This is a genomic window from Acinetobacter sp. ANC 4910 (assembly GCF_004331035.1).
Classification (GTDB): domain Bacteria; phylum Pseudomonadota; class Gammaproteobacteria; order Pseudomonadales; family Moraxellaceae; genus Acinetobacter.
Map to the genome: position 1 here is coordinate 1 of NZ_SJNT01000017.1, position 57,671 is coordinate 57,671.

Here is a 57,671-nt window from a genome sequence, read left to right on the forward strand (position 1 = left end):
TATGTTACTCTAATCTAAGTTAAAGTCAACAGGTTTTGTTAATTATTTTTAAACTTATTCAAGACTTCTAGATTCTACCGCTTGGGCTAAATCCTTGTTTCTCAACAAGTTTTAATCAACATCACCGCCGATGGATGTGCATTCTACAGCATTCCCAACACGTTGCAATACCCCTCTCTAAATTATTTGCAAAAAATGGTTTGATTGATCATTTAATCAGCAAAAAACCTATTTTATTACATATTTTGATCAAATTTGTTTTAATACTATGAAGAAAACAACTGTTACAATACGTTCTATACTCTAATTATTTTAGACTTCTTAAGTTTTTTATGACATTAAGAGCCGTCTTGGATCTATTATGCAACATACTCACTATTATTTATGTGCGACACTTTTAGCTGCTAGTTTTGCTTCTACCATTCAAGCAAATGATGATCTATCTGCTACAGCTTCAAGCGATACTCCTGTAAATGAAGTTGCACCTGAAGCACCATCTACTACTCAGGTTTCTAGACTTGAGTCATTAAAAGAACTCAAAAATGTAAAAGCAAATGATTTAAAAGTGAATGCAAATGCTGCACAGCCTGATAACATCAAAGACCCTTTAGAAGCATTGAACCGGGAAACTTTTGCCTTCAATGATTTCTTAGACCGAAATTTTGCCAGACCAGTAGCAGTACAATATAAAACTAAAGTTCCTGACAGTGTCCGCGGTGCTTATCGTGCATTTCGTAAGAACTTAAATGAACCTTGGAATGCCGTAAATCAATTGGTGCAAGGGCGCCCATCTCGTGCTGCGAAGTCTTTAGGTCGCTTTACGATTAATACTGTGACGACTTTAGGTTTTGCTGATCCTGCACGACGTTTAGGTCTAGACATGGAAGAAGAAGGCTTGGGTACGACACTTGGCTATTATGGTGTCCCTTCTGGTCCATATTTGGTTTTGCCTATTATAGGTCCAAGTACTTTCCGTGATGGTTTTGGTTTTGCTGTTGATGGTCAAGCACGCCCACAAAAATACATATTTGCAGATAACGATGGCTTATATTGGTCAGATCAATTGCTACGTGGTATTGATGCACGCGCCCAAATCCTTGATGTAGAAGATGTATTACAAGGTGACCGTTATGCAGCGATTCGAGATATCTATTTACAACGCAAGAATTTTGAAATCGCGCAAAAGCAAGGGCTTGATACTGACAACATTTCCTTTGTTGATGAAGAACCTGATGATGGTATTGATGATACGCAAGATTCAGATAACTCACCACCGTCTGAATAATTTGTAAAACTTATTTGCACTAAAAAGCATTATTTTTTCTAGCAATTACTTGATTGATATAGTACATCTAACGATGTAAATCTAAAGGATCATACAATATATATATGTATTTCATTCAACCAACTCGTAATATTCCTTATTTAGATCAGGTGCTTAACACACTTCCTAGTGTGCAGATGATTCAAATTAATGATATTGACTTGTATGATCCTACTATTATCGCGATTGCCGATGTACAAGATTACCTGACCCACCAGTGGAGTTTACCCACAATTGTTATGGCCTTTGAAAACGAAGGGACTGCTTTAGCTCAGGCTTGGGAACTCGGCGCTCTTGCAGGTTGGATTTGGAATCGTTTACCTGCCAATCCTGAACATTCATTATTAAAAATTGATGCTCAATATAAGCGTAATCAGGACAGTCGTGATTTACCTTCTGCTGCTGAACTTCAAAAACGATTACTTCCAAATCCGATTGAACTGACCAATTATCGTATAGAAACACTGTTCCAACCTTCAGCCTATCTTTCTGGCGATTGGTACGACTATTGGAAGCTCAGTGACAAAGAAATTATTTTCTATTTGGCCGATGTGTCTGGTCATGGTGTCACCAGCAGTTTACTTACTTCATGGATGGCTGCGTTTCATGGCCGCTCAAAAACACCAAGAGAATTGATTAAGAAACTGAATGGAATGTTGGTGCAAGAAAATATTGAAAAGCACATCACCATGATTGCCGGTACATTGAATTTAGAAACCCATGTTTTAAAATGGTCGAGCGCAGGACACTATCCTCCTGCAATTATGCTAGAACCCAATCATCCACCTAAAATTTTAAATACCAGTAGTTTTCCACTCGGTTTAACGGAAGATTTAGAAGTAGAAGAATTCGAATGTGTGCTAAACAAGCATTCACGTTTCATTATTTGCTCGGATGGTGCACTTGAACCTTTTGATGGCGGATTGAACGAACAATTCGAACAATTGGTCTTCCACTTGCAAAATCAATCATTTCAAGCCCCAGAACATGTGGCAGATGATATTGCCATCTTAAGTTTATGCAGAATGAATTAAATTAATTTTCAATAACTTAAATAATTCAATAGGTATCTACGACTCAAGAATACTTGAGTCTACAGTTGCCCTATGTGATAATTTTAAAATCCTTCTCTGCAAATGGCATTTATATGTCAACAGGTCATGTTGAATATGCAAGTTTGGATGGAACGCATATTTTTAAGCTTATTGGCGAAGTGCGAGCCCAATCTTGTATCAGTCTAGACAAACTTTTAAACCGTATTGAACAACAGTCGAATGTCGTTGGGGCAATCGTAGATTTAACCCAAACTACATTCATCGATAGCACAGTGTTAGGCATTTTAGCGAAACTTGGTTTGAAGCTAAAACAAGCCCACAACATTCAGGCCGTCATGTTATCAACCAATCCAGATATTACGACTTTAGCCAATAGCATGGGCTTAGGTCAGGTTTTTGTCATCTTGAATTACTGCGGTGATCCAAGCGTATGTACACGTGAGTTAATGGAAGAACACGTAACCAACTCAAGTATGCTGACAACCGTACTTGAGGCGCACAAAACCTTGATGAAATTGAACGAAAATAATCAAAATATGTTTGAACCGCTGGTCAAACAACTCCAAAAAGAACAAGATAATTTGGAACAAGCGTCTCATCAACAAAACGCTTAATGTACTTGATACAAGGATAAACTAATGTCTTTACTTTCTGTTGCTCAAATGAATTCTCAAAATGATATTGAAGAAAACTTCAAGGTCATCGAATCATTGATTCAACAGAGTAAAGCACAGGGTTCTTCCTTGGTGGTGTTCCCTGAAAATTTCGTATGCTTTGCCGCAGGCAAACAACGTGAAACAGCAGCACAGTTCGAAACGATCCAAAAACGACTTGAAGCTTTAGCACACCAGTATCAAATCTGGCTGATTGCTGGGACTTTACCTTGCCCGTTCCGTCCTGATGGTTCTGTGATTGAAGATGGCCGTGTACGCACAGTAAGTTTGTGTATTAGCCCTGAGCGTACCGAAGCTCGTTACGACAAAATTCACTTGTTTGATGTACAAGTGGGCGATGCTGTCGGTGGCTACCAAGAATCCAAGTTTTTTGAACCCGGAACAGACATTGTTGTTGCACAAACACCTTTTGGCAACATTGGGATGATGGTCTGCTATGACCTTCGTTTCCCTGAACTGGCTTTACATTTACGTGCGCGTGGTGCCAATATTTTAACTGCCCCATCTGCCTTTACTTACACTACTGGTCAAATGCATTGGCAATTACTTTTACAAGCACGTGCCATGGACAGTCAATGCCAAGTGCTAGGGGCTGCTCAACAAGGCTGGCATGGTGAAAAACGTCAAACTTGGGGACATACTGCTGCGACCAATAGTCGTGGGCAAGTGTTGGATCTGATTACAACCGAAGGTACACAGCTCATTACTGTACCTTTTGACTTACAAGAACAACAACAAATCCGTGAGTCCATGCCTTTAATGCAACATCGCCAATTGGTTCAGTTCGGTTAAAAGTCTGACTCACCTTATTTCTTTTGGATAAAACTACTTTTTTCAATAAAGTTAAATATTTAGCTTAGAGCAATTTCATCTGAAATAAGTGATTGGTTTCAGCTTCAAAATGTTTACTCAATTTGCATGCCGACCTTGTTGTGAACGAATTGTCACAAATCTCAATTGATCTAAAAAATAGATCATGCCTATATATAAATCTAATTGTTTAATACTTGCACTACAAATTAAATCGTGTACGATATATTTGTATTCGATATAAATATAGGTGAATAAAATGTCTCTAGAACAAGTAGTTTATACCGCACATGCCAAAGCAACAGGTGGTCGTGATGGTCGTGCAATCTCATCTGATGGTATTTTAGATGTAAAACTCACCGTCCCAAAAGAAATGGGCGGCATGGGTGGTGGTACTAATCCTGAACAATTATTCGCTGCGGGTTATTCTGCCTGTTTTCTAGGTGCTATGAAATTCGTTGCCAACCGCGATCATTTAAAAATTACACCAGATGTATATATCGAAGGTGATGTCGGTATTGGTCCTATTCCAACAGGCTTTGGTATTCAAGTGACTTTGAATATTCATTTGGAAGGCCTAGAGCAAGCTGAAGCACAAAAATTAGTAGATGCGGCACATATTGTTTGCCCTTATTCAAATGCCACTCGCGGCAATATTGATGTGACATTGAATGTGATTGTTTAAGTCACACGTTCTATCCCGAAGTCATCACTTCGGGATAGAAATTTCATAACCTACAAGGATTCGGAAATACTTTTTTAAATTTCTTTTGATCATCTATTTCATCTGCCACCAAAACTAAATTACCATTTTGATCAAAATAAGAAGAACCTTGAAACACGGTATATTGAGCTATATCAAAAATAGGAACATTTTGAAAACTATGGTGCTGAGTACTGATCAACGTATAGCTTTTTTTCGAATTTAATTGGCGTGCGGTGATTTTATTCTGTTCAGAATCAGTTTCAATGAGGCAATTATGCTGAGCATCAATCGCGATAAATTCTTGAGTCGCATCATCTGCTTGTTTATTTTTTGCTAGAAAACGATGGATCTGACATGGACTACCACATGACATTTGAACATGGTAATAATTTTGATTTAGACGTTCAATCTGTGGTGATTTCATACCACCATAAACTTTTTCTTTCTTGCCATCGGTGTTTCTAATGACATCACAAGACCACTCCATCTCATCATGACATTGCTCATACACCTTAAATAATTCAGTATCAGCAAAACTATACTGGGCAATAAATGTCCCACTTATTAAAAAAAAGGAAATTAAAAGTTTATTCATGATTAAAATCTATTTGTTCTTACGTTAAGTTTCATAGTGACCTTCATGATTTTTTAGCAACACAAAAGCCTTACAATCAATTGCTAAAGGCTAATATTTAAACTAGACCAATCCCCCCTTAAAGCCATGCTTTGTAAAACATTTTAAAATTAATTTTCTCTTTCGCAGTCCTTTCTTCTAAAGCGAAAGAGAAAATTAACGGAATAGACTAATCAGTTTCAGTTATTCAGCCGCTTCATTGGTCACACGTAAAACTTCCTCCAAAGTCGTTTTACCTGCCAAAACTTTTCTCAAACCATCATCCCGAATAGAGCCTGAATGCTGCCGTGCATAACTTTCTAATTCAAATTCGGCCGCATTGCCATGTATTAAACGGCGCATAGACTCATCTACAGGCACGATTTCATAAATTGCAGTTCGCCCACTAAAACCCATATGTGAACATTGCTCACACCCCTGTGGCTCTGGCAATTTCAACCCTTCAACCGAAGAAATAATCGGCTTAAAAATCTGCTGTTCAAATGGGTCTGCCTCGTGCCACGTGGTGCAATGGGGGCAAAGTGTACGAACCAAACGTTGTGCAATCACACCAATAAGAGAACTCGACAACAAGAAAGGTTCAATGCCCATATCTTTTAATCGGGTGACCGCACCAATTGCTGTGTTGGTATGCAGAGTCGACAAGACTAAATGTCCCGTTAATGATGCCTGCACCGCAATTTCGGCTGTTTCTAAATCACGGATTTCCCCCACCATCACCACATCTGGGTCTTGACGCAACATCGCTTTTAATGCCCGTGCAAAGGTCATATCTACCTTGGTGTTCACCTGTGTCTGACCAATCCCTTCCAACTGATACTCAATTGGATCTTCAGCGGTCAAAATATTGCGGGTATTGTCATTTAGGTCGGATAAGGCAGCATATAAGGTCGTGGTCTTACCTGAACCCGTCGGCCCAGTCACCAAAATAATGCCATGTGGACGATGCACCAATTGGGTTAAACGCTCGTAGTCGGGTTTCAATAAGCCCAAATGGGTCATATTCAAACGACCTGCTTGCTTATCTAACAAACGCATCACGACACGCTCGCCATGTGATGAGGGTAAAGTCGAGACACGTACATCAACCTCACGCCCTGCTAGGCGCAATGAAATACGTCCATCCTGAGGAATCCGCTTTTCAGCAATATCCAATTTCGCCATGACTTTAATCCGCGACACCAAAAGCGGTGCCAACTCACGGCGAGGCTGTACAATTTCACGCAGTTGACCATCCACTCGTAAACGTACCGAGAGTTTCTTTTCAAAAGCTTCAATATGAATATCCGATGCACCAACGCGAATCGCTTCTGAAAGCAAGGCGTTAATTAAACGTACAATCGGCGCATCATCTTCTTGATCCATCAGATCTTCAGCTTCTGGCACTTGATCTGCCAAACTGAGTAAATCTGGATGATCTTCCAGTCCCGCAGCCACTTGCTGTGACTCACCTGTATCCCCAGCATAACTAGAACTAAGTAAAGCGTTAAAACGTTGATCGTCTAATAGTTCATAGTGTGCAGGCACATTGAGTAAACGGCGCGCTTCTTGTAATGCAATCCATGCAGTATTTTCACGGCGTACAATAAAAACCTGATCCCCATCATATCGAAGTAAAACGCCATGTCGCTTGGCAAAACTATAAGGAATTTGTATTTGTTTAAGTATTTGCATCACAAAATTATAATGATGAAAAAGAGGCTTTTGAGTGTACTCTAAGCTTATGACAGCGTGAAGTCTGTTTTTGACTGAACTGACTAGAGGACTTTTTTATTTTGGCATCATCTGATTTCGAGCATCATCAAGCTGAACAACCCTCACTCAAATGGTGGGGCGAACAAAAATTCGAATTAAATCAAGCTAGAACATGGCAGTTTGGCTCTTTATTGTTTCGTCTGGCGCGAAGCATCAATGAATGGCGTCTAGAATATCATCGCCCACAATATCAAAAAGATTCTGAGCGCCAATGGAATATCATCAAAGATCCTGAATTTGCCTTTCCACAACCCATCAAAATTGAGCGTTATATGTTTCGTCAAACGCACGAAACATTTCATTTGATGCCGCGCTTGGCAGATCGATCTGTCGTGATTAAACCTGTCGATCCCATTTATATTCCTGCTGGGCAACGTGGAACCCTTTACATTAGTACGCCGCTCTGGATTGCAGGTTTTGTTGAAAGCCAACGTGAACCGTTATTTGACCTTCCGATGATGCAACCCAAAGATACGTGGTTCGGTCCCGACCACCGTACAGGTGAGATCTGCTATGCCACCGCAGTGGATGGGCGTACGGAGTTAAGTTTACTGAAACCAAGTCCTTTTCGGGCAGTCACACCGATTGAATTCCACAACACCAGTGGTCAACAACTGCGCTTTGATCGAATGAATATTCCTGTTTCGGCGCTGCCTCTTTTTTACAGTGAAAGTACCAATCGTTTATGGACGTCACAAATTAAAGTCATTCACGAAGATTTAACCCGACCACCGCGCATTAAAATTGAAAACCGAACTCCACCTTTGGCGGGTGAAGTCACTTATGTACATGCACCTCGCTCACCTGGCGGTGCCTTGTTCAATATGTTTGACTCATTTTTTTAGGATACTGATATGCCAGAGACCAATATTCCTAAAGATGTTGCAGTCAGCTTGAAGGAAATTTTTACCAACATTAACTTCGAAAGAATCAGTGAGATTTTTGTCGCACTGGTACTGTGTCTGATTGGTTTCATCCTCGCGCGCCTGATTTCCAATACTTTTATACGAACGGTTGGACAGAACTTTAACGCTCATCAAAGTATGGTTTGGCGTCGCGGGATTTTTTATTTTATTTTCGTCCTGTTTATAATGGCAAGCTTAAAAGAAGCAGGCTTTAAGCTCAGTGTTTTTATTGGTGCTGCGGGTATTTTTACCGTCGCGCTTGGTTTCGCTTCACAAACATCTGCCAGTAACTTAATTAGCGGTCTATTCCTGATTGGTGAAGGTTCCTTTGAAGTTGGAGATACCATTCAAATCACTCTGATCCGTGGTCATACCATTGAAGGAGAAGTTATTTCTATTGATTTACTCTCTGTAAAGTTACTGACTTTAGATAATATTTATGTGCGTCTGCCCAACGAGCAATTGATTCGCGCTCCTGTCCTAAATTTATCCAAATTCCCAATTCGGCGGATTCCAATTACCCTCGCTATTAACTTTCAGGAAGATATTATTAAAGTCCGTGAAGTCCTGTTAGATGTTGCTGCCCACTATCCCTTAGCCTTGGATGACCCTAAACCCGAGGTCACAGTAACCGCCTTTCGTGAATCAACCATCGAAATTCTGTTTGCTGTTTGGTGCCGACAAGAAATTTTTCTAAAAGCACGGGATGAACTTCAAGAGCATGTACGTAATGGTTTCTTAAAAAACCATATTGAAATTCCAGTCCCTAAAATGGGTATTATTGATCGCCCTCGTCCCAAAGCGCGTGATGAGATTGACCAGTATGCCAATGAGAAAGAACTCAAAAGAGGACCCAAAGAGCGATAAATTATCGCTCTTTTTTTTGTTCACCCAGGCTCGGAGGTAATGGGGCAATATAAGCAATCACCAACATCACCACACCTGAGCCAATAAAGGAAATCACCCGTGTTAGGGTACCGCTTTGTGATAGATCCAATAACAATAATTTAAGTACCACAATCGCAAGCAATGCTGCTCCAACAAACCAAATTTGACGGATATGACGCTGGCTTGAAAAAGTCATTAATACAAAAGCTAAAATCACCCACAACAAAGTCAAACTCAGTTGTACCGAACCATCATGCCAAATGGTACTGCCCCATAATGGGGTCGCCAAATAATGATGCATCGCTCGAACCACAACACTACTAAACACCAACAACCCAATCAAAATGGTGGTAATTTTAACGCCCCATTCTAGCGAGGACTGCTCCTCAAAATCATGTCGATAAATGATCCACAGCAAGCCTATAAACATAAGCAAAGACAGTAAGTCAGTCAGACTCAACAAGGGCGCAGCATAGTAATGGAGAGCAGAATATGAATCTAAATTTAAGACCAGCAACCACAGTAGTCCAAGCCCCCATACAAATGTCTGATCGATAAAGTCACGCTTCGCTGTGAAAAATCCATAGAACGCATAGAACAGAGGCAGAACACCTAAAGCTGCAATTGGCATTTGTGGGAAAAGTGCTAAACCAACACTGGCTAGCGCAAGGCAAAGCATTGCAGCCCACAGTTGATTCACTATTTGTGCTGATGAGCGCTGTATGCATATCAACATTAAACTTATCAATAACGCACTGATTGCAAAACTGAACTGCACGGTTTGACTGGTCCAGCGCTGCGTTGTAAACACGTCTTCAAATACACTTAGACCATAAAGCAACAGCAATAAACTACCCAACAAAGTGAGTTGTAAACTTTGCCACTCCAATTTGGATTTAAACTGTACGACTACGCTAAAACATGCCAGTAAAACCGTAGCGATAGCTATTGAGCAACTAAATGCCCACGGCTGCCAGTGCATCAATTCTACACCTGCGATAGCGCCTGCATACATGCCTGAAACAAGGAAAATACCACTCAAGATACGGGCGCTGAAATATTTTTCGACGTCCTGATAATGCAATAAATAAAATGCCGAAATAAATTGTGCGATAGCATAAATGCAGGTCGTTAAAATAGGGAAATCATTATTCGACCAGATTTGATACATCAGTGCGATAGTACTGAGCAGAACCAATCCTACACCCACATACCGACTTAAACGATAGCGTTCGGTAATGCCCCAAACAATTAAAGCGGTGCCTTGAATCACCCAACCTGTAGACGTCCAGTGCGCCCCTTTTGCCAACGGAAAGATCAAAGCAGTAAATACAACAGCCAAAATAAAAAAGCTTTTGGCCAAAATAGACAATTGCGGATGCTGATACTTAATCCAAAAATTCAATAGCCCATAAGTTACTGCCAAAACAGCAGCTCCCCAAGTCAACGCCACAGTAGAGTCATGCATTAAAAAAGCATGTAATGAAAACCCCAATACTGGCACACTAAAAATAAGTCCCACATCTAAAATCGGTTGAAGCTTTTTCTTATTTGACAGGGTTTCCGATTCTCGCGGTTGCTGTTTCTCTGCCAACATCAACTGGCTATAGCGGATACTGAGCCAAATAAATAATGCGATATGCAACCATAAAATGACATCGAGGGTATTCAGCTGCGAATTTTCCGCATAAATACCAATGACCGCCCCACCAATAAACATCGTGGCAAAAAAAGCGATCTGGTGCAGTATTTTCCATGGCTGCAAATAATTGACCACGACCACAGCCAAATTAATCACAAAATAATACCCAAATAAGAACACCACATCGGGATGATTGTGCGGAATGAGTAAAGGTGCCAAATACGCCATGCTCAAAGCAAGAATAGCCAAATACAGTGCTTGCTGCTTTAGACTCAGCACCACAGTAATTCCCAACAACATCACAAATAAAATACTGGCCGTCATTAAACTTTGCAGCACGTCAAAATGATGGGCAAAAATCAGCGTTAAGAACACTATTGCGAGACCTAAGCCCTGAAGGGCGATGGCAAACAAAGTATTTTTACGTTGTAGCAGATAACCCGCTAATGTGGTCACTCCACCTGCAACTGCAATAAATCCAAGTTTCACCGCTAAACTTAATTGCCAATGTTCACTGGCAAAACGTAGCAACAACACGACACCTACCATAAGCACAGCAACAGCAACTCTTAAAATTGGATTGCCATGCTGCATCCAATCCAGAGCAGGTTGCCACCATGCGGGAGCCGCCTCTGATGATACTGTATCTGAGTCAACTGAGATTTGCTGTGGTTGTTGAACAGTTACATCCTGTTGTTGCGTCCGCGTCAACTGTCCCGACATTGGCATTGCAGGAGGAAGCGACTGCTCTGACAGCGGTAATGTGGAAGTTCTAGAGATAAACCCCGAAGGTTGTTGCTGTGGTTGCTCTAATAGAGCTAATCGCCGCTGAAATACACTGATCAATTGAATCAAACACAGCAGTAAAACCAGCAATGCCCCACCGACTACCCACATCCATGTATTGGCATAGGCCCATAATGCCAGTAAGGTAGCCCCATACATCAGAATCTTTTGTGTCCCGATTCCTGTGGATTGAATCAATGGTTGTGATGATATGTGTTCTAATTGCTCTAAACGCTGATGGATATTCGAGATTGACTGCACCATCACGGCGGTTAACCCAAGGGCAGCAGCGACTACTGTCGATTGCCATTGCATCACTATCGCAATTACTAACAATACGGTTAATGCGATCAAGAGTAGAACCATTCCCTGTTTGTCTTTTTTATACATGGGTTTATGCATTACACAGCTTCAATCTTTTTATCTTACTTGATCACCATTCATGCAAGCAATTTCGCATACAAAATACTGCAAATTTATATACTTGAAGCGAATCACCATAATGTTACTTAGCGCATAGTGACATTACACATAAGACAGCTTTGCCTTTTTCACGTAATATAAGCCCCAGTTCATAATCAGGATTTGTAGAATGTCACCATTTGTATTGGTCGATGGGTCATATTTTTTATTTCGCGCTTTCCATGCGGTCCCACCTCTGACAACTTCTACGGGGTTGCACACCAATGCTGTACGTGGCGCAATTTCTGCAATTCAGAAACTGATGCGTCGTACTCAACCGACGCACATGGCGGTCATTTTTGATACCCCAGAACCGACTTTCCGTCATGAACTTTCACCCATTTATAAGGGTGATCGACCAAGCATGCCAGAGGAATTGGCACAACAAATTCCATATTTACATGCCTTAATCCGTGCTTTAGGTATTCCAGTACATATGCTGCCTGGTGCAGAGGCTGACGATATTATCGGGACATTAGCCAAACGCGCTGAAGCCAAAGGACAACAAGTCCTGATTTCGACTGGCGATAAAGACATGGCGCAACTGGTCACCGAAAAAGTCACGCTTGAAGACAGCTTTAAAGAAAAGCCTATGGATATCAATGGCGTTTTTGAGAAATTTGGCGTCTGGCCAAACCAAATAATCGACTATCTGACTTTAATGGGCGATGCGTCTGACGGCATTATGGGCGTACCCGGCGTCGGTGCTAAAACCGCCGCTAAACTACTGACCGAATATGGTTCAATTGGCGGTATTTTAGAAAATGTCGATCAGATTAAAGGCAAAGTAGGTCAAAACATTAAAGATAATGCTGAAGGCATCGCGATTGACCATCAATTGGCCAGTATTGTCTGTAATTTGGAGATTGGTATTTGCTATGAAGATTTAGCCATCCAAGACCCAAATGTGAATGAATTACGCCGTCTATACACCGAATTAGAATTCCGTAATCAATTACAATCTTTGGATCACCCCAACAATCCAAACCATACGAACAATAAACAAAGTAATGCCAGCCTTCAACAGGCTCCTGTAGCAGCGCCAATTGAAACTGAAGACCAGGCGACTTTAACCAGTGTCGATGATCAACTTGGTCAAGCCAACTATCATACGGTGTTGTCCGCAGAGGTTTGGGCAAAATTATTACAACGTATGCAAAGTGCGAGCAAATTCGCGATTGATACGGAAACCACTAGTCTGGATTATCGTATTGCTGAAATGGTGGGCTTTTCTATTGCTTTTGATGCACAAGATGCTTACTACATCCCCCTCGCACATGATTATGAAGGAGCACCCGAACAATTAGACCGTGAAAGCGTTCTGGCACAAATCAAACCGATTCTAGAAAATCCTGAGATTAAAAAAATTGGACATCATCTAAAATATGATGCACATATTTTTGCCAATCATGGGATTGAACTGCAAGGTTGGTATTTTGACACCATGCTGGCATCGTATGTGCTCAACTCAGTGGCAACACGTCATGGCATGGATGATGTGGCTCGCCTATATTTAAGCCACCTTACCACCACCTATGAAGAAGTCGCAGGTAAAGGGGCAAAACAAAAAACCTTCAATCAAATCGAGATTGAAACAGCAGCACATTATGCAGCCGAAGATGCTCATGTCACCTTCCGTCTATATGAGGTGCTAGATAAAAAACTCAAAGTACATCCAGAACTGATCAATATTTTGCATAATATTGAAGTACCTGTAGCACGTGTATTAACCCTGATGGAAGAAAACGGCATTCAGCTTGATCTTCAATTTTTAGATCAGTTGGGTGAAGATTTTTCCAAAACCATGCAAGATTTGGAAAATCAGATTACCGAATTGGCAGGTCAGCCATTTAATGTCAGTTCTCCAAAACAAGTCGGTGAAATTCTGTTTGATAAACTGGGGTTAAAAGGCGGCAAAAAAACTACCACAGGACAATACAGCACCAGCGAAAGTATTTTAGAAAAATTAGATCATCCGATTAGCGCGCTGATTTTGGATTATCGCGGCTTATCTAAACTTAAAAGCACCTATACCGATGGTTTATTGAAACAAGCCAACAATGATACCCACCGCGTACATACCAGTTATCATCAAGCGTTGACTGCGACCGGACGTTTATCTTCGACCGATCCAAATTTACAGAATATTCCTGTCCGTGAAGAAATTGGGCGTCAGATTCGCAAAGCATTTATTGCGCCAGAAGGTCGTGTATTACTGGCAGCCGACTATTCACAAATTGAACTGCGTTTAATGGCACATTTCTCTCAGGATGATGCCCTGCTGGATGCCTTCCGTCACGGTCAAGACGTGCATCGCCGCACCGCGTCAGAAGTGTTGAATATTCCATTGGATCAGGTGACTAACGATCAGCGTCGTCAAGCTAAAGCCGTCAACTTTGGTCTGTTATATGGCATGTCGGAATTTGGCTTGACTCGTCAACTGGGCTTTAGCCGTGAAGAATCACAGAACTATATCAAACAATATTTCCATCGCTATCCAGGCATTTACGAGTATATGCAACGCACGCGTCAGGTCGCTTTGGAACAAGGCTTTGTCGAAACCATTTTAGGTCGTCGTCTATACACGCCAGAGATTGATGCCCGCAATATGATGATTCGTAAAGCAGCTGAACGTGCGGCAATTAATGCCCCACTGCAAGGCAGTGCTGCGGACATTATTAAAATCGCGATGATTGAAGTCGATAAAATTCTACCGAAAGATCAAGCCAAAATGCTCTTACAAGTCCACGATGAATTGGTCTTTGAAGTGGATGCCGAAATTGCAGATGAATTGGCACCAAAACTGGCTAAAGTAATGCAATCAGTATTAGAAATTTCGGTTCCACTACTGGTTGAAGTCGGTAAAGGGCAAAACTGGGATGAAGCACACTAAAGTGCAACCAGTCGAGAAACAATAAAAAAAGGACTCAAATTTGAGTCCTTTTTTTTGCTTTATACAGTGAATCTTATAAGCCCGTCAACAATGCAATTGCGACTTCATTCATAATAATCTCAGCAATATATAAAGCCAAGAAAGCCACAATAGGTGATAAATCAATCATGCCCATGTTGGGTAACAAACGACGAAATGGTGCCAATAAAGGTTCTGCCAATTCCTGAATCACTTCAATATAAGGTGAACGTGACTGGGTAAACATCACCACCCAACTTAAAATAATCGTTGCAAAAATCAAGTAACGACAGAAACGAATCAAGTCCTGAATCATGGTCACAAAAGTCAGAATCACCAAATGAATTGGACTATTCGGCATTGCCCCCGATAAGTACATGATGCCAAATATTTTGAGCAAATAAAGTACCACGACCAATGCCAAAGCGGCAGAGTTAACTCGCCCTTTACCCAGTGTCGGGAAAATACGACTGAAAATATCCACAATCTTAGTGGCTTTGACTGTCGACATCACCACGGGATTGTACGGATTAACCGCAGCCAATTGCATTAAAAAGCGGAAGAATACGAGCAAAATCGCTACGTTAATAATAATGCCAAAAATTAGCGCAGAGTTTGCACCCATATTAAAATTTTCCTAATTAAAATCGATTATTTACTACTTTCACTTAATTCTTGAGCCAATTCTTGGCTACGTTTTTTTGCAGCAGCCAAGGCTGATTGAATATTTTGTGAAATTTGAGCACGATCAAAAACTTCTAAAGCAGCCTGAGTCGTACCATTCGGAGAAGTCACATTTTTACGTAACTCTGCTGGTGAGTTTGCACTGGTAATTGCCATTTGTGCAGCGCCTAAAGCAGTTTGCAAAGTTAACGCAGTGGCAACTTTTTCATCTAGCCCCATGTTTTTACCAGCACGAATCATGCTTTCCATCATATAGAAGAAATACGCAGGTCCCGAACCTGAAACTGCGGTCACCGCATCAATTTGTGCTTCTGAATTGACCCAGATGGTTAATCCCGTTGCAGCCAAAACTTGACTGGCCAACTCTCGGTCTTTGGCATCGACAACATCCGTCGCATATAAACCATGTGCGCCAGTTTGTACCAGTGCAGGCGTATTTGGCATAACTCGAACAATACGGTGTGTCCCTGATAAAGTTGCCATCGTTTCAATTTCCGCGCCTGCAACAATTGAAATAATCAACTTACCATCAAGTAAACCATGTAATTGTTTAAGTACATTGGTAAGCACCTGAGGCTTGACAGCCAATACAACAATATCTGCATGCTGAATAGCAGCAATATTATCATCCGTCACATGCACATCTTTTTCTTGCAAAAGTTGACGTACATTTTCAAAGGGATCAGCAACTGTAATACGAGTAGTGGGCATGCCTCGCGCAATTAAGCCGCCAATGAGGGCTTGCGCCATATTGCCGCCACCGATAAAACTAATATTACAATTTAAAACTGCACTCATGATTTACGCTCGATATTGAGTATTCTATTGCTCTGAAACTAATTTCGGCTGCCATCCATCCACAACTAGATATTCAGACTGTGCCAACCAAAAACCTTTGGGTGTAAAAACCCCTAGCATAACATTATCTATGCTTAATATTTGAATTGTATGACGCAACCACGGAAAAATTTGTGCTTGTTGTAGCGCTTTTTTCAGCGGCCAAGTGCCAACACGTCCATAAAGATGGATCTTTTCACCACCAGCTCTGGGAGACAAAATCAGTTGTCTACCCAATAGTTCTTTTGACAACCCAAGTGCTTGTGCTTGAATCAAATACTGTCCAGAAAGCACAGACACAACCTGTTCAAGTTCGAAAATTTGCATTTGTGTGGGCAAAATAGGAATCCGTTGTTCGGCTAAATACGTATCCGCAGTTAAACGAAAGATTCGCTGTTGATAACGGACATAATAATAACCTTGCCAATGTAATGCCGCTCGTGCATCCTGCTTGGCCTCAATCACTTCAGTGATTAAGCGTTGCACCATGGCAAAATTGGGACGATACGTGGCTTCTCCTTGCATCCAATGTGAAAGGAGTTGGCGTTGTCTTGCTACAGATAAAACAAATAAAGGCTCTAAATTAAGATAGTGTGAATCACCACATTTCTCTAAATCAGAAGCGAACACCTCAAGTAATATTTCATCAGCATCTTGCATAAGTAGACTAGTACGAGTTAACGCTTGCTGCATTTTCGGGAAGCGTCGCTCTAAAATAGGCCATAAAACTTGACGGCACCAAGCACGATCATAATCTGGATCAGCATTGGTCGGATCTTCAATATTTTGCACATCCAACTGAGCTGCCCATTGGCAAATCTGCTCACGCGACAGTTCTAGCATGGGTCGCCAAAGCGTCATTTCCTCTCGCACATCGACCACAGACATGGCAGATAAACCTTGCACACCTGCCCCTGAAAGCAGTCGTAACATCAAAGTTTCAGCCTGATCTTGCTGATGATGGGCTAAAACTAGAACTTCATTGTTCTGTAAATGCTCTGCAAAGGCTTGATAGCGGGCATTGCGTGCTTGATTTTCTAGATTACCTTCAGCCACACGAACAGGAACAATGCTACAGGGCACCTGCAATTGCTGACAGGTATTCAAGACAAATTCGCCCCAAGCCGAACTCATAGATTGCAGCTGATGATCGACATAAATTGCACGAACTTTTTGCGGGAATAAAAACGACATAAGATGCAGCAACAGCATGGAATCCACACCGCCACTACATCCTATGAGATAAGAACTTTGTTCTGTAAAGGTCTGCGCCTGTATTAAGACGTTAGACCTAAATTGTCGCTGCCAAACTTCATTAAACGTTGGTAACGTGCTTCGCATCGTTCTTGGGCATCCATTGGCTGCAACTCATCCAATGCTTGTTTGAGTACGGCCTTTAAACTTTCCATCACTTGTTCAGGATTTAAATGCGCACCTTGACCTTCATCAACCACGTATTCAACAATACCTATCTGTTTTAAACGGTCCGCCGTTAACGCCAATGCTTCACTGGCCTGCTCTGCTTTTTCAGCAGTTTTCCACAGAATAGATGCACAGCCTTCAGGTGAAATCACTGAATAAATACTGTGCGACAACATAATCACACGGTCAGCAACACCAATACCTAAAGCACCACCTGAACCCCCTTCACCCAATACTGTTGCAATAACAGGAACTTTCAAATTTGAAAGTTGTGCAAGGCTAGTCGCAATCGCTTCTGCTTGACCACGTTCTTCAGCACCTACACCTGGGTAAGCGCCCATAGTATCAATAAAAGTGAATACAGGTAAATTGAAACGCTCTGCCATATCAAGCAAACGTTGTGCTTTACGATAACCTTCAGGGTTAGACATCCCAAAGTTATGCTTTAATTTTTCACGAGTGCTACGACCACGGTGCTGACCGACGATCATTACGGGTTTGCCATCAAAACGTGCTAAGCCACCGACCATCGCACCATCATCACCAAACAAACGATCTCCGTGTAAAGCATCGAATTCAGTGAAGATTTCACCAACATAGTCCAAAAATTGCGGACGGTCTGGATGACGTGCAATTTGGACTGTTGCCCATGCTTTAGATTGAGCAGCTTTATTTTTCATAGGTCAACCATTATCCCTAAATTAACCAAACAGTGTTAATCGATAAATTGTTCCGACTGAATATTCAATTCAATATCCCAATGCTTGAATTGCATTTGTTCATCATGCAAATCTGCAACAAGCAAAGGCCATTGTTTGGCATCGCCAGAAACGCAGAGTTGCCATTGTTGCGCATTGCCAATGGTTAATTCAATGGCAGGAAGCATCGCATCGCTACGACTATGATTCAGTAAAACTGCTAATCGAAGCAATAGACATAGATGCACAAGTTTGCTACCACCAACCCTCATCACGTCAATTTTTGCATCGTTACGTAACTTGCGACGATGATGTGCAACCAAATGTGAAATCTGGTTTTGGTCAATCTGCGAGAAGCCTGCAATGTCCGAATGTTGTAATAAATAAGCCCCATGACGATGATAACCACCATGACTAATCGCTAATCCAATTTCATGTAAATATGCTGCACGACGCAGTAAGTCACTGTCATCACTGGTTAAATTCAGTGGTTTTGCCACCCCGTCAAATAAATGCTGCACAGTTTTAACGACGCGCTCAGCCTGCTTCGGGTCTGCACCATAACGCCCCATTAACGCTTGCACACTACGGTCACGAATATCCTCGTGTTGGAAACGACCAAGCAAGTCATACATGACGCCCTCGCGTAATGCGCCGTCCGAATAAACCAAAACTTCAACTTCTAACAACTCAAATACTGCACACAAAATTGCAATTCCAGCGGGCAAAACTGCTCGACGGTCTTCCTTAAGACCATCAAAATCCATTTCCGAAATATGTTTGTATTTAAGAAGTTTTTCTTTCAGTTTTTCTAGCCCTTCGCGAGTCAGATTTTCCTGCTCGTTACTCCAACCCATATTGACCGCAATTTGGCGACAAGCTTTAATGGTGCCACTCGATCCAACAACAGTATCCCAACCTGCTTCTTTATAGGTATTGGCAATTGCAGATAATTCTTTACGCGCTGCAACCACAGCTTTATCAAAACTTTTTTGATTAATCTCACCATCAGCAAAATATAACTTGGTGAACGCGACACATCCCATTTGTAAAGATTCGGTGTGGATTGGTTCAAACTCTTCACCAATAATCAGTTCGGTTGACCCCCCACCAATATCAATTACCAAACGACGACCACTATTGGCCATGGTATGAGATACACCCAAATAAATCAGACGTGCTTCTTCACGTCCTGCAATAATTTCAATCGGTTTTGGCAATATTTCTGCGGCTTTCTGAATAAATTCATGTCCGTTCTTGGCTTGGCGTAAAGCATTGGTTGCCACAATTCTTAAACGATTTGGCTGCACTGAACTTAAACGTCCAACAAAACGTGCTAAACATGCCAAACCACGTTGTTGTGCTGCTTCAGTTAAGTTTTTATTTTCATCAAGTCCAGCGGCTAACTGAACTTTTTCTGACATTGATGCAACTTTTTTGACTTCACCATGGTCTACACGCGCAATCGCAAGGTGAAAGCTGTTCGATCCCATATCGATGGCAGCAAGTAATTCTTCATCAATCAAAAAATCAGACATTCTTCAAATAAACCTGTACAGAATTGAGCCTAGAGTAATGCACATACATGCAATTTAAAAGCCATTTATCTCTTTTAAAGACTGAGCTTTTTATTTTTAAGCATATATGACAATTGTGTTACACGATTAACATCATCGTGAGCTTCAATTAGACAAATCTACTCTAAAGGTCGAAAATTTGCATCTAACACTACATTGTTAAAGATGGCTATGTAATACTTAGAGTCATTAGCTATCTTTTAATAAAATTTTTGGAGCATATTCCATGTCAGGCAATATCATCAACACTACAGATGCAAACTTTGAAGCAGATGTTTTAAATTCAGATACTCCCGTTCTTGTTGATTTCTGGGCAGGTTGGTGTGCACCATGTAAAGCGATTGCACCTGTATTGGAAGTTCTTGCTAACGAATACGAAGGCAAAGTAAAAATTGTAAAAGTTGACGTGACTTCTTGCGAAGCTACAGCAGTGAATTACAACATTCGCAACATTCCAGCATTATTAATGTTTAAAAATGGCGAAGTCGTTGCTCAACAAGTTGGCGCAGCACCAAAATCTAAATTAACAGCCTTCATTGAAGACCATATCTAATTCAAACTTTGCAATTAGACCAAATGCGTTATGTCCAATAGCGCATTTTTTTCGTCTATAAATTGACAAAGTTAAGAATCTCTCTTATATTTCATGTTCAAGAAAGAAAGGATTTCAACTCCATCTTTTTCTTACAAGACACAACACATAAGATCGCCGTTCGGCAACAGAAATTGTTTCATACATTTTCTCTTCGCAACAATTTATCAGACCACCGCGTTGTTATTGTATTAATACAATGCCGTCATTTTATTGCTGTATGCGACCGAATGTTGCTCCCTTTCCAACCTGTTTCTAGAATTTTTGATTCTATCTGACCACATATGAATTTAACCGAACTCAAGAAAAAACCAATTGGCGAACTCATCAAAATTGCAGAGTTTATGGGCCTAGAAGGAATGGCACGTAACCGTAAGCAAGATATTATCTTTGCCATCTTAAAGCGTCATGCGATGAATGGCGAAGAGATCTTTGGTGATGGCGTTCTCGAAATTCTGTCAGATGGTTTTGGTTTTTTACGCTCTGCAGCAGGCTCTTATCTTGCTGGACCAGATGACATTTATGTTAGCCCTTCGCAAATTCGTCGTTTTAACTTGCGTACGGGTGACACCATCACGGGAACGATTCGCCCACCGAAAGAAGGTGAACGTTATTTTGCCCTCTTAAAAGTGAATCAAATTAACTACGACACACCTGAAAACTCACGCAATAAAATCTTATTCGAAAACTTAACGCCATTATTCCCAACTGAACAGCTGGTCATGGAGTTAGGCAACGGCACTACAGAAGATTTAACTGCACGTGTTGTCGATTTAGTTGCTCCAATTGGTAAAGGTCAACGTTCAATTATTGTTGCCCCACCTAAAGCGGGTAAAACCATGTTGTTGCAAAACATCGCGCAATCGATTGTACGCAATAACCCAGAATGCTTCCTTATCGTTCTTCTGATTGATGAACGCCCTGAAGAAGTGACTGAAATGGAACGAACAGTACGTGGTGAAGTCATTGCGTCTACGTTTGATGAATCACCAGCGCGCCACGTACAGGTTGCTGAAATGGTGATTGAAAAAGCAAAACGTCTGGTTGAACACAAGAAAGATGTCGTAATTCTGCTTGACTCGATTACCCGTTTGGCTCGTGCTTACAACACTGTCGTACCGTCATCTGGCAAGGTATTAACAGGTGGTGTCGATGCCCATGCACTTGAGCGTCCGAAGCGTTTCTTTGGTGCCGCACGTAATATTGAAGAAGGTGGCTCACTGACCATTATCTCGACTGCCCTGATTGAAACTGGCAGTAAGATGGATGAAGTGATCTATGAAGAATTCAAAGGTACAGGTAACCAAGAGATTACACTAGATCGTCGTATTGCTGAAAAACGTGTATTCCCTGCCATGAACATTAAAAAGTCAGGCACACGTCGTGAAGAGCGCTTAATGTCTGAAGATAACCTACGTAAAGTATGGATTCTACGCAAGTTACTTCACACTCAAGATGAATTGGCTGCAATGGAATTTTTATTGGATCGTATGAAAGAAACCAAAACCAATGATGATTTCTTTGATCAAATGAAGCGTAAAGCAACCAATTAATTTGATTAATGAAAAATAAACAGGTCACTTTTATAGTGGCCTTTTTATTTGGTTGACTTTGTTAACATAAATACACATTTTGCCTTGAGCTATGTAACAACAGTTGCAAATATTTGATTGTTAAATGAATGATTTTAAAAACCTCTTTAATTTTATAAACTTAATTAGTATTTCTCCAATATAAAGCACATCTTTAATTGTTATTTTCTGTTAAAAAAAAGCATTTATTTGCTCATTTTTTGGTTTTTTTTCACACAAACTAGTAGTAATTCAAAATGGGCAGTGATAGCATATTCGCAGACCAGTTAAGCTGCTCCTGCATTGTTACTACCTAACAAATTTAGGAAGAATAAAAGCACATAACAGCTGACCTAGGTTTTTTTTAATCTCATATTTTAGAGAGTGATGCCATGTTATTCAAAAAAATCGCTATTGCTGCTGCAGTTGCTACTACTTTAGCTTTCGTTGGCTGTGCTAAAAAAGAAGAAGCTCCTGCTGCTGAAGCTGCTGCTTCTGCTGCGTCTGAAGCTACTGCTGCTGCTTCTGAAGCTTCTGCTGCTGTAGACGCTGCTGCTGTTGAAGCTGCTTCTGCTGCTAACGTTGCTGCTTCTGCTGCTGACGTTGCTGCTTCTGCTGCTGACGCTGCTGCTTCTGCTGCTCACTAATCTTTACGATTACGTAGCAAAAAAAAGAGAGAACTTACGTTCTCTCTTTTTTTTGCCTGAAATTTACTATTTATCTCGAAATATCAATAATTTTAAGAAATTACATCAATCCCAAAATAATAAAAAAGCAGATCAATCGATCTGCTCTTTCCCAACACGCTGTCTAAATTTCTGACCTGCGCGGAATGTAACTACACGGCGGGCAGAAATCGGAATCTCTTCACCCGTTTTAGGATTTCTACCTGGTCGTTGACGCTTATCACGCAACTCGAAGTTTCCGAAACCCGAAAGTTTAACCTGTTCTCCAGAAATAAGCGCTTGGCTTATTTCATCAAAGAACAATTCGACCATTTGTTTTGCTTCACGACGGTTTAAACTCGTGAGCTCACTTAAATGATCAGCCATTTCTGCTTTAGTTAATGCTGTCATGAAGCCCTCAATGTCGCCTGATAAGTGTTTTGCAACACTTCAATAATTGTATCCATACCCGATTTGATTTCAGCATCTTCTAATGTACGTGAAGGATGTTGCCATAACAGTGCAAATGCCAATGAGCGTTTACCTGCTTCAACCCCTTGTCCTGTGTACACATCGAAGAGCCAATTCGAGTTTAACAGCTCCCCACCAGTTTTAGTGATAAGTTGCTGAATTTCACCAATATTAATCTTATCACTAATTAAAAGCGCAATATCACGTCTTACTGATGGAAAACGTGATAATTCTGTAAAATTAGATACATAAGTTTGCAAAACTGCCTTTTGATCAAGTTCAGCCACCCAAGTCGTACCTAAATCCAACTCTGCCTCCAGCGTTGGGTGCAAACGACCTAAATAACCGATTGATTGACCACCTACCATAATCTCTGCTGACTGACCAGGATGCAACCATACTCGCTCTGAACGAGCATATTCCACTTTGATACGCCCTGCCGCCAACAACTCTTCCACTTCACCTTTAAAATCAAAGAAGTCCATTGCTTGTGGTTTGGCATGCCAAGATTCTGCTTGCTTCGCACCTACAGCAATCATGGCTAATGTAGGAATCTGTTTTAAATCATGGATGTTATTTGCATCTTGATAATCAAAACGTAAGCCCAACTCAAAGAAGCGCACACGACTTTGTTGGCGGTTAATATTATATTGCACGCAAGGAATTAAGCTTGAAAGCAAAGTCGAACGCATGACCGCTAAATCACTTGAAATTGGATTGGCCAATGCCAACGGATTAACTGCTGGATTGAGCTGTTTTTCTAGTTTCAAATCCGCAAAGCTGAAACTAATCGCTTCTTGATAACCCAAAGTCACGAGGGTTTGACGAAGCTGAGCCATTTCAAATTGGTCTTGATATTGAGCCAATTGTGCTTCAATTTTTGGCAAGCTGATTTGAATGTTGTCATAACCATGGATACGTGCGACTTCTTCAATCAGATCTTGGTAGATCGCCATATCATAACGGTGTGATGGTGGAACAACAGACCACTGACCTTCCGCTTTAACCGTCACAGCACAACCTAAACGTGTTAGGGCATCAACAATAAATTCGCCTTCTACACGATAACCCAGTAATTGATCGACTTGTGTCTGTTTAAGCTCAATCGCTTCGCGTTTAGGCAAAACTTCAGCTTGTTCTGCAACCGTAATCGGACCAAATTCACCACCAGCAAGCTCAGCAATCAATTGTGATGCACGATGCATTGCAATCATTGGTAATTCAAAGTCTACACCACGTTCATAACGCTGCGACGCATCGGTATGTAAACCAAAACTACGCGCACGCCCCGCAATATGTAAAGGTGCGAAGAATGCAGATTCTAAGAAAATTTCAGTCGTTTCATCGGTGACTGAAGATGATAAACCACCCATGATACCCGCAATCGCCAATGCTTTTTCATCATCCGCAATCACCATCACTTTTTCATTCAGTTCCACAGCTTGTTCATTTAACAACACCAGTTTTTCAGCTGCCGTTGCTTGACGCACATGTACTGCACCCTGAACCTTTCCACCATCAAAAGCATGTAATGGTTGACCCAACTCCATTAATACATAGTTGGTAATATCAACCAAAATACTGTGTTGACGCATACCTGAACGCGCAAGTGCACGCTCCATCCATTCTGGTGTTGGTGCTTTAGTATTTACGTTTTTGATTACGCGACCTAAATAACGCGGGCAACCTTCAGTCGTGACAACAACTTTTTTCTCATCTGCAATTGTCGCAGCTACTTCTTTAATCTCTGGCGCAACCGCAGTCATTTGGTTAATCACCGCAATTTCACGTGCAATACCACGAATACTGAAGCAGTCACCGCGGTTTGGCGTAATGCTGATGTCAATCACATGATCATCTAAATCTAGATATTCACGGATATTCACGCCCACAGGCGCATCTGCTGGGAGTTCTAAAAGACCATCAATTTTGTCTTCTAAATCAATTTCCGAAGCACCACACAACATGCCTTGTGATTCAATACCACGCAACTTGCCTTTTTTAATTTTAAAATCACCTGGTAGCACTGCACCAATCGTCGCTACAGGAGCTTTCATGCCCACACGAACATTCGGTGCACCACATACAATTTGCAAAGGTTCACCTGAACCAATATTTACGGTAGTGACACGTAAACGGTCTGCATCAGGATGTTGTTCTACGGTAAGCACTTCACCAACTACAACACCTGTAAATGGTTTTGCCGCAGGAGATAAATCATCGACTTCCAAACCGAGCATGGTCAGTTGGTCAGATAAAGTTTCGCTATCAATGGCTGGATTCACCCATGTGCGTAACCAATTTTCGCTAATTTTCATAAATTCAATGTCCTTAATCTCCCCTAACCCTCTTTTAAAAGAGGGAAAACACACTACCGTTTTAGGTAGACTAGTCCCCCTTTATAAAGGGGGACTTAGGGGGATTTCAATAAATCTCAAATAACTGTTTAAACTATTAAGCAAATTGGCGTAAAAAACGCACATCGTTTTGATAAAACATACGCAAGTCATTAATGCCATAGCGCAACATTGCAAAACGCTCTACCCCTAAACCAAATGCAAAGCCTTTATATTTTTCAGGATCAATACCCGCTGCTTGCAAGACATTTGGGTGCACCATACCGCAACCCAAAACCTCTAACCATTTGCCACGCTCATCCATAATATCCACTTCTGCACTTGGCTCTGTGAATGGGAAATAAGATGGACGGAAACGAACTTTCAAATCTTTCTCGAAAAATTCGTTCAACAAGTTAACCAACAGACCTTTCAGTTCAGCAAAGCTGGTATTTTCAGCAACGTACAAACCTTCAATTTGGTGGAACATCGGCGAATGCGTTTGATCTGAGTCACAGCGGTATACACGACCAGGGCACACAATACGAATTGGTGGTTGTGAGGTTTCCATAGTCCGGATTTGCACGCCTGAGGTATGTGTACGCAACAAATGATTGGCATCAAAATAGAATGTGTCATGCATTGCACGCGCTGGGTGGTGTCCCGGAATGTTGAGTGCTTCAAAGTTATGATAGTCATCTTCAACTTCTGGACCTGTCGCTACCGTAAAACCTGCTTTGGTAAAGAATTGACAGATACGTTCCTGCACTTGTGTAACTGGATGAATACTTCCAATCGTTTGACCACGCCCTGGCAAAGTAATATCAATCGTTTCACTTGCGAGTTGTTGTTCTAACGCTGCTTTTTGTAATTGCGCTTGACGTTCAGTCAATGCTGCATTAATTGCTTCACGCACAGCATGAATTGCAGCACCCTGAACTTTACGCTCCTCAGGGTCCATTTTACCCAAGGCTTTGGATTGTTCTGCAAGCTGGCTCTTTTTCCCTGTAAATTGCACACGAACCAAATCGAGTGCTGCAAGGTCTTGAGCTGCTGCAATGGCAGCAAGCGCTTCGGTGGTCAGGGCTTCCAGTGACATAGTAACTCTCAAAGCAACAATTTAATAATAAGATAAAACCCGATATTCTATCAGTTTTTAACAAGATTGATGAGTTTCCAATTAAGGAAAATTTGATTAACATCCGAAATTAGAAAAAGTATAAGATAAACCCACTTGCAAAGAGATCAATATCTATGGCCCTCGATCAAATTTGGAAACAACAGCTCACGCTCGTCACCTATGGCAATGAATTCCTCAACAAAGAGCTGAGTTTTAATCGTTGGCAACAACATCCTATTTTTGATCAACATCTCTTTGTATTTCGAGATCTTATCTCGCAGCATTTATTGGCACAACACTTTCAAATTTGGCTGGAAGGACTCAAAAAACAGGGCACAAAACGCCTAAGTTTACACAGTTCAAGTCTGTTAAATGACGAACAGAATCCAAATGCCAACGTCGAACTTCTGCCTTTCGCACATTTTATTGTCAGCCACGAAGCCAATAAAAAAATCGCTTGGATTTTTGGTAAAGAATTGGCGGAATGGTATAACGCAGATAATGATTTTGAAGTCCCAGCTGCACAGCAAAATCCCTTACGTCACGAAACCTTCTGGCGTTTTGAACTCAACTCCAAACTTGCCAAACGCATTGATGCAGATTTACAACCACCAAATTGGGATGATATTCAAAGCTACACACAAACCGAATTATTCAATAACCTCTTAATACAAGGTTTTGTCGAGCCTACACAGGCAAACTTACCTTACTTTGGCTATGTTGCAAAAACAAATAGTGGAAACGAATTAGATCCACAAAAGCTTGCTTTAATACCGACGGATTATCCTGCTGATTTTGCACATAAATCCCTCTACAGACTCGAAGCCTTAAATCATTATATCCAGAATAAATTACAACATCCTCAACATGAAGATGGCTCCCTACTCAGCGCTGATGAACAACTCAACCTACGCCATTTTTCGCAAAAACTCGAAGATCTTCAAGCCAAATTTATTGTGAAAGTTGCCAACCACTATCAAACAGCGCAACTAACTTCGATTGCCATCAATAATCCCTTAGAAGGGGCCCCTGTTACAACCGCAGCTTCTACTCCATCCACTACACATCACCCTCATAAAATTGGTTCTTCTGCCGTATTCAAGCTCATCCTGATTACCGTCATTATTTGTGTTGTGGCTTATTATTTTGGTTTATAAAAACATCAAAGGCCACATCATGTGGCCTTTTTTAAATTCATAATAAATAATTAAATCAATCAATTGAATCAAAAATCTGCTTTTCTAAAAATTTATTAAAGTACAGTAAAACAAATTAGATCAGGAGGTTATCAACAAATTAAAGGGCCGTATTTCAATGTGCACTTGATGCTCATCGGCATGCTGATTGATATAATGCTGCACAGCAACAACTTCCCCTTCTAATTGTGCGTCTGGCCCATACATAATTTTAACCGATTCGCCAATTCTTGGAATCATTTCTAGCTTTACAGTGATCCGCGCCTGATTCACACCCACAATTTCTGCAAGCATCATCCTATTCCTTTTTTATAATGACTTGTTTTTATTAGGCAACTAAGTCCTGTTCATTTAAAGATAAATTATGTAACACCAGCCCTTTCCATAAAAATTATGCAATAAAAAAGACCGCATAAAGCGGTCTTTTTTAAATCATCGAGAGATGATTAAGCAGCTAATGCGCCTTTAGCTTTTTCAGCTAAAGCAGCAAATGCAACTGCGTCATGCATAGCGATGTCAGCAAGTACGCGACGGTCGATGATCACTTGAGCTTTTTTCAAGCCATCGATCATACGGCTGTATGACAAACCATTTAGACGAGCACCAGCATTGATACGCGCAATCCATAGAGCACGGAATTGACGTTTCTTCTGACGACGGTCACGGTAAGCGTATTGACCCGCTTTGATTACTGCTTGGAACGCTACGCGATATACGCGTGAACGAGCGCCGTAGTAACCTTTAGCACGAGCAAGAATTTTTTTATGACGGCGATGAGCCTGTACACCACGTTTTACACGAGCCATTTATAATCTCCTTAGATGTATGGGCACATACGACGAACTGAAGCAACGTCACTCACGTGAACCATTACACAGCCGCGCAATTGACGAATACGCTTAGCAGATTTTTTGGTCAAAATGTGGCGTTTGAACGCTTGTTTACGCTTGAAACCGTTAGCAGTCGCTTTAAAGCGTTTAGCTGCACCACGGCGAGTTTTCATCTTAGGCATAACAACCTCTTTTGAACACCTGTTCGGAACGTTTGCACCATTGCAAGACGACCTGCAGGTAAGGGAGCCAGTATTCTAATCGAACTTTGTCTAAAACAAAAGCAAATAATGAGTAAAAAAAGGAAGCTTAGTCTATTTCCTGATAAGCTTTAAGCGATGATTTTATAACCTAGACTTAACCCAAGCCGTATAATGCCTCATCCTTTCAATACTGTATCACCATGAACGCTACGCAGGATGCTTTTGCCGCACTCCGATACCGAGACTTTTCTATAGTTACACTCAATCAATTTTGTCTTACTCTTGCGATTCTTATTCAAGAAATTATTGTGGCATATTCGCTGTATAAGATTACTAAAGATCCGCTCACACTCGGTTTAATTGGGCTTGCCGAAGCGATTCCATTTATTGCCCTTTCACTTTGGGGCGGTTATTTTGCCGATCGCTTTAATAAACAAAGCATTATGAAAATTTGCCTATGCTTTGCAGTACCACTTCCACTGCTGTTATGGGGTTTATTTCATGCATTTGGATTAGGGCATCTTGGCGTAACAGGCTTATCCTGGGGCATTTATGCCGTGATTTTTGCTTTAGGTACGATTCGTGGATTTTACAATCCTTCAGCCACCTCGTTAAAACCATTTTTAATTCCACGTGAGCTATATGCCAATGGGGCCACATGGACCACGATTGGCTGGCAAAGTGGCGTTATCTTAGGTCCAATGTTGGGTGGGTTTATGCTGGCATTTCTGGGACGAGAAACCAGTTTACTCAGTGTTGCCGTATTGCTAAGCATCTGCTTTATTCTGATTAACTTATTACAGAAACGCAGCTTCCCAAGTATTGAAACTGAAAACTTATGGGCAAGCTTAGGCGATGGATTTCGTTTTATTTGCGACACCAAAATTGTTTTATGGGCGATTTCACTCGATTTGGTTTCTGTTTTATTTGGTGGTGTCATTGCCCTCCTTCCCATTTTTGCCGAAGACATCTTAAAAACAGGTCCTGAAGGTTTAGGCTACTTACGTGCTGCACCCTCTATCGGTGCACTCATCACCATGATTGCCCTCACCAGATTTCCACCTACACGCAATGCTTGGCGCAACATGTTACTCGCTGTGGCTGGATTTGGGTTTTTCACCTTGGTCTTTGCTTTTTCCAGTCATGTCTGGCTGTCATTATTAGCATTGGCTATGACAGGTGCATGTGACAGTATTTCGGTGGTGGTGCGCCAAACCATCTTACAAATTTATCCCCCTGAAAATATGCGTGGGCGTGTTGCCGCAGTAAACGGTATGTTTGTATCTAGTAGTAATGAATTAGGTGCTTTTGAATCTGGGCTTGCAGCCAAATATATGGGCACCATTATGGCAACGGTCTTTGGTGGCTGTATGACCATGCTTGTAGTCGGACTGAGTTGGTTAAAAACTTCCGATTTATTTGGGGTCGATATTACTCAAGGAAAAGACCAATAAAACATGAATTTAGACTTGCCAGTATTTTCAATTCAGGAAATACTGGGCGACAATTTAGCCACCATTATGCATGAGCATTCTTGAACGAATGTCATCTCTGATCTTATGAAACAACTGATTTGTTTTTCCTTAATTCTTAGTTTTCCTTTTGTACATAGCCACAGTGCGGAAAAAGCCAGCACCTCACAATTGGCGGTACAAAAAAGCACTGCACTGCCCGCCCATTTAACCACACGTATTCAATGGACGACCTTCCCTCAGCCGCAATATAACCATGACGATTTAAAAGGACAGAATCGTGCGGCAATCTTGCGTATTTATGCTGATGAAACAGGAAAAATCACTCAAGCCAGTGTTCAAGAAAGTACAGGCTTAAAAAACTTAGATGAAGTTTTACTTCAAGCTGTACGTCAAGCTCATGTTCAGCCTTATAAAGTCGAAGATACTACGCTTCCTATTATTGGCTATCAAACCTTTAGTTTAAATCTGGAACAAGACCCATCTGAGTGTAATTATAGCTTTAATTCTAAGAACTGGATGGCACAGCAACAGCAACAAAAAGTTAAATTTTCTTATAAGACCCAACCCCAACTTGAACTCAATCGTGATGATTTAAATCAACATGATCGTAAGATCAAGTTTAACTTTAAAGTGGACAAACACGGCGCGGTCAAAAAAGTAAAAATAAATCAAGGCTCTGGCATTTATGCACTCGACCAAAATATTGTACAAGCCATTTCCAAGAGCCAAATTACAGTAAAGCGTACCGCAAGCACCTTATGGCTTTATAAAAAATCTAGCTTTAAAGATGAAATTCAATTCAAACTCAACCAATGCTCATAAGAATATTATAGGGAGGAATTTTTCCTCCCTATCCTTCACTACATAACCTTTCGAATTAGAACCATCCCAGAAAAACAAGATAAAGCACGAGATAACGTCCAGTTTTCGCTAGGCACACCATCAACAAAAAACGCAGAAAATTTTCTTTGAGCAAACCTGCAATCAAGGTAATGGGATCTCCAATAATAGGTACCCAACTCCACAATAATGACCAAAAACCATATTTTTGATAAATTCGTTGTGCTTGCCGCATTTTCTGTTCCGAAACAGGAAACCATTTTTTATGCTTATAGTGCTCAATCTTAAAGCCTAAATACCAATTGACGCATGAGCCTAAAATATTGCCAATACTGGCTACAGCAATGAGTAATCCTGCTGAATAATTGCCATTTACCAGAAACCCCAACAACACCGCTTCAGATTGCAAAGGCAGTAAAGTTGCTGCACCAAAAGCTGAAAGGAATAAAAGCCCTAAACTCCACATGAGGTTATGAAGACAAACCTAGCTTCTTCTTTGTCCAAAAATATTCATAACCCGACCAAATAAACGAGAACACCAATAATAAACTACGCGCCACAGTGTATTTATCTGCAATCGGCTCAATAGCAGCTCGCAATACTGCTTGGTCCTTAGTATTGAGCAACTCAACAATTTTTTGAACATGTACTGCTTCTGCGACGAATAACATACAACATCCTACAATTCCCACAATGATACTGATATAAATTCTAGGATTTGCTTCAATAATTCGAGTTAAATTTAAAAAAAATGCTTTCATCACAACCTACTGATTTCCAAGTTTGAAAATCACAAAAAATGCTGGGTAAGTCGTAGATATTAACATACTGATGCTCTCTGCCTAAGAAAGGATATCTCCCATCAACAGCACAATTACAAAGTCGATAAATAGCGCGCAGATGAATAAGGCAGTCAGCAAAAAATGAAATTAAAATACCCAGAAGCATCTGGAAACGTTTTCAAAATTCAATCTTTTTATCCTAAAAAACAGATCATAGGGGCAACCTTAATTGCTGCAACTGTACTTAAAAATCGGTAGCCGCCTGTTCTTTATTCCCTCTCAAGAGCTTCAAAAGCTGTAAAAATACTTTTGGATAGATTTCAGCCTGATAGGATCATTTTCATCAAAAATTCATTTATGTCACGTATTAAACCCCATTTAAGACAATAAATATCAACAACTTGAAGAATTACGAAAGATTCAGAATACGTTTACATATAGTTTCGGGAATATAAATTTCAATACGCAACAAATGAAGAACTTAATGAATGGCTATCTCGTCGAAACCACACATCCTCGTGAACTATTTCATAACTGGCTCATCAATCTACATAAGGGTTTACCCTATCGCTCAAAAGAGGTCCTAGAAGAGCAATGTAAATCGAAAAAATATAAGTAAGCCAGTCAGAAATATCGTTTTTATGGCGGTAGATCGCCTTTATCTCACGACCAGAGACTTTAAACTTTAATTGCCAAAGCCTTTTGCACAGCTGGACGTGCTGTCAAACGCTCAACATATTCTTCCACATAAGGATAATCTTCTAACTGAATCTGCTGCCACTCATAACGTAGAATCCACGGTAAAATCGCCATATCGGCAATTGAATATTCCCCAGCAACATATTTCTGACCAATTAGTTGTTTATTGAGCACACCATATAAACGCTTGGTTTCATTCACATAACGCTCGGTCGCATACGGAATTCGTTCGGGTGCAAAACGACTAAAATGATGATTTTGCCCTAACATTGGCCCTAAACCACCCATTTGCCACATTAACCACTGCTCTACTTCAACGCGTTCTTGTTCATCCGTTGGATAATACAATCCAGTTTTACGACCCAAGTATTGCAAAATTGCCCCAGATTCAAATACCGATATAGATTCACCCTTCGGTCCATTTTGATCGACGATGGCAGGAATTTTATTGTTTGGAGAGATACGTAAAAAATCAGGTTGAAATTGATCATTTTCTAAAATATTGACTGGAAAAATTTGATATTCCAAACCCATTTCTTCTAAAGCAATCGTAATTTTATGACCGTTGGGTGTACCCCAATAATACAAATCGATCATTCTTATGTCCTTTGTTTATTCACTTCTTTGGGATACACGATAGCATAATTAAACATGATTATTTTGATGTAATTTTATAAACGCTTTAGCACTTATTCGAATATAAATTCTCTAAACATATACATTTCAAATCACCTTATACACTCCCCCTAAAATATCGACTACAAACAAATTTATCTTCAAGCAATAAAAAAGCACTGCATAGGCAGTGCTTTTTTAAGATCAATGGATCATTACTTTTTCTTTTTAGGACCAAGTAACATACCCATTTGACGACCTTCCATCTTTGGTGCTTGCTCTACAATACCAAATTCAGCCACATCTGCTTCAATTTTCTGTAATTGAGCCAAACCTAACTGTTGGTGAGCCATTTCACGACCACGGAAGCGTAATGTGATTTTTACCTTATTGCCTTCTTCAAGGAACTTGATAATTGCACGTAATTTTACGTTGTAATCACCAACATCAGTACCAGGGCGGAGTTTGATTTCTTTCACCTGTACTTGATGCTGTTTTTTCTTCGCTTCTTTCTGCTTTTGCTTCAGATCAAACAAATGCTTGTTGAAGTCCATGATTTTACAAACAGGTGGCTCTGCGTTTGCTACGATCTCAACTAGATCAAGCTCAACACTTTCAGCAGCGCGTAATGCATCTGCCAAGCTTACAATACCTTTTTGCTCACCATTTTCGTCTACAAGACGAACTTCTTTCGCACGAATTTCATCATTCAAAGCAGGACGGTTTGATTTGTTACCGCCCTGTTGATTACGGTCAGGCTGTTTAATCGCTGTTACTCCACAATGTACCGGCCGCGTTCGGCAACGGCTGCTTTTACTAAGTCAACGAAAGCATCGATTGACATAGTACCCAAATTTTTTCCAGAGCGGGTACGGACGTTTACAGTACCTTCCTCTACTTCACGGTCTCCAAGAACCAATAAGTAAGGAATACGCTCTAATGTACGTTCACGAATCTTAAAGCCGATTTTCTCATTTCTCAAGTCTGAAATCGCACGGAGACCGTTTTCTTTAAGTTTCGCAACGACAGACTCACAAGCTTCTGCTTGCGAATCGGTAATGTTCATCACACATGCTTGGATTGGTGTTAACCAAGGTGGCATAAAGCCCGCATAGTGTTCAATAAGTATACCAATAAAACGTTCAAAACTACCAAGAATTGCACGATGCAACATTACAGGTTGATCACGATCATTATCTTCAGTGACATATGACGCATCTAAACGTTCTGGCAAATTGAAGTCACATTGGATTGTACCACATTGCCATACTCGACCTAAGCAGTCTTTCAACGAGAATTCAATTTTCGGACCGTAGAATGCCCCTTCACCCGGTTGAAGTTCCCACTCCAAACCAGCAGCATCTAAAGCATCTGCTAAAGATTTTTCTGCCATATCCCAAAGTGCATCATCACCCACACGTTTTTCTGGACGTGTAGACAACTTCATTTGTACTTCTTCGAAACCGAAGTCTTTATATACATCTAAAGTCAGTTTAATGAAGTCAGCTACTTCTTGACCAATTTGCTCTTTGGTACAGAAAATGTGTGCATCATCTTGAGTAAAGCCACGAACACGCATAATGCCGTGCAATGAACCTGATGGTTCGTTACGGTGACACGAACCGAACTCAGCCAAACGAATTGGCAAATCACGGTATGATTTTAAACCTTGGTTGAACACTTGTACGTGACAAGGACAGTTCATCGGTTTAATTGCATAGTTACGGCTTTCTGAATGCGTCGTGAACATACCATCTGCATAGTTTGCAGCATGGCCTGATTTTTCCCAAAGCGTGAAATCAACCACTTGTGGGGTACGAATTTCGAGGTAACCATTGTCTTGCTGAACTTTACGCATGTATTGTTCAAGTACTTGATAAATGGTCCAACCGTTTGGATGCCAGAACACCATACCCGGTGCTTCTTCTTGCATATGGAACAGGTCTAAAGCTTTACCAATTTTACGATGGTCACGCTTTTCAGCTTCTTCAATACGCTTGATATAAGCCGCAAGCTGCTTCTTATCTGCCCATGCTGTACCATAAATACGTTGTAACTGTTCATTCTTCGCATCCCCACGCCAGTAAGCGCCTGACATTTTAGTCAGCTTGAATGCTTTTAAAAATTTAGTATTTGGTACGTGTGGACCGCGACACATGTCCAAATAGTCTTGATGGTAGTACAAGCCCATTTGAGTTTCATTTGGCATGTCTGCAATCAAGCGTAATTTATAATCTTCACCACGCGCTGTGAATTCTGCAATCACTTCTTCACGTGGGGTCATTTTTTTAATGACATCATAATCTTGATCAATGAGCTTTTTCATTCGCTCTTCGATGGCTGCCATGTCTTCTGGCGTAAATGGCTTTGCACTGAAAATATCGTAATAGAAGCCATCTTCAATGACTGGACCAATCACCATTTTCGCTTCAGGGAACAATTGCTTAACCGCATGTCCCACCAAGTGAGCGCAAGAGTGACGAATAATTTCGACACCTTCTTCGTCTTTAGGCGTAATAATTTGAAGGCTTGCATCCGTGGTAATTAGGTCAGATGCATCGACTAAGCGACCATCGACTTTTCCTGCAACTGTATTTTTAGCAAGACCCGGACCGATGCTCAGTGCAACGTCCATCACAGATACGGCTTGATCAAATTGTTTTTGATCGCCATTTGGCAAAGTGATAATTGGCATAAAAAAATCCTTAAGGAGTGATGCCCCGTACCATGGAGCATGTCACCGCGAGATTATGATCGAGGTAAAACCTCAAAAGATAAAAACGGTGGATAAAAACTGCTAAGAATTTTACACGGGTTCAGGGTTGGATAAAACCTTTTAACTCGATAAATCTTATCCCAATCAAAAAATTATCCTTTTTTATGCATTTGAACCTTTTAGAATGATTTTTAATCTTGATGTCATGCATATATTTTTATCCGCTAGAGTTTTCTGCATTGACAAATGAGATTAAAAAATAAACATACATTCTACTTTTTCATATATATTTGAATTTAATCACATTTATGAATTTGTATTCATTCAATAGCAATTTTTAATTATTTTTACATAAAATTCATTGCCTTATAAAAAGCAACCCCTCGACTAAAGCATAAATGCAAGTCCAACTTGAAATGCTTATCTTTAAAGCATCAATGATAATAAATATACATGGAGTTGTTACATGGTTGCTGCCTACGATGAACTACCACGCACCCCTGCAAATTTTGTTGCACTATCCCCACTGCGTTATTTGGAACGCGCCGCTTATATTTACCCGCATCAAGATGCAATTATTCATGGCAAGCGACATATCAGTTGGCGAGAAACCTATAATCGTTGTCGTCAGTTTGCACATCAATTGCAAAAATTAGGCATTGGTAAAAACGATACAGTTTCAGTGCTGTTACCCAATATTCCAGCCATGCTTGAAGCCCACTTCGCAGTGCCAATGACTGGTGCGGTATTAAATACCCTGAATACACGCTTAGATGCCAAAACCATTGCATTTATGCTAGAGCATGCTGAAACAAAAGTACTTTTAGTTGACCCTGAATTCGCACCACTTGCTAAAGAAGCTTTAAGCTTGGTTTCCCATTCAATTTATGTGATTGATGTCGATGATGAAGAATACGAACAATGCTTTTCTACCCCCATTGGGCAAATTGAATATGAAGACTGGCTAGTAGAAGGCGATGCCGAGTTTGAATGGCATTTACCCAGTGATGAATGGGATGCCATTAGCCTAAATTATACTTCGGGTACGACGGGCAATCCTAAAGGCGTGGTTTATCACCATCGTGGGGCATACATTAATGCAGCCAGTAATATCATTGCTTGTGGTATGACACCACGCGCAACCTACCTATGGACCCTACCGCTGTTCCATTGCAATGGTTGGTGTTTTGCCTGGACCATGGCTGCCAATGGCGGCACTAACATTTGCTTACGTAAAGTTGACCCTGAATTGATCTTTAGCTTAATTGCAGTGCATAAAGTGGATTATTTCTGTGGCGCACCCATTGTGCTATCGATGTTAATTAACACTCCAGAACAGAAACAAATTAAATTTGAACATCGCGTCGAAGTCATGGTTGCAGGTGCAGCTCCACCTGCTGCCATTATTGAAGGTATGTGCAATATTGGCATTAATGTCACACACGTCTATGGTCTCACGGAAACTTATGGGCCTTCTGCCCTTTGTGCATCTCAAGCAGGTTGGTCGGACTTGTCTATTCAAGAACAAGCTCAACTGCATTCGCGTCAAGGCGTTCCCTACCCACTGCAAGATGGCATGAAAGTTCTTGACCCAGAAACCTTGGAACCCGTTCCCAAAGATGGAACAACCATGGGCGAAATTATGTTCCGTGGCAACATTGTCATGAAAGGTTATCTGAAAAATCCTGAAGCAACCACAGAAGCCTTTAAGGGGGGGTGGTTCCATACGGGTGATTTGGCCGTTTGCCAACCTGATGGTTATGCCAAAATTACTGATCGCTCCAAAGATGTGATTATTTCAGGTGGAGAAAATATTTCCTCAATAGAAGTAGAAGAAGTCTTATATCGACATCCCGCTATTTTAACGGCTGCGGTGGTGGCTAAACCAGATTCGCGCTGGCAAGAAGTGCCATGTGCCTTTATCGAGCTCAAAGCCGGTAAGGAAACCACACCAGAGGAAATCATTGAGTTCTGCAAACAACATCTAGCACGTTTTAAAGTACCGAAAGATGTGGTGATTACAGAAATTCCAAAAACTTCGACAGGCAAGTTACAAAAATTTGTCCTACGCGACTGGGCCAAAGAGCGTGCAACGGGCGAGTTTAGTTAAGCACCCAGCAAACCACAGAGACAAATGTCTTCACATAAAAAAGCGACCTTAACGGTCGCTTTTTTATATCTAAATAACTTAATTATCTGAAATTAAAGCCACTTGCTGAACGTAGTTAAACAACTTCAAACGCGAAGCTTTAAGTTGCTCTTCATCAAGCTGCTGTTTCATATCACGGTGGATACGTAATACGTGCTGACGAATGGTATGACGTTCTGCGGCATTATACGTTTTTGAAAACTCATTAATGACCACATCACCATCTTTGATCATACGATCGACCCAACGCTGCAATTGAGCGGTTTTTTTCGCGCCTTGTTGTGGCGTCAAATAAGACAAAATCACTGTTTCATCTTCATTACGCAACAACTTACCAATGCGTAAAAATTGGCGACGACGAGCTTCATTTGATGTAATCAGTTTCACATCCAAAAGTGCTTCAATCAAACGCTCTTCAACAGGTAAATTTTGAATTTGTTTAGTGTTCAACTCTGCAAGTTGAGAACCCAAAGACGCCATACGTTGTACGGCTTTTTTCTGTTCAGTTTTACTTGCACGTCCCTCTAAAGATTCAAAGTCTTCGTCAGTAAAACGGTTCGGTCGACGTGCCACGATTAATCTGCCTCGTAAAATTTTGCTGCAAATAGTGCTTGAACTTCAGATAGGGCTTTGTCCTCATCTGCGCCTTCAATCACTAAACGTAAAGTGGTGCCTTTACCTGCGCCAAGCATCAGTAAAGACATAATGTTTTTCGCATCGACTAATTTATCACCTTTTCCAATCTGAATAGATGATTTGAATTTGGTGGTTACTTCAATGAGTTTGCCAGATGCACGCGCATGTAACCCTAGTTTATTAATTACGTCAACAGTTGTGTCAATCATGACCAATGCTTCATTTCTCGATGTAGGACCTGAATAGACCAATTCGCTTCAAGCGCTTTTTTGAGTCTATCCACAATATAAACAGAACGATGCTGTCCACCTGTACAGCCAATAGAGACCGTCATATAGTGACGATGTCCCTCGGCAAATGCAGGTAACCACTTGTCCAAAAAATGATAAATGTCTTTAAACATTTCATTGGACTGCGGGCTTTGTTCCAAAAATTTTTGTACTGGCACATCTAAACCAGAATATTTCCGCAACTCCAAATCCCAATGCGGATTCGGTAAATGACGCACATCAAAGACATAGTCAGCATCTAAAGGAATGCCATGTTTATAGCCAAATGACTGCAAAATTACAATTAAGTTATCGGACTGTCCAAGTTTAGACAATAAAGTATGCTTCAAATCATGCACACTTTTATCAGTTGTATCAATATGTACTGTAGAGCGTAATTGTATCGGAAGTAATAATGTTTTTTCTTCCTGAATACACTCATTCAAACTTTTAAAACGATTCGACAAGGGATGCGGGCGACGTGAAGCACTAAATCGTGCGATCAACTCCTGATCCCGCGTGGTCAAATAAATAATATCGACCGCCCCATGTCTTAATAATTGTTCAAAAACATGATCAAACTCCTGCAAATCTGCACGAGTACTCCGAACATCCACCCCTAAGGCCAATTGTTCAAGATTATTTTCACGATCCAGTTTCGATACAATCTCTGGCAGCAATGCCAAAGGCAAATTATCAATGCAGTAATAACCTAAATCTTCCAGTACCTGCAATGCAGATGACTTACCTGAACCAGATTGTCCTGTCACAATCAAAATGCGCTTCATGGCAAAGCTATTCCTTGGCTTTTATGATGCAGTATGCTTAACCTGCAAATTATCGATGAGTCGGGTTGTGCCCAATTTTGCCGCAACAAACAAAACAAGATCCTGATTAAATTGATCAATACCTTGTAATTGTGGTGTACGCGCTTCTACATAGTCCACAACTAGACCTGCTTCTGTCAACGAAGTTTTAATATTCGCTAACACTTCTGTTAAATCAGTACCTTGCTGCAATTCTGCTGCTGCATGTTTCAAATTTTGAAAAATGCTTGGCGCAATTTTACGCTGCTCTTCAGTTAAATAACCATTACGCGAACTTAAAGCCAAACCATCTTCTGCACGTGCAATTGGTACACCAATTACTTCCAATGGAATATTTAAATCACGCACCAATTGACGAATCACCGCCAACTGTTGAAAGTCTTTCTGACCAAAAAAAGCATAATTCGGCTGTACGATATTAAACAGCTTAGTCACAACGACTGCCACGCCATCAAAATGCCCTGGGCGCTGTTGACCGCATAAATCATTGGTAATTTCAGAAACACTGATATTGGTTAAACGCGGCTGTTTGCCATACATTTGCTCGACTGATGGTGCAAAAATAATATCGCAACCAACATCTGCCAATAGCTGACTATCTTGATCTAAAGTACGCGGGTAATTATCAAAATCTTCATTCGGTCCAAATTGAATCGGATTCACAAAGATACTGACTACAACAACATCACAAAGTTTGCGTGCTTCACGTACAAGGTTCAAATGTCCTTGATGTAAATTCCCCATGGTCGGAACAAAGCCGATAATTTTTCGCGCAGTACGAGCAGGTTGCAGTGATGCTGCCAAGCCTTGTATCGTCGTTTCAGTTTTCATATTACAGCTCGACTTGAAAAGTATGTTCTTTTGCTGGGAATGATTGATCGAGCACAGCGGCATGATATGCCTTAAATGCATCTAAAATTGCAGTTTCCCCGGCTTGCTCTTTCATAAAATTACGCACGAATTTGGCTACGCGTCCAAACGTCAAACCGAGCATATCTTGTACAACTAAAACTTGTCCATCTGTTTCAACGCCTGCACCAATACCAATCACAGGAATATGCGGAAAACGAGCTGTCACTTCTTGACCCAACTGTGCAGGCACACATTCGAGTAACAATACCGCAGCACCTGCATCAACCACAGCTTGGCAATCTGCAAGCAATTTATCTGCAGCTTCGCGTGAACGTGCTTGAAGTTTATAGCCACCTAAAACATGGACAGATTGTGGGGTTAAACCCAAATGTACGCAGACTGGAATACCATTTCGGGTTAATACTTCCACCGTTTCACTTAACCAAGCACCGCCTTCAATTTTGACCATCTGCGCGCCCGCTTGCATCACGGTTTTCGCATTCACCAATGCATCATTTAATGTTGCATAAGACATAAACGGTAAGTCGGTCATAATCAACGCATGTTGATTACCGCGGCGCACAGCCGCAGTATGATAAGCCATGTCTTCAACCGTTACAGGTAAAGTTGAATCACGACCTTGAATCGCCATTCCTAAAGAGTCACCAATTAAAATCGTATCGACTTCTGCAAGCTCCATCGCTTTTGCCATGCTCGCATCGTAGCAAGTTAAGCATGAAAACTTACGTCCATCTTGTTTAAATTGTCTTAAGTCACTCAGACTAATCATGAGATGTTCCTCTCTAGAAGTTCCTAGAACATACCTTTGGTAATTAAATATTGACCCAATTTTGATCAGCTACTTCAGTTAATGTCGTGTGCTGTAATAAATCAAGGCTATCTAATCGGTGTCCCTGAATGTGTAAATTTGGGTCTAAGTCCAATAATGGAATAACCACAAAATCACGTTCTAAAATTCCAACATGTGGGACGGTCAAACGTTCATGCTGAATCTGTTCATCGCCATACAGCAACAAATCTAGATCTAAAGTACGTTCTCCCCAACGACGCAGACGAACCCGCCCTGCATCCTGCTCAAATTGCTGTAATTGATCCAACAATGTCAAAGCAGCCAAGTCAGTTTCCACACGAGCCACCGCATTAAAATAATGTGGTTGATCTTGAGGCCCCATGGGTGGACTTTGATACAACTTAGATACGCTTACAGCACCCAATGTTGCTAACTTCTGAATGGCTTCGGTCAAAATTTGGCGCGAATCACCCAAATTACTGCCCAAGCCGATATAGCTCACAATCTTCATTGGGTTGGCCCAAAAACGACTTGGTTTAAATCACGTTTTACCCGTTTTCTCTTTAAAATAGGATGATCGTGATTCAATTCAGATGTGTTATGAGTTGCCGCTCGAGAAGCGGTTTCTGTGGTTTTGGCTTTTCGGCTACGACGACTACGTGATTCAGATTCTTGCACCAAAGGTTCAATATCAACTGAAATCTTGGTTTCCGCTGGTTCTTCTTGTGCAGCCTTACGACGTGTTTTGGCACGTTGACGGTTATATTGACCGATCGCACGCTCTTTTTCATCCGTAGACATCAGCTGATAAGCATCCCACCAACTGCCCATAGATTGCGTGGTATTGTCGCCTGCCTTTTCACGTAACAGTAAAAAGTCAAAGCCTGCACGGAAGCGCGCATGGTTAGACAATGCTTCAATTTGTTGAGGTTTCGGGTTCAACAATCGGGTTTGCATTTCCCATACTTCACGAATAAAGGTTTCGGCAAAACGCGGAATCACAGTGCGTGTTGCTTGACGCTTTAATACATCCAGTCCTGCTTGAGCACGTGCTTCTGCAGCCACTACACCTTTTTTCAAATAAAAATCACAACGCTCTAAAAAAGGTTTCCATAACAACACTGCATAGAAAAATGCAGGATTAATGGTTTTACCAATTTGAATTCGCTGATCGGTATTTTTCGCAGCACGCTCAATAAATGGTGTGATTTCAGGGCGAATCTCTGCAAAAAGTTGATGCCAAATGCCAAAATCAATCAACATTGGGAGCACTTGGTACAAATGCCCCATGGTAAATAATTTTTGTGATTCATCATAAAGACGATGCGGTGAAACATCACGCAAAAGCTGTGTACGCTCAGGTGTAAAAATTTCTAAAATTTTTGGATCAATACTAAATTTTAATTTGGCAGAAAAACGCAACGCACGCAGCATTCGCACTGGGTCTTCCTCAAAACGTAATTGAGGATCGCCAAGTAAGCGTAAAGTACGACTTTGAACATCTTCTACGGCATTACAAAAGTCGAGCACAATCGCTTTACGGGGTTGATAATAAAGTGCATTGATAGAAAAATCACGACGAGAAAAGTCTTGCTCTATCGAGCCCCAATTATTATCACGCAGAATCATGCCCGCAGCTGAAGTCACTGCTTTTTTTGGTGGTGCTCGGAACGTCGCCACTTCAATCAGTTCACGCCCAGAATAGACATGAGCCAACTCAAAACGGCGTCCGATAATACGGCAACGACGGCCGAACACTTCTTTAATTTGTGAGGGTGTGGCATTGGTCACGGCATCATAATCCTTCGGATTAAGGCCCAACATTAAATCGCGAACACCGCCCCCTACGATATAAGCCTCGTAGCCCGCTTTGGTTAGGGCATCAATTACATCAAGAATTGAAGCAGGGAGTTGAGCGGTGGATAAACCACATTTTGACGCGCGCAAAGTTTGCAAAAGACGCTGTCTCCTACGCCTGAACGTAAAATATCTAAGATGGTGCTAATCATATCTCTAACACAATCAAAGGGCAATTTGATTATCTCAACGCATGACCGAATATTGCATATCAATCCTGCAAAACCCAAGTCTAGAGTGCTAAGCGGTCTTTATTTTTTTGCAAGAGCTTAGGTCCAATACCTTTAATCTGCTGTAACTCATCCACAGTTTTGAACTTTCCATGCTGTTGCCGATACTGCAAAATCGCTGCTGCTTTTTTCTCACCAATACCAGAAAGCTGCTGCAATTGTTCTGATGTCGCACTATTCAAGCGTATTTTATTGCCCGATGCCGTATTTAAACTGGGTTTTGATAAATAATAGTTTGCATCGGTACGTGATGAACCCAACCGAGCATCTTGGGCTTGTTGTTGTGCTTTCCAATTCAAGTACTGTTGATCAAAGTTTTGTGCATTTACACGATCTAGTCCAAAAATCAGGAACGTGAAAAGTGTCAATATTCGTAATAATCGAATAGCGTTAAAATTCAGCTGCATAAGATGCCTGTATTTATTATAAAGTCATATGTTTTTCGCCTGCTCCCACAATTGGTCCATTTCTATCAAAGATAATTGCTCTACAGTTTTGTTTTGCAATTGGGCTTGATTTTCAATGTAAGCAAAGCGTGTTCTAAATTTATCAATCGTTCCTAACAGGGCGATTTCATTATTGACGCCTAGTTTACGTCCAACATTGACCAAAGAGAATAAACAATCTCCCAATTCAGCTTGTATTTCGTCTGAGTTTTGTTGCTTGATTGCCTGCTGTAATTCATTTAATTCTTCTTCTAATTTGGCATAAGCATCTGCTACATTGGCAAAATCAAAGCCGATTTGTGCCGCATTTTTTTGGATCTGCTCTGCTTGTTGTAAAGTTGGACCATGCTTAATTTGATCTAAACGAGATTGTGGTTTGCCTTGTTTTTCTTGCTGTTTAATTTGCTTCCATAGCAAAGACACCTGTTCTGCATCAAGCTGATTAAATTGTTCCGCCTGAAACACATGTGGATGACGGCGAATCAATTTTTCAGTAATTGCATGCACCACATCCTGAAAATCAAAAGCACCTTGTTCACTGTACATTTGGGATTGAAACACCACTTGCAGCAACAAATCACCCAGTTCTTCTTTAATATGTTGAATATCACCAGAACGAATTGCAGCCTCAACTTCATAAGCTTCTTCAATCGCATAAGGCGTTAAACTATTGGGCGTTTGCTTTTGATCCCACGGACATTTTTCACGTAATTCTTGCATGACCGCCAATAGTTGTTCCATTGCTTACTCTCTCTTCAATCTTTCTTATGAACCACGTATATAAAAAAGCCTGCTCTAGGCAGGCTTTTCAATTCGTTTAATTTCCTTGAATTAAACGACGTGCACTAATAATACCTGGTTGCTGCTCCAATCGGGCCAACAAACGCGATAATTGTGCCAAACCTTTCACTTCAATCAACAATTTCATATTGGCAATACCATCTGCTTCAGAAATGGTGTTTACCTGACGAATATTGATTTGGTCCGAGAAGATCACTTGAGTTAAATCTTTCAACAAACCACGGCGGTCATAGGCTTCCACCACAATCTGTACACTTTGACCACGTGTCGGTTGCATTTCCCAGTCAGCTTCGACAGCACGTTCAGGTTCTTGACCAATCATACGTACGTAGTCAGGACACGCTACCTTGTGAATACTAACCCCACGATTCAGTGTGATATACCCGCCAATCGACTCACCATGGACAGGTTGACAGCATTGTGCAACATGCAATTCCACATTATCTAAGCCATCGATCAAAATCCCATGCGCTGACAGCGTATGGCTGGCACGTGGATTCAGAGCCGGTTTAAGCACCAATTCAGGTTCATCCTGATCCAGATGCATATGACGATTCACCTGATTCATCAAGGCATGTAGGCTAATATCACCACTCACCAAGTTAATCAGGATGTCATCCCCTGTTTTCACATTAAAGTGATTACAGTAGTCACTTAAATCAATACTTTTAGGATGAATCGCCAAACGTGATAATTCTTTATTGAGAATATCTCGACCAATTTCCAGATTCTTACTGCGATCTTGCTGACGGAACCAATGACGTAATTTATCGCGGGCACGTGCTGTTCGGATATAACCTAAAGAATTCACCAACCAGTCACGATTCGGTTCCCGATCTTTTTTGGTTAAAATCTCAACTTGCTCACCTGTTTTCAAGGTGTAGGTCAGTGGCACATAACGTTGGTTCACACGTGCAGCATAGCACTTGTTGCCCACTTCGGTATGGACATGGTACGCAAAATCCAGCACCGTCGAACCGCGAGGCAACTCCTTAATATCCCCATCACGACTGAACACATAGATTTTTTCAAAGTCTTCAAACTCTTGAATCTGTTCAAAGTTTTCAGAATCTTCATCTTCTTTATGTGCACTGGCATCATTACGCTCTTGGAAGTGTTCTAACACGGCGCGCAATGAATGCAAACGATGATTGAAGGAACGATCGGTAGTTTTCGCGCCTTCTTTATAGTTAAAGTGCGAACACACGCCCAACTCAGCTTCTTCATGCATGTCGCGGGTACGGATTTGTACTTCTAGCGATTTGTTTTCAGCAATCACTGCCGTGTGTAAAGAACGATAGCCATTGGCTTTTGGATTGGTAATATAGTCATCAAATTGATGTGGAATATGACGCCAAATTTGATGCACGATCCCCAATGAGTGATAGCATTCAGGAACCGACTTCACCAATACCCGCACAGCGCGAATATCATAAAGTTGATCAAAGCTTAGGTTTTTACTTTTCATCTTCCGATAAATCGAATAGATGTGTTTCACCCGCCCATTAATTTCAGCTTCAATACCATGATCGGCTAACTCATTCTTGAGCTTATCAATCACAAACTGAATATAGTGTTCTCGTTCTAGACGCTTTTCATTCAGTAATGAGGCAATTTCTTTATAACGTTCTGGCGCCAAATAACGGAAAGCTAAATCTTCCAGTTCCCACTTTAACTGTGCAATTCCCAAGCGGTGTGCCAATGGAGAATAGATGGTCAGAATTTCTCGTGCGACACGTTCCTGACGCTCACGTGAGGATTTTGCCAATTCACGTAAGGCATAGGTACGTTCTGCCAGTTTAATCAGTACAACACGAACATCTTCAGTGACGGAAATCAGCATCTTATAGATGCCCGTCAAATGTTCACGCTGATCATTATTAAAATGGTCTTCTAAGCGTTTATTTTGTTCAATTAACTCAGAAAGTTTACCCATAGACAAGGTACCTTTCACTAAGCTAAATACCTGCTCACCAAAATGCTGACGTACAAAATCAATGCTCATGAGTCCTTCACGAACACTGCGGTACAACATTGCAGCAGATAAGGTATCTTCATCGACGTGTAAATGTGCCAAAATATCGGCCATTTCGATCCCTGTATAAAAGGTATTCGATCGATGATTAACAGTGGATTCCAACTCTTTTTGCAGAGTCTCTTTTGCAACTTCTTCGAGTTGTTTGAGCGCTGCCCCGTCTAAAATGCTGCGTACTCGATCTAACCATTCAGCTAAATCGTGTTGAGCTTGTTCGGCATGCTCTACAGTCGCTTCCTCAGACAACTCATTGAGTCGTCCAGGCAATTGCTCACGTACTGTGACCATACCCTTCTCCTACGAAATGATCATTCATATTATAAATCGTTTATCTCTTTTTCTTGCTCAAATAAGGCAATTGATTCGACATGTTCAGTATGCGTAAACATATCCATCACACCCGCCTTTTTTAATCGATAGCCATGTTGTGCCAAAACACCTGCATCCCTTGCCAATGTTGCTGGATTGCATGATACATAAACGATTTTTTTTGCATTAAATTTAGGAACATAATGCATTACCTCTTCCGCGCCTGAACGTGGAGGGTCTATCAATAATGCATCAAATCCTTGTTTTGCCCAAGAATGATGCGAAAAATCTTTTGTTAAATCTTGTGAAAAGAATTCAATATTGGTCATGGCATTGCGACGCGCATTGTCCTGACCTCGTTGTACCATTTCATCACTCCCTTCAACCGCAATCACCTGTCCTGTTGGTCCTACACAACGTGCGAGCGGTAAAGAAAAGTTGCCAAGTCCACAAAATAGATCTAAAACTCGATCACCTTGTTGCAGTTGAAGCAATTCACATGCCAGCTTGACCATTTGTGGATTTACAGTTGAGTTCACCTGAGTAAAATCCAGTGGACTAAAGCTAAAATTCACATCAAAGTCAGTTAAAGCATAATTTAAACGCATTTCAGCCTGTGCCTGATCCACACGCTGTAGGCTATCTGAACCTGCGGGCTGTAAATACAATTGCCATTGTTTCTGTAACGTAAACTGTTTTAATTGGTTGACATCATGGTCCGATAATTTTTCTGTATGGCGAATCAGTAAGGCAATATCCTGATCTCCCATGGCTAATTCTATATGCCCAATCGCGGCTTTGGCTGTTAGACTTTGGAGTAACTGTTTTAAACGCGTGATCGAACCAAAAGCCCGATCAAGCACTAGACAACGATCAATTGAAGTCAATTTATTACTTTGCTTTTCACGAAATCCCACAACAAGTTGATCACGCTGCGGGAAATAACGTACACCAATACGGGCTTTTCGACGGTAATCTTCTCGTAAAGAGCGAATGGGCGCCAACCACTGTTCTGGCTGTAAGCCTGCAAAATGCTGTAAATGTGATTTCAGTACATCCTGTTTAAAACGAATCTGCTCATCTTTCTCAATATGCTGCAAGCTACACCCACCGCAGACATGAAAATGCGGACAGGCTGGCTTCACTCTTAACGTTGATGGCGTGCCCAACACCTCCACGCAATCGGCTTCTTCTAAGCGTTTATTACTATGGGTAATTCTGGCATGTACCGTTTCACCGGGTAATGCCTGAGCAATAAAAACTTTCTTGCCGTGTTTTTCTACAGGGTGTGCGGCATCTGTACCATAATGGGCAATCCCTCGTCCCTCATGCGAAAGTGTCTCAACCTGAAAAGTATAAATCGGTTGCTGACTTGGACGGGTATGCTTACGATGCTTCATGAAAACCTAGTTTAAATGGTGAAAATCGGATGCTGTAAATTCTGTCTGTTGTGACGTTTCACGCCAAATTTTCAGAAAATCAGTATGTTGTGGGTGAATCTGTAGCAACTGAATGCTGGCCTGTATCCAAGCGCGATGCTCTTCCAGTTGCAACTGACCTTTTAATAACAACCAGCGTAAATAGATCAGCCATGTATTTAATACATCACCTTCACAATAGCCAGTTAAATCCTGCCATTGTTGTAACCGAACATATTCGGGTACATGATAACTTCCGTCACCACGCTTACCCGGAAAACCTAATAAATGAGCAGCATCATCCAATTTCTGGAAATGACGCAAATTAAACATGGCCATTACATCCATTAAATCAACATGACGATGATGGTAACGGTTCTGGTAGTTATTATACTTCTTCTGATGATCAATCTCACCCTGATCAAACAAACTAGATGCAGACAAACCATGATACATGGCACGGAACAAAATCACAGGAAGATCAAACTGCGAACCATTCCAACTGACCAAGGTTGGATTCTTCTTATCAAAAATAGATAAAAACTTCTTTAAAATTTCAGCTTCTGAATACTGTTCCCGACTAAATGAAAACAGCTTCATCGCACCTAATTCATCGACCCATAACCCCGAAATGCAGACAATTTCATGCAAGGGCAAGCGCTGAAAATCCATGCCAGACTCTTGACGACGCAACTTGATCAATGCTTGCTCTAAATCTGGCTCAGGTAAATCTAGACCGTAAAGATGCGCCCCAGACTTTAAGTCCGTCATGGTTTCAATATCAAAAACGAGAACAGGTAAACGCATCTTCAATCTCTATAATGGAGCTTAAATTATTCAGGATCTTGTACCGAAAACAGACCTGTAGATAAATAACGGTCGCCACGATCACAGATAATGCAGACAATGACTGCATCTGGGTTTTCTTCTGCAATACGTAAGGATGCCCAGACCGCACCACCTGATGATGTACCCGCACTGATGCCTTCTTTTTGTGCCAGTTTACGCATGGTTTTTTCCGCTTCAATTTGCGGAATATCCATAATACGATCAACCCGGCTACGATCAAAAATAGTCGGTAAATATTCTTGTGGCCAACGACGAATTCCCGCAATGCTCGAACCATCTTCTGGCTGTAAACCCACAATTTGAATCTCAGGATTTTGTTCTTTCAGGTATTTCGATACGCCCATAATGGTGCCTGTGGTGCCCATTGAGCTAACAAAATGGGTAATTTTCCCACCCGTTTGTTGCCAGATTTCTGGCCCCGTGCTCAGGTAATGTGCTTCCACATTGTCTGGATTACCAAATTGATTCAGTACAAAACCTTTACCTTCTGCCTGCATTTGCAACGCCAAATCACGCGCACCTTCCATTCCTTGCTGCTGAGTCACTTCAATTAACTCTGCACCATAGGCACGCATGGCATCTTTACGTTCTTGGCTCATGTTGTTAGGCATAATCAATTTCATATGATAGCCACGCATCGCCGCAACCATCGCAAGTGCAATACCTGTATTGCCACTGGTCGCTTCAATCAAGGTATCCCCCGGTCGAATTTGCCCACGCTTCTCTGCCTGCATAATCATGTTATAAGCTGGACGGTCTTTGACTGAACCCGCTGGGTTATTGCCTTCTAATTTTGCTAAAACCGTGGCTTGCGTGTGACTTGCTAGACGCTGTAAACGCACCAGCGGTGTTTTTCCTACATAGTGGTCTAACAAAAATTCATCGGCTTGAAAATCGGGGATTGTGTTACTCATTATGTGTACCTTGATCGAGGTGCGGGTATTGTATGAAAAAATAGGGGGTCCTGCACCCATTTCGCAGGGTTTTTCATGAAAGTGATTAAAGCGCGGTCAGTTTCAAATAAAGCATGCTAATATGCTGAGCATAGGGAATTTACTACATTTGCCATGCCGAATATCAATAAAAAGTTATTTAAACGCTTACACTTAAATCATGCGTATGGGCAACTGATTGCCATGATTTTTGTGCCCATTATGATTTTGGCTTGTGTAGGCACGGCATTGGTTTTATCTGAAACATCGAATGCAGCAAAAGCGCAACAGCGCCAAATGGCCATTGCGATTTTAACCCGTTACCAAAGCACCGCAGAATCAGCACTCGACTTACTCAATCGCTACCCTTGGCACTATGACCAAGCGCAAAATGCGATGCAATATATGTTCAATGAAAAACTGCTGAATCAAGCCACTATTATTGACCATACTGGTGCTGCGCGACTCAATATTGGTGGTGATGCACATTCAACTTGGCCCAAATACCCGAAAGACAAGAATTTTTTTGGACCAATTAAACTGAACGGCAATCATGTCTATGGTATGCAAATTAACGAATCTTCTAATCAAAAAGGTTGGCTCTTGATTGAACTGGACAATCAACCCTTACAAATTGCACGCTATCGTGTCCTGATTGTGTTGGTGGCAACAGGGCTTTTAACCTTATTACTCTTGCTGTTGTGTTTGAACTTCTATTCACGTCGTTGGATTGCACCCATGTATGAAATTCGGATGCAGTTACAACGTCTGAATGCCGACACACTCGATCAACACATGATCATTAACAGTACGGGCGAGCTTCGACTGTTACAACGCGATATTGCCAATGTAGTAAAACGCCTTCATTTCAGCTTTCTAGAGTTAAAAGAACATACCGAACAAACTGAAGATGACTTAAGACGTACGCTGGATACCCTAGAAGTACAAAACATTACTTACCGCCAAGCGCGTGACCAAGCGATTTCTTCCAATCAGGCAAAATCGGTATTTCTTGCCAATATCAGCCATGAATTAAGAACGCCTTTAAACAGTATTGATGGCTTTATTCATTTACTCCTTCGTCAGGGCAATTTAAGCAACGAGCAAAATTTATATTTACAGACCATTCGTAAATCTTCCGCCCATTTATTGGCATTGATTAATGATGTTTTAGATTTCTCTAAAATTGATGCGGGCAAACTAGAACTAGAAACCGCCCCGTTTGATCTGGAAGAAGCCATTTTTGATGTGATGGACATGTTATCGCCACTGGCGGCACAAAAACATATTGATATGGCGTTCTACTATGGCGATGACGTCCCTAAACAAGTCATTGGTGACACACTCCGCTTTAAGCAAATTCTGACCAATCTGATTTCCAATGCCATTAAATTTACCCCTGATGGTGAAATCATTGTTCGAGTACGCATGAAGCATGATGATATTGGACAATGCTTACTGCACTTTAGTGTCCAAGACAGCGGCATTGGCTTAAGTGGCACAGACCGTAAACGCTTATTTGAATCCTTCTCGCAAGGTGATGCTTCGGTCACGCGTCAATTTGGTGGCACTGGATTAGGGCTTGCCATTTCCAAACAGCTGGTGCATTTAATGCAGGGGCAAATTGGCTTCGAAGACAACCAAGAACGTGCACCCACCGAAAAAGGCTCGACCTTCTGGTTTACCGCCATGTTTGCTGTCGATGAAGAATATGAAATTGTTCATCCACAGTTCGAACACATGAAAGTGGTGTCTTATTTGGCGCATCCTGCGGCTGCACATGTACTGCGTCACTATCTCGAAAACTATCAAGTCGAGCATATTGAATCCGCATCCATTCTGGATTTATTTAGTCGCCTAAACCAAATTCAATCGCAGCAAGAAAATACGTGGTTGATTGTCGATCACAGCGGCGATACTCAAGCCATGCTGAAAGAAATTCGTAGTCGCTATACGGGTAGTCTTGCCGTTTATGGCTACCAAATGGCACTCGATCCGAATATGCTGAATGAATATCGTGCACGGCCACTGTATCAACCTCTGAGCCGTAATGCACTCATTCAACTGCTCAGCAATCAATCCATGTTCCAATCTGAGCAACATGAAAACTTTGATGGTCAAGGCTTACATATTTTAGCCGTCGATGACCATTTACCCAACTTGATTGTTCTGGAAGCCCTACTGGCTGAACTGAATGTAACCACCACCAAAGCGCAAAGCGGTCAGGAAGCCATTGATATTATTCAGTCTCGCCTAGAACAAAAACTGAAACCTTTTGACTTGGTGTTTATGGATATTCAAATGCCTGTTATGTCTGGTATTGATACCACACGAGCCATTCGCGCACTGGAATCTACCTTAGAAGAAGAAACGCACCTGCCCATCATTGCACTGACTGCACATGCTTTGGCCGATGAGAAACAAAAACTTTTAAAAGTCGGCATGGATGACTATGTGACCAAGCCAATTCAAATGGAACAAATCATTCAAATCTTGACGCACTGGACCAGTAAAAGCTTTGATAAAGCCGCTATTGTAGAAAAAAACATCGTCATTGAGTCACTTGATCCACAAATTCTGAACTGGCAACAAAGCTTGCAACTTGCAGCCAATAAAGAAGACTTGGCGATCGATCTTTTAAAAATGTTAGTCGATAGCTTCCATACAGAGCTAGATGAAATGCAGCAACTGATTGAGTTAGAAGACTTTCCTCAGCTTGAACATGTCTTACATCGCTTGTACGGCGCTACACGCTATGTGGGTACACCCAACTTACAAGAAGCATCTGGATTATTTGAGCAGTTCATATCGACCTTGCGTAAAGAAAAACGTCGTGCCGATGAACAGTTTATTCAAGAGGCGATACAACGCTTTGATGATCTCAAGCTCATCATGCAGCAAGTGAAACAAGCAGCACAGTCGATTTTAAATAAATATATGCAATAATTTTAGGAAAAAAAGATGTGACTGGGCTGTCATGCAAGTGCGTTAGGTGCATGTTATGCTCCGATGCAAAGCAAAATTAGAGTATCCCAAACATGGCTTTATTACGTGTAGAAAAACAGAACGGAATCGCAACAGTTAGTTTAAACCGCCCAGACAAGCGCAATGCCATGAGCTTTGCCTTACTCAACGAACTGGTCAAAGTCGCCAATCAACTAAAAAAAGATCGCAGCGTTCGTTGTGTCATTTTAACGGGTGAAGCTCATGTATTCAGTGCAGGCATTGATCTTGCTGATTTAAACAACCCAAAGAACCGCGTTTATGCCGCTTGGGAACTGGTCAAACCTGGACAAAGCCTATTCCAAAAAGCCTTCCTTATTTGGCAAGAGCTACCTGTACCCGTCATTGCAGCCTTAGAAGGTTTTTGTTTTGGCGCAGGCATGCAGTTAGCTTTGGCAGCAGATATTCGTATTGCCCATCCTGACACCCAAATGTCAATTATGGAAAGTCGTTGGGGACTTGTGCCAGATATGGGTTTAAGCCGCTCACTTAAAGGGGTAATTGGCTTAGATTTAGCCAAAGAGCTAACCCTGACCGCCCGTATTTTCGATGCCAACTATGCCAAAACCATTGGTTTAGTCACGCATTTATCTGAAACTCCCTTACAACAAGCACAAGCCCTTGCAGAAGAAATGCTGCAACGCTCCCCTGATGCCTTGGCAGCAGCCAAGCAAGTGCTGGATGCCATGGAACATCAACCACGTAAATCTTTACGTTTAGAAAAAATCTGGCAACTGAAACTTTTATTAGGCAAAAACAGTCAACTGGCACGTAAAAAAGACAAACAACCCGAAGTTCAATTTGTTCCGCGTCAGTTTTAATAAGGTTTAGACAACAAGATTAAGCTATAGAGAGATTCCAATGAGTTTTGATCGTAATACAAAAATTGCATTTCTAGGTATGGGACTCATGGGCAGCCGCATGGCCACTCGATTGCTTCAGGCTGGATTTGAGGTGGCTGTATGGAACAGAACTACCTCGGCCTGTGATGTGCTCATTGATTTAGGTGCAACTGCACTAAAACTAGAACATATTGCAGACTATTCCGTCATATTAACCTGTCTTTCTGACGATGATGCAGCGCAACAAGTCATTGAAAAAATTCGTCCCTTCTGGACTAAGAATCAAGTGATTGTGGATTTCTCAAGCTTATCTGTAGATACAACCAAATCGTTGGCGGCACTTGCACAACAAGATAACCTGCATTGGATTGACTCTCCTGTCTCAGGCGGGACAATTGGTGCAGAACAAGGCACATTGGTCATTTTTGCAGGGGGCAATGCCGAAATCATTCAAAGCTTAAGTCTCATTTATAATGTACTTTCGCAACGCGTTACACGCATGGGCGAAACAGGGACAGGGCAAGCCACTAAAATTTGCAACCAATTGATTGTCGTAGCGAATAGCACTTTAATTGCAGAAGCAGTTGCCTTAGCGCGCCAAGCAGGCGTCGATACTACCCTGCTTGCTCCAGCACTGGCAGGTGGATTTGCCGACTCAAAGCCGTTTCAAATTTTAACACCAAGGATGGCCAATCATCAGTTTGAACCTGTACAATGGAAAGTGCAGACTTTATCAAAAGATTTAAATAATGCTGTGCAGTTGGCTGAAAAATTCCAATTAGATATTCCAGTTGCAAAAAAAGCATTATCCCAATTGCAGGCACATCAGAATAAAGGCTATGCTGAATCAGATTTAGCCACTGTAATTCAACACGTTGAAACAGAATAATAATGCAGGAGCAAACTCATGACTAAACTCGCAGTGAATCTTTCCATGATCTTTACTGAAGTGCCACTCATAGAACGTTTTGCACTGGCTTATGCTCATGGCTTTAAATACATTGAAATTCAGTTCCCATATGAACTCAGTATTGCTGAAATTCAAAATCAACTGACCCAGCATGATTTACATTTATGCCTGATTAATGTGCCTGCTGGAGACCTCATGCAAGGCGGCAATGGTTTGGCAGGTATTCCTGGACGAGAGCAAGAATTTCACCAAGCACTCGAACTGGCAATTCAATATGCGGTTGCTTTAAAAGTGCCGAACGTTAATATTCTTGCGGGTAAACAACCCCTCGATTGCGACCTATTACCCTGCCTAAATACTTTAGCCAAGAACTTAAAGCTCGCTTGCTTTATGCTGGCAGAACATCATATTCAGCCGGTGTTTGAAATGATTAACGGTACAGATATGCCACGCTTCCTTATCCAGAATATTGCACAAGCTCAAGAGATTCTGGAAGCAGTTCAACATCCCGCACTAAAAATGCAATACGACTGCTACCACATGGCCATGATGGGCGAAAATGTACTAGAAGAATTGAAAGAAAATATTTTAGAAATTGGACATATTCAATTTGCAGATTGTCCTGGGCGACATGAACCCGACACCGCACAAATTCACTTTAAAGAAATTTTTGATTGGTTAAGCCACAGTGATTACGCGGGTTTTATTGCCGCCGAATATCGCCCACAGGCCCACTCGAACCATTCATTTGCATGGAAAAACAAGTACTTTGCAGAGCATCCACAAAGTTAAAAAACAGACAATTGAAATTTGGTGATAAAACCGCTATATTAGAGCATGAGTTATTGTCAGGAATTATGACCCTTTATGAATTTAGAACCATCGCCCAGCGCTTCTAATTCTCTCGATCTCGCAATGAATTCTCAAGCTCAAGATGTACAAGCTTGCTTAAAAGTTGTACATGAAGCTCTATTAGATGTAAAAGCAAAAGATATTATCGAACTTGATGTTAGTAGCATTAGCAATGTCGCAGATGCGATTGTGATTGCAAGTGGTACATCAACTCGTCATGTGAAAGCACTTGCCGACAATGTGGCTGAAGAAGCGCGTAAAGCTGGCTTCCGCCCAATCGGCGTTGAAGGTGAACGTGATGCAGAATGGATCCTTGTTGACCTTGGACTCATCGTGGTTCATGTCATGTTGCCGACTGCGCGTAAATTTTACGACCTAGAAAGTTTATGGCGTACAGCTCCAGAATCTGTAGCTTAAAAAAAATGACCAATTCGGTCTAAAAAAGCCAGTGAATCTAAAGATTAACTGGCTTTTTTGTTACCCCAATTTAAGTCAACTGCTTAAATCAGTTGATGCAAGTCAACATCCATAAATTGTTGTTTAATTTGCTCTTTTGCACGTGCAAAAACAAAGTCGGCTTTGGTCGGTCCATAAAACTCACAATATACTTCGTACATTGTAGTAATCACCTGTGAATAGCTAACGATTGGCAAATCACTAATAAAATCAGATTCATGTATTGCCACATGTTCTACCACAGCATAGCCCAGATCAGTCAATCTTACCTTCACATCCTGATCAAAGTCCGTAAAATCGGTCTGAGCTACAGCTTTCACGACACATCCGACAAATTGCATAAAAGCATCACTCAGTTGTGCCGAAACCAGTGCCTCTTGTTTTACCTGAGGTTTGACTTGAAGTAAAACCTGTTTTTCCACTTCAGCAATTTCAAACAAAACTTGGCGTAGCATATCTTTACGGTAAAAGCGCAGTTCGTCCGTATTACATACTTCACTTAAAAAACGGTTGAGCACAAAAGAAGGTTTATCTCCATATTCTTGCTCCCAATAGCTCAGAACTCGTTCCAAAGCGATTCCCTTCAAATATTGGCTTAAACCACGTTCAATCGCTGTTCTTTTTTGTCCCATGGTGAGTAATTCATTGGGCATGCTGAACACTCCTTAATGACGTTTAGTCATTCCATCGGTTTCAAAAGTTACATCACGCTGAAACTCTGGATAAGACAATTCCGCATGTTCAGTATAGTCAAGTCCGCGCTGCTCATGCTGCTTACTGACGCGTAAGCTACCCAATACTTTTTCAAGCACTTTAAATACCACAAAGGCCATCCCAAAGCCCCAAACAAAACCCGTAATCACGCCTAAAAATTGAATTGAAATAATTTGCGAATTAAACGGGCTCGCTTCATAAAACAATCCGGCTGCTATGGTTCCCCATGCTCCACAAAAACCATGTACTGTCACGGCATCCACAACATCATCTAACTTCAACTTTTCAATCAAAACTGGCATAACACTCACCACCAAGCCTGCTGTTAACCCCGTCACGATTGCGAACAGTGGTGTCATGGTTGCACAGCCTGCAGTAATCGCAACCAAGCCTCCCAAAGATGCATTAATGGTGGTACGAATCAGAATCGCTTTTCCACGCAGCAATGCATAGAACATATAAGCAACGGCGGCGGCACAAGCGGCCAAGTGCGTATTCAAGGCAATCCGCCCAATGCTCACAGTCGCATTTACAGTCGAAGCTGCATTAAAACCAAACCATGCTAGCCATAAAATAAAACCACCCAATGCCA

At 41.3% G+C, this 57,671-nt stretch carries 54 protein-coding genes (1 of these 54 running past the window's edge); 20 read left to right on the forward strand and 34 right to left on the reverse strand.

What is annotated here, in order from left to right; genetic code table 11:
• Positions 1 to 361 precede the first annotated feature (361 nt).
• From E0H82_RS14910 to E0H82_RS14930, 5 genes are all read left to right on the forward strand, one after another.
• Positions 362 to 1,285: a VacJ family lipoprotein gene (locus tag E0H82_RS14910; protein WP_131265516.1), complete on the forward strand. Its 924-nt coding sequence runs from the start codon at positions 362 to 364 to the stop codon at positions 1,283 to 1,285.
• 104 nt (positions 1,286 to 1,389) lie between these two features.
• The gene (gene gigA / locus E0H82_RS14915; RefSeq protein ID WP_131265517.1) at positions 1,390 to 2,358 is read left to right on the forward strand and encodes an RsbU family protein phosphatase GigA; all 969 of its coding nucleotides are present in this window, start codon (positions 1,390 to 1,392) and stop codon (positions 2,356 to 2,358) included.
• Between the two features lie 113 nt (positions 2,359 to 2,471).
• Entirely contained in the window at positions 2,472 to 2,993 is a 522-nt protein-coding gene (gigB, locus tag E0H82_RS14920; RefSeq protein WP_131265518.1) for an anti-anti-sigma factor GigB, read from the forward strand.
• A 24-nt stretch (positions 2,994 to 3,017) separates the two neighbouring features.
• The gene (locus E0H82_RS14925; RefSeq protein ID WP_131265519.1) at positions 3,018 to 3,845 is read left to right on the forward strand and encodes a carbon-nitrogen hydrolase family protein; all 828 of its coding nucleotides are present in this window, start codon (positions 3,018 to 3,020) and stop codon (positions 3,843 to 3,845) included.
• Between the two features lie 277 nt (positions 3,846 to 4,122).
• Positions 4,123 to 4,548 (forward strand): organic hydroperoxide resistance protein, encoded by a 426-nt coding sequence (locus E0H82_RS14930; RefSeq protein WP_131265520.1) that lies wholly within the window; start codon positions 4,123 to 4,125, stop codon positions 4,546 to 4,548.
• A 43-nt stretch (positions 4,549 to 4,591) separates the two neighbouring features.
• Here the strand turns inward: E0H82_RS14930 and E0H82_RS14935 are convergent, their stop codons facing one another.
• Positions 4,592 to 5,164, reverse strand: coding sequence for a hypothetical protein (locus tag E0H82_RS14935; RefSeq protein ID WP_131265521.1), 573 nt, complete (start codon positions 5,162 to 5,164; stop codon positions 4,592 to 4,594).
• A gap of 222 nt (positions 5,165 to 5,386) precedes the next feature.
• The gene (gspE, locus tag E0H82_RS14940; RefSeq protein WP_131265522.1) at positions 5,387 to 6,877 is read right to left on the reverse strand and encodes a type II secretion system ATPase GspE; all 1,491 of its coding nucleotides are present in this window, start codon (positions 6,875 to 6,877) and stop codon (positions 5,387 to 5,389) included.
• A gap of 101 nt (positions 6,878 to 6,978) precedes the next feature.
• Here gspE and E0H82_RS14945 point away from each other — a divergent pair, with 101 nt between their 5' ends.
• Both E0H82_RS14945 and E0H82_RS14950 read left to right on the forward strand, forming a co-directional pair.
• Positions 6,979 to 7,803 carry a hypothetical protein gene (locus E0H82_RS14945; protein WP_165492966.1) on the forward strand — a complete coding sequence of 275 codons (825 nt, stop codon included), beginning with the start codon at positions 6,979 to 6,981 and terminating at the stop codon, positions 7,801 to 7,803.
• A gap of 9 nt (positions 7,804 to 7,812) precedes the next feature.
• A complete protein-coding gene (locus E0H82_RS14950; protein ID WP_131265524.1) occupies positions 7,813 to 8,730 on the forward strand; it encodes a mechanosensitive ion channel family protein in 918 nt (305 codons plus the stop codon).
• Between the two features lies 1 nt (position 8,731).
• On the opposite strand, the gene E0H82_RS14955 is transcribed toward E0H82_RS14950, so the two are convergent.
• Positions 8,732 to 11,569: a DUF2339 domain-containing protein gene (locus E0H82_RS14955; protein WP_131265525.1), complete on the reverse strand. Its 2,838-nt coding sequence runs from the start codon at positions 11,567 to 11,569 to the stop codon at positions 8,732 to 8,734.
• A 202-nt stretch (positions 11,570 to 11,771) separates the two neighbouring features.
• Here E0H82_RS14955 and polA point away from each other — a divergent pair, with 202 nt between their 5' ends.
• On the forward strand, positions 11,772 to 14,534 hold the full coding sequence (gene polA / locus E0H82_RS14960) for a DNA polymerase I (RefSeq protein ID WP_131265526.1): 2,763 nt from the start codon (positions 11,772 to 11,774) through the stop codon (positions 14,532 to 14,534).
• A gap of 73 nt (positions 14,535 to 14,607) precedes the next feature.
• On the opposite strand, the gene E0H82_RS14965 is transcribed toward polA, so the two are convergent.
• The 5 genes from E0H82_RS14965 to ppx are packed head-to-tail and all read right to left on the reverse strand — an operon-like array spanning position 14,608 to position 19,731.
• Complete coding sequence (locus E0H82_RS14965) at positions 14,608 to 15,177, reverse strand: YggT family protein (RefSeq protein WP_131265527.1); 570 nt, start codon at positions 15,175 to 15,177, stop codon at positions 14,608 to 14,610.
• A 26-nt stretch (positions 15,178 to 15,203) separates the two neighbouring features.
• Positions 15,204 to 16,034, reverse strand: a complete 831-nt coding sequence (gene proC / locus E0H82_RS14970; RefSeq protein WP_131265528.1) for a pyrroline-5-carboxylate reductase — start codon at positions 16,032 to 16,034, stop codon at positions 15,204 to 15,206.
• A 24-nt stretch (positions 16,035 to 16,058) separates the two neighbouring features.
• A complete protein-coding gene (gene tilS / locus E0H82_RS14975; protein WP_131265529.1) occupies positions 16,059 to 17,414 on the reverse strand; it encodes a tRNA lysidine(34) synthetase TilS in 1,356 nt (451 codons plus the stop codon).
• Positions 17,351 to 18,175, reverse strand: a complete 825-nt coding sequence (locus E0H82_RS14980) for an acetyl-CoA carboxylase carboxyltransferase subunit alpha (protein WP_116761410.1) — start codon at positions 18,173 to 18,175, stop codon at positions 17,351 to 17,353. Before E0H82_RS14980 ends, tilS begins: the two co-directional genes overlap by 64 nt.
• A 35-nt stretch (positions 18,176 to 18,210) precedes the next feature.
• Positions 18,211 to 19,731 carry an exopolyphosphatase gene (gene ppx / locus E0H82_RS14985; protein ID WP_131265530.1) on the reverse strand — a complete coding sequence of 507 codons (1,521 nt, stop codon included), beginning with the start codon at positions 19,729 to 19,731 and terminating at the stop codon, positions 18,211 to 18,213.
• A 265-nt stretch (positions 19,732 to 19,996) separates the two neighbouring features.
• Here ppx and trxA point away from each other — a divergent pair, with 265 nt between their 5' ends.
• From trxA to E0H82_RS15000, 3 genes are all read left to right on the forward strand, one after another.
• On the forward strand, positions 19,997 to 20,323 hold the full coding sequence (gene trxA / locus E0H82_RS14990) for a thioredoxin (protein WP_016166116.1): 327 nt from the start codon (positions 19,997 to 19,999) through the stop codon (positions 20,321 to 20,323).
• A gap of 323 nt (positions 20,324 to 20,646) precedes the next feature.
• Positions 20,647 to 21,915 (forward strand): transcription termination factor Rho, encoded by a 1,269-nt coding sequence (rho, locus tag E0H82_RS14995; protein WP_116761404.1) that lies wholly within the window; start codon positions 20,647 to 20,649, stop codon positions 21,913 to 21,915.
• Between the two features lie 410 nt (positions 21,916 to 22,325).
• Positions 22,326 to 22,580: a hypothetical protein gene (locus E0H82_RS15000; RefSeq protein WP_131265531.1), complete on the forward strand. Its 255-nt coding sequence runs from the start codon at positions 22,326 to 22,328 to the stop codon at positions 22,578 to 22,580.
• 132 nt (positions 22,581 to 22,712) lie between these two features.
• Here the strand turns inward: E0H82_RS15000 and E0H82_RS15005 are convergent, their stop codons facing one another.
• The 3 genes from E0H82_RS15005 to pheS form a co-directional block, all read right to left on the reverse strand.
• Positions 22,713 to 23,009, reverse strand: coding sequence for an integration host factor subunit alpha (locus E0H82_RS15005; protein WP_016166119.1), 297 nt, complete (start codon positions 23,007 to 23,009; stop codon positions 22,713 to 22,715).
• Entirely contained in the window at positions 23,006 to 25,387 is a 2,382-nt protein-coding gene (gene pheT / locus E0H82_RS15010; RefSeq protein ID WP_131265532.1) for a phenylalanine--tRNA ligase subunit beta, read from the reverse strand. The genes E0H82_RS15005 and pheT overlap by 4 nt, the downstream gene beginning before the upstream one ends.
• Positions 25,388 to 25,523: 136 nt before the next feature.
• Positions 25,524 to 26,504 (reverse strand): phenylalanine--tRNA ligase subunit alpha, encoded by a 981-nt coding sequence (gene pheS, locus E0H82_RS15015; protein ID WP_100242091.1) that lies wholly within the window; start codon positions 26,502 to 26,504, stop codon positions 25,524 to 25,526.
• Positions 26,505 to 26,659: 155 nt separating this feature from the next.
• On the opposite strand from pheS, the gene E0H82_RS15020 reads away from it, so the two are divergent.
• Positions 26,660 to 27,682: a hypothetical protein gene (locus E0H82_RS15020; RefSeq protein WP_131265533.1), complete on the forward strand. Its 1,023-nt coding sequence runs from the start codon at positions 26,660 to 26,662 to the stop codon at positions 27,680 to 27,682.
• A 120-nt stretch (positions 27,683 to 27,802) separates the two neighbouring features.
• On the opposite strand, the gene E0H82_RS15025 is transcribed toward E0H82_RS15020, so the two are convergent.
• From E0H82_RS15025 to rpmI, 3 genes are all read right to left on the reverse strand, one after another.
• Complete coding sequence (locus E0H82_RS15025; protein ID WP_131265534.1) at positions 27,803 to 28,015, reverse strand: hypothetical protein; 213 nt, start codon at positions 28,013 to 28,015, stop codon at positions 27,803 to 27,805.
• Positions 28,016 to 28,167: 152 nt separating this feature from the next.
• Positions 28,168 to 28,527, reverse strand: a complete 360-nt coding sequence (gene rplT / locus E0H82_RS15030) for a 50S ribosomal protein L20 (RefSeq protein WP_004675688.1) — start codon at positions 28,525 to 28,527, stop codon at positions 28,168 to 28,170.
• A gap of 11 nt (positions 28,528 to 28,538) precedes the next feature.
• Positions 28,539 to 28,733 carry a 50S ribosomal protein L35 gene (gene rpmI, locus E0H82_RS15035; protein WP_004278281.1) on the reverse strand — a complete coding sequence of 65 codons (195 nt, stop codon included), beginning with the start codon at positions 28,731 to 28,733 and terminating at the stop codon, positions 28,539 to 28,541.
• Positions 28,734 to 28,954: 221 nt separating this feature from the next.
• On the opposite strand from rpmI, the gene E0H82_RS15040 reads away from it, so the two are divergent.
• Both E0H82_RS15040 and E0H82_RS15045 read left to right on the forward strand, forming a co-directional pair.
• Complete coding sequence (locus tag E0H82_RS15040; protein ID WP_131265535.1) at positions 28,955 to 30,208, forward strand: MFS transporter; 1,254 nt, start codon at positions 28,955 to 28,957, stop codon at positions 30,206 to 30,208.
• Positions 30,209 to 30,313: 105 nt separating this feature from the next.
• Positions 30,314 to 31,051, forward strand: a complete 738-nt coding sequence (locus E0H82_RS15045; protein WP_131265536.1) for an energy transducer TonB family protein — start codon at positions 30,314 to 30,316, stop codon at positions 31,049 to 31,051.
• 55 nt (positions 31,052 to 31,106) lie between these two features.
• Here the strand turns inward: E0H82_RS15045 and E0H82_RS15050 are convergent, their stop codons facing one another.
• The 5 genes from E0H82_RS15050 to thrS form a co-directional block, all read right to left on the reverse strand.
• Positions 31,107 to 31,535, reverse strand: a complete 429-nt coding sequence (locus tag E0H82_RS15050) for a YqaA family protein (protein ID WP_131265537.1) — start codon at positions 31,533 to 31,535, stop codon at positions 31,107 to 31,109.
• A 4-nt stretch (positions 31,536 to 31,539) separates the two neighbouring features.
• Positions 31,540 to 31,833 (reverse strand): hypothetical protein, encoded by a 294-nt coding sequence (locus tag E0H82_RS15055; RefSeq protein WP_131265538.1) that lies wholly within the window; start codon positions 31,831 to 31,833, stop codon positions 31,540 to 31,542.
• Between the two features lie 696 nt (positions 31,834 to 32,529).
• Positions 32,530 to 33,147: a glutathione S-transferase N-terminal domain-containing protein gene (locus E0H82_RS15060; RefSeq protein WP_131265539.1), complete on the reverse strand. Its 618-nt coding sequence runs from the start codon at positions 33,145 to 33,147 to the stop codon at positions 32,530 to 32,532.
• A 233-nt stretch (positions 33,148 to 33,380) separates the two neighbouring features.
• Complete coding sequence (infC, locus tag E0H82_RS15065; RefSeq protein ID WP_131265540.1) at positions 33,381 to 33,932, reverse strand: translation initiation factor IF-3; 552 nt, start codon at positions 33,930 to 33,932, stop codon at positions 33,381 to 33,383.
• A gap of 5 nt (positions 33,933 to 33,937) precedes the next feature.
• Positions 33,938 to 35,860 carry a threonine--tRNA ligase gene (thrS, locus tag E0H82_RS15070; RefSeq protein WP_131265541.1) on the reverse strand — a complete coding sequence of 641 codons (1,923 nt, stop codon included), beginning with the start codon at positions 35,858 to 35,860 and terminating at the stop codon, positions 33,938 to 33,940.
• 487 nt (positions 35,861 to 36,347) lie between these two features.
• On the opposite strand from thrS, the gene E0H82_RS15075 reads away from it, so the two are divergent.
• Entirely contained in the window at positions 36,348 to 37,991 is a 1,644-nt protein-coding gene (locus E0H82_RS15075; protein WP_131265542.1) for an acyl-CoA synthetase, read from the forward strand.
• Positions 37,992 to 38,069: 78 nt separating this feature from the next.
• On the opposite strand, the gene yjgA is transcribed toward E0H82_RS15075, so the two are convergent.
• The 13 genes from yjgA to cysM form a co-directional block, all read right to left on the reverse strand.
• A complete protein-coding gene (gene yjgA, locus E0H82_RS15080; protein ID WP_131265543.1) occupies positions 38,070 to 38,603 on the reverse strand; it encodes a ribosome biogenesis factor YjgA in 534 nt (177 codons plus the stop codon).
• Between the two features lie 2 nt (positions 38,604 to 38,605).
• Positions 38,606 to 38,875 carry an HPr family phosphocarrier protein gene (locus tag E0H82_RS15085; protein ID WP_131265544.1) on the reverse strand — a complete coding sequence of 90 codons (270 nt, stop codon included), beginning with the start codon at positions 38,873 to 38,875 and terminating at the stop codon, positions 38,606 to 38,608.
• Positions 38,872 to 39,723 (reverse strand): RNase adapter RapZ, encoded by an 852-nt coding sequence (rapZ, locus tag E0H82_RS15090; RefSeq protein ID WP_131265545.1) that lies wholly within the window; start codon positions 39,721 to 39,723, stop codon positions 38,872 to 38,874. The genes E0H82_RS15085 and rapZ overlap by 4 nt, the downstream gene beginning before the upstream one ends.
• 21 nt (positions 39,724 to 39,744) lie before the next feature.
• A complete protein-coding gene (gene panC / locus E0H82_RS15095; protein WP_131265546.1) occupies positions 39,745 to 40,593 on the reverse strand; it encodes a pantoate--beta-alanine ligase in 849 nt (282 codons plus the stop codon).
• A gap of 1 nt (position 40,594) precedes the next feature.
• Positions 40,595 to 41,404 carry a 3-methyl-2-oxobutanoate hydroxymethyltransferase gene (gene panB, locus E0H82_RS15100; protein ID WP_131265547.1) on the reverse strand — a complete coding sequence of 270 codons (810 nt, stop codon included), beginning with the start codon at positions 41,402 to 41,404 and terminating at the stop codon, positions 40,595 to 40,597.
• Positions 41,405 to 41,447: 43 nt separating this feature from the next.
• On the reverse strand, positions 41,448 to 41,936 hold the full coding sequence (gene folK / locus E0H82_RS15105; RefSeq protein WP_131265548.1) for a 2-amino-4-hydroxy-6-hydroxymethyldihydropteridine diphosphokinase: 489 nt from the start codon (positions 41,934 to 41,936) through the stop codon (positions 41,448 to 41,450).
• Positions 41,933 to 43,381: a polynucleotide adenylyltransferase PcnB gene (gene pcnB / locus E0H82_RS15110; RefSeq protein ID WP_131265549.1), complete on the reverse strand. Its 1,449-nt coding sequence runs from the start codon at positions 43,379 to 43,381 to the stop codon at positions 41,933 to 41,935. The genes folK and pcnB overlap by 4 nt, the downstream gene beginning before the upstream one ends.
• Positions 43,382 to 43,514: 133 nt before the next feature.
• Positions 43,515 to 43,919, reverse strand: coding sequence for a ComEA family DNA-binding protein (locus E0H82_RS15115; protein WP_131265550.1), 405 nt, complete (start codon positions 43,917 to 43,919; stop codon positions 43,515 to 43,517).
• A gap of 24 nt (positions 43,920 to 43,943) precedes the next feature.
• The gene (gene mazG, locus E0H82_RS15120) at positions 43,944 to 44,699 is read right to left on the reverse strand and encodes a nucleoside triphosphate pyrophosphohydrolase (protein ID WP_131265551.1); all 756 of its coding nucleotides are present in this window, start codon (positions 44,697 to 44,699) and stop codon (positions 43,944 to 43,946) included.
• 76 nt (positions 44,700 to 44,775) lie between these two features.
• A complete protein-coding gene (locus E0H82_RS15125; RefSeq protein WP_131265552.1) occupies positions 44,776 to 47,082 on the reverse strand; it encodes a RelA/SpoT family protein in 2,307 nt (768 codons plus the stop codon).
• A 29-nt stretch (positions 47,083 to 47,111) separates the two neighbouring features.
• Positions 47,112 to 48,503: a 23S rRNA (uracil(1939)-C(5))-methyltransferase RlmD gene (gene rlmD, locus E0H82_RS15130; protein ID WP_131265553.1), complete on the reverse strand. Its 1,392-nt coding sequence runs from the start codon at positions 48,501 to 48,503 to the stop codon at positions 47,112 to 47,114.
• Positions 48,504 to 48,509: 6 nt separating this feature from the next.
• Positions 48,510 to 49,328 carry a 3'-5' exonuclease gene (locus E0H82_RS15135; protein WP_131265554.1) on the reverse strand — a complete coding sequence of 273 codons (819 nt, stop codon included), beginning with the start codon at positions 49,326 to 49,328 and terminating at the stop codon, positions 48,510 to 48,512.
• A gap of 26 nt (positions 49,329 to 49,354) precedes the next feature.
• On the reverse strand, positions 49,355 to 50,284 hold the full coding sequence (cysM, locus tag E0H82_RS15140; RefSeq protein WP_131265555.1) for a cysteine synthase CysM: 930 nt from the start codon (positions 50,282 to 50,284) through the stop codon (positions 49,355 to 49,357).
• Between the two features lie 153 nt (positions 50,285 to 50,437).
• On the opposite strand from cysM, the gene E0H82_RS15145 reads away from it, so the two are divergent.
• The 5 genes from E0H82_RS15145 to rsfS all read left to right on the forward strand — a co-directional run bounded on the left by E0H82_RS15145 (position 50,438) and on the right by rsfS (position 56,326).
• On the forward strand, positions 50,438 to 53,248 hold the full coding sequence (locus tag E0H82_RS15145) for an ATP-binding protein (RefSeq protein ID WP_131265556.1): 2,811 nt from the start codon (positions 50,438 to 50,440) through the stop codon (positions 53,246 to 53,248).
• Between the two features lie 92 nt (positions 53,249 to 53,340).
• A complete protein-coding gene (locus tag E0H82_RS15150) occupies positions 53,341 to 54,126 on the forward strand; it encodes a crotonase/enoyl-CoA hydratase family protein (RefSeq protein WP_131265557.1) in 786 nt (261 codons plus the stop codon).
• A 40-nt stretch (positions 54,127 to 54,166) separates the two neighbouring features.
• Positions 54,167 to 55,036, forward strand: a complete 870-nt coding sequence (locus E0H82_RS15155; RefSeq protein ID WP_131265558.1) for an NAD(P)-dependent oxidoreductase — start codon at positions 54,167 to 54,169, stop codon at positions 55,034 to 55,036.
• Between the two features lie 18 nt (positions 55,037 to 55,054).
• Positions 55,055 to 55,849 carry a hydroxypyruvate isomerase family protein gene (locus E0H82_RS15160; protein ID WP_131265559.1) on the forward strand — a complete coding sequence of 265 codons (795 nt, stop codon included), beginning with the start codon at positions 55,055 to 55,057 and terminating at the stop codon, positions 55,847 to 55,849.
• 75 nt (positions 55,850 to 55,924) lie between these two features.
• Positions 55,925 to 56,326: a ribosome silencing factor gene (rsfS, locus tag E0H82_RS15165; protein ID WP_116761343.1), complete on the forward strand. Its 402-nt coding sequence runs from the start codon at positions 55,925 to 55,927 to the stop codon at positions 56,324 to 56,326.
• 83 nt (positions 56,327 to 56,409) lie between these two features.
• On the opposite strand, the gene E0H82_RS15170 is transcribed toward rsfS, so the two are convergent.
• Both E0H82_RS15170 and E0H82_RS15175 read right to left on the reverse strand, forming a co-directional pair.
• Positions 56,410 to 57,018 (reverse strand): hypothetical protein, encoded by a 609-nt coding sequence (locus E0H82_RS15170; protein ID WP_131265560.1) that lies wholly within the window; start codon positions 57,016 to 57,018, stop codon positions 56,410 to 56,412.
• Positions 57,019 to 57,030: 12 nt separating this feature from the next.
• Positions 57,031 to 57,671, reverse strand: the final stretch of a protein-coding gene (locus E0H82_RS15175; RefSeq protein WP_131265561.1) for an ammonium transporter. 700 nt of this gene lie beyond the right edge of the window; 641 of the gene's 1,341 nt are visible here — the last part of the coding sequence; its start codon lies beyond the right edge, outside the window; it ends in the stop codon at positions 57,031 to 57,033.

What these genes read in the sequence shown, in the direction of transcription:
- E0H82_RS14910 (WP_131265516.1), top strand. Translation starts at nt 362, where the DNA reads ATGCAACATACTCACTATTATTTATGTGCGACACTTTTAGCTGCTAGT.
- gigA (WP_131265517.1), top strand. Translation starts at nt 1,390, where the DNA reads ATGTATTTCATTCAACCAACTCGTAATATTCCTTATTTAGATCAGGTG.
- gigB (WP_131265518.1), top strand. Translation starts at nt 2,472, where the DNA reads ATGTCAACAGGTCATGTTGAATATGCAAGTTTGGATGGAACGCATATT.
- E0H82_RS14925 (WP_131265519.1), top strand. Translation starts at nt 3,018, where the DNA reads ATGTCTTTACTTTCTGTTGCTCAAATGAATTCTCAAAATGATATTGAA.
- E0H82_RS14930 (WP_131265520.1), top strand. Translation starts at nt 4,123, where the DNA reads ATGTCTCTAGAACAAGTAGTTTATACCGCACATGCCAAAGCAACAGGT.
- E0H82_RS14935 (WP_131265521.1), bottom strand. Translation starts at nt 5,164, where the DNA reads ATGAATAAACTTTTAATTTCCTTTTTTTTAATAAGTGGGACATTTATT.
- gspE (WP_131265522.1), bottom strand. Translation starts at nt 6,877, where the DNA reads ATGCAAATACTTAAACAAATACAAATTCCTTATAGTTTTGCCAAGCGA.
- E0H82_RS14950 (WP_131265524.1), top strand. Translation starts at nt 7,813, where the DNA reads ATGCCAGAGACCAATATTCCTAAAGATGTTGCAGTCAGCTTGAAGGAA.
- E0H82_RS14955 (WP_131265525.1), bottom strand. Translation starts at nt 11,569, where the DNA reads ATGTATAAAAAAGACAAACAGGGAATGGTTCTACTCTTGATCGCATTA.
- polA (WP_131265526.1), top strand. Translation starts at nt 11,772, where the DNA reads ATGTCACCATTTGTATTGGTCGATGGGTCATATTTTTTATTTCGCGCT.
- E0H82_RS14965 (WP_131265527.1), bottom strand. Translation starts at nt 15,177, where the DNA reads ATGGGTGCAAACTCTGCGCTAATTTTTGGCATTATTATTAACGTAGCG.
- proC (WP_131265528.1), bottom strand. Translation starts at nt 16,034, where the DNA reads ATGAGTGCAGTTTTAAATTGTAATATTAGTTTTATCGGTGGCGGCAAT.
- tilS (WP_131265529.1), bottom strand. Translation starts at nt 17,414, where the DNA reads ATGCGAAGCACGTTACCAACGTTTAATGAAGTTTGGCAGCGACAATTT.
- E0H82_RS14980 (WP_116761410.1), bottom strand. Translation starts at nt 18,175, where the DNA reads ATGAAAAATAAAGCTGCTCAATCTAAAGCATGGGCAACAGTCCAAATT.
- ppx (WP_131265530.1), bottom strand. Translation starts at nt 19,731, where the DNA reads ATGTCTGATTTTTTGATTGATGAAGAATTACTTGCTGCCATCGATATG.
- trxA (WP_016166116.1), top strand. Translation starts at nt 19,997, where the DNA reads ATGTCAGGCAATATCATCAACACTACAGATGCAAACTTTGAAGCAGAT.
- rho (WP_116761404.1), top strand. Translation starts at nt 20,647, where the DNA reads ATGAATTTAACCGAACTCAAGAAAAAACCAATTGGCGAACTCATCAAA.
- E0H82_RS15000 (WP_131265531.1), top strand. Translation starts at nt 22,326, where the DNA reads ATGTTATTCAAAAAAATCGCTATTGCTGCTGCAGTTGCTACTACTTTA.
- E0H82_RS15005 (WP_016166119.1), bottom strand. Translation starts at nt 23,009, where the DNA reads ATGACAGCATTAACTAAAGCAGAAATGGCTGATCATTTAAGTGAGCTC.
- pheT (WP_131265532.1), bottom strand. Translation starts at nt 25,387, where the DNA reads ATGAAAATTAGCGAAAATTGGTTACGCACATGGGTGAATCCAGCCATT.
- pheS (WP_100242091.1), bottom strand. Translation starts at nt 26,504, where the DNA reads ATGTCACTGGAAGCCCTGACCACCGAAGCGCTTGCTGCCATTGCAGCA.
- E0H82_RS15020 (WP_131265533.1), top strand. Translation starts at nt 26,660, where the DNA reads ATGGCCCTCGATCAAATTTGGAAACAACAGCTCACGCTCGTCACCTAT.
- E0H82_RS15025 (WP_131265534.1), bottom strand. Translation starts at nt 28,015, where the DNA reads ATGCTTGCAGAAATTGTGGGTGTGAATCAGGCGCGGATCACTGTAAAG.
- rplT (WP_004675688.1), bottom strand. Translation starts at nt 28,527, where the DNA reads ATGGCTCGTGTAAAACGTGGTGTACAGGCTCATCGCCGTCATAAAAAA.
- rpmI (WP_004278281.1), bottom strand. Translation starts at nt 28,733, where the DNA reads ATGCCTAAGATGAAAACTCGCCGTGGTGCAGCTAAACGCTTTAAAGCG.
- E0H82_RS15040 (WP_131265535.1), top strand. Translation starts at nt 28,955, where the DNA reads ATGAACGCTACGCAGGATGCTTTTGCCGCACTCCGATACCGAGACTTT.
- E0H82_RS15045 (WP_131265536.1), top strand. Translation starts at nt 30,314, where the DNA reads ATGAAACAACTGATTTGTTTTTCCTTAATTCTTAGTTTTCCTTTTGTA.
- E0H82_RS15050 (WP_131265537.1), bottom strand. Translation starts at nt 31,535, where the DNA reads ATGTGGAGTTTAGGGCTTTTATTCCTTTCAGCTTTTGGTGCAGCAACT.
- E0H82_RS15060 (WP_131265539.1), bottom strand. Translation starts at nt 33,147, where the DNA reads ATGATCGATTTGTATTATTGGGGTACACCCAACGGTCATAAAATTACG.
- thrS (WP_131265541.1), bottom strand. Translation starts at nt 35,860, where the DNA reads ATGCCAATTATCACTTTGCCAAATGGCGATCAAAAACAATTTGATCAA.
- E0H82_RS15075 (WP_131265542.1), top strand. Translation starts at nt 36,348, where the DNA reads ATGGTTGCTGCCTACGATGAACTACCACGCACCCCTGCAAATTTTGTT.
- E0H82_RS15085 (WP_131265544.1), bottom strand. Translation starts at nt 38,875, where the DNA reads ATGATTGACACAACTGTTGACGTAATTAATAAACTAGGGTTACATGCG.
- rapZ (WP_131265545.1), bottom strand. Translation starts at nt 39,723, where the DNA reads ATGAAGCGCATTTTGATTGTGACAGGACAATCTGGTTCAGGTAAGTCA.
- panC (WP_131265546.1), bottom strand. Translation starts at nt 40,593, where the DNA reads ATGAAAACTGAAACGACGATACAAGGCTTGGCAGCATCACTGCAACCT.
- panB (WP_131265547.1), bottom strand. Translation starts at nt 41,404, where the DNA reads ATGATTAGTCTGAGTGACTTAAGACAATTTAAACAAGATGGACGTAAG.
- folK (WP_131265548.1), bottom strand. Translation starts at nt 41,936, where the DNA reads ATGAAGATTGTGAGCTATATCGGCTTGGGCAGTAATTTGGGTGATTCG.
- E0H82_RS15115 (WP_131265550.1), bottom strand. Translation starts at nt 43,919, where the DNA reads ATGCAGCTGAATTTTAACGCTATTCGATTATTACGAATATTGACACTT.
- mazG (WP_131265551.1), bottom strand. Translation starts at nt 44,699, where the DNA reads ATGGAACAACTATTGGCGGTCATGCAAGAATTACGTGAAAAATGTCCG.
- E0H82_RS15125 (WP_131265552.1), bottom strand. Translation starts at nt 47,082, where the DNA reads ATGGTCACAGTACGTGAGCAATTGCCTGGACGACTCAATGAGTTGTCT.
- rlmD (WP_131265553.1), bottom strand. Translation starts at nt 48,503, where the DNA reads ATGAAGCATCGTAAGCATACCCGTCCAAGTCAGCAACCGATTTATACT.
- E0H82_RS15135 (WP_131265554.1), bottom strand. Translation starts at nt 49,328, where the DNA reads ATGCGTTTACCTGTTCTCGTTTTTGATATTGAAACCATGACGGACTTA.
- cysM (WP_131265555.1), bottom strand. Translation starts at nt 50,284, where the DNA reads ATGAGTAACACAATCCCCGATTTTCAAGCCGATGAATTTTTGTTAGAC.
- E0H82_RS15145 (WP_131265556.1), top strand. Translation starts at nt 50,438, where the DNA reads ATGCCGAATATCAATAAAAAGTTATTTAAACGCTTACACTTAAATCAT.
- E0H82_RS15150 (WP_131265557.1), top strand. Translation starts at nt 53,341, where the DNA reads ATGGCTTTATTACGTGTAGAAAAACAGAACGGAATCGCAACAGTTAGT.
- E0H82_RS15155 (WP_131265558.1), top strand. Translation starts at nt 54,167, where the DNA reads ATGAGTTTTGATCGTAATACAAAAATTGCATTTCTAGGTATGGGACTC.
- E0H82_RS15160 (WP_131265559.1), top strand. Translation starts at nt 55,055, where the DNA reads ATGACTAAACTCGCAGTGAATCTTTCCATGATCTTTACTGAAGTGCCA.
- rsfS (WP_116761343.1), top strand. Translation starts at nt 55,925, where the DNA reads ATGAATTTAGAACCATCGCCCAGCGCTTCTAATTCTCTCGATCTCGCA.
- E0H82_RS15170 (WP_131265560.1), bottom strand. Translation starts at nt 57,018, where the DNA reads ATGCCCAATGAATTACTCACCATGGGACAAAAAAGAACAGCGATTGAA.